Genomic DNA, 56,885 nt, shown 5'->3' with positions numbered 1-56,885 from the left:
GATCGACACCAAGCGCAGCGTCCGCAAGAGCTACACCGAGGCCCTGATCGGCCGCGGCGACATCTCGCTCAAGGAAGCCGAAGACGCCCTGCGTGACTACCAGGGTCAGCTCGAGCGGGTGTTCAACGAGGTCCGTGAGCTCGAGAAGTTCAAACCGGAACCGTCGGAGTCGGTGGAGCTGGACCAGACCCCGCCGGCACGCCTGACCACGGCCGTCGACGCCGCGACGCTCGCCCGCATCGGTGACGCATTCGTCAACGTCCCCGACGGTTTCACGGTGCACCCGCGCGTCAAGCCGGTCATCGAGAAGCGCCGGGAGATGTCCCGCGAGGGTCACATCGACTGGGCCTTCGCCGAGCTCCTCGCGTTCGGTTCGCTCGCCGAACAGGGCGCACTGGTGCGCCTGGCCGGCCAGGACTCGCGCCGCGGCACGTTCACGCAGCGCCACTCGGTGCTCATCGACCGCAAGACCGGCGACGAGTACAACCCCATCGCGGAGCTCGCGGCGGAGGCCGACAACGGCGGCAAGTTCCTGGTGTACGACTCGGCACTGACCGAGTTCGCGGGCCTGGGCTTCGAGTACGGCTACTCGGTCGGCAACCCCGACGCCCTGGTGCTGTGGGAGGCGCAGTTCGGCGACTTCGTCAACGGCGCCCAGACCATCATCGACGAGTTCATCTCGTCCGGTGAGGCCAAGTGGGGCCAGCTGTCCGACGTCGTGCTGCTGCTGCCGCACGGCCACGAGGGCCAGGGCCCGGACCACACGTCCGGCCGCATCGAGCGGTTCCTGCAGCTGTGCGCCGAGGGCTCGATGACGGTCGCGATGCCGTCGACCCCGGCCAGCTACTTCCACCTGCTGCGTCGTCACCACCTCGACGGCATCCGCCGCCCGCTCGTGGTGTTCACGCCCAAGTCGATGCTGCGCAACAAGGCCGCGGTCAGCAACCTCGAGGACTTCACCACCGGCAAGTTCCGTTCGGTGTTCGAGGAGCCCACGTTCGACACCGAGGGCGGCGACCGCTCGAAGGTCAAGCGGGTGCTGCTGACGTCCGGCAAGATCTACTGGGAACTGCTGGCGAAGAAGCAGAAGGAGAACCGCGACGACGTCGCGATCGTCCGGATCGAGCAGCTGTACCCGATCCCGCGTCGCCGCATCGCCGAGACGCTGGACCGCTACCCCAACGTCGGCGAGTTCTTCTGGGTCCAGGAGGAGCCGGCGAACCAGGGTGCATGGCCGTTCCTCGGCCTGGCGCTGCCGGAACTGCTGCCCGAGAAGCTCAGCGGCATCAAGCGTGTCTCGCGTCGCGCGATGTCGGCGCCGTCGTCGGGCTCGAGCAAGGTCCACGCCGTCGAGCAGCAGGAGATCATCGACGCGGCGTTCACGCCCACGAAGTGATCCGCCTGCCCGGCTGAGACATCACAGCGGCCCGTCCACTCGTCACGAGTGGACGGGCCGCTGTCGTGCGTCCGGCAAACCCGCCGGCGCCGCGCCGAGTGCGCGAAACCCGGGGAGCCGGTCAGCCGCCGAGCAGCGCCGCCGCGGCGCCCGCACCGAGGGCGACGGCGGGCAGCGCCGTCACCAGCAGCTCGATCAGTTCGTCGCGCGGGATGTCCGGGGAACGGAGCCACGTGATGGTGGCTTCCTCGACGAACGCGATCCAGCCTCGCACCGACAGCGCGGTCCGCGCGTCGGGGTCGATGCCGAGCGTCGGCAGCTGGTCGATCACCCGGCGGGCCATCTCGCCTCGCGTCTCCTCGAAGACTTCCCGCATGTCGGGGTCCCCACTGGCTGTCCCCCGCAGCAGCGAGACGTACGTGTCGCGATTCTCGGAGACGTAGTCGACGTACGACGCCATCACGTCCCGGAGGATCTCGAGCGGCGCGAGTTCGAGGTCGGGCGCGGTGCGGGCGAGCATTTCCGCACTGGTGTGGCGCACGATGGCGACATGGAAGTCGTGCTTGGACGTGAAGTAGTGGAACAGCAGCCCGCGCGAGACACCGGCCTGATCGGCGATGTCCTCGACCGAGATCTGTTCGAGGGAGCGTTCGGCGAGCATCCTGACGCCCAGGTCGATCAGCTGCGCCCGCCTCTCCGCCGGGCTGAGGCGCGTGCGTTTCACGGCGGCATCCATGCCCCCACCTTACTGAACGGCGGTCAACAACTATTGACTGCCGATCAATAAGGCCCTACGCTCCCTTACATGAGTCTCCCAGTCACAGATACTTCCGCCCGGGCCGCGTCCCCGCGCCAGGTCGACACACTGATCATCGGTAGCGGCTTCGCGGGCCTCGGCGCTGCTATCAAGCTGGTCCAGGAGGGCAAGCACGACTTCCTCGTGCTCGAACGGGGCAACGACGTCGGCGGTACGTGGCGCGACAACACGTACCCCGGGGCCGCGTGCGACGTGCCGTCCCACCTCTACTCGTACTCCTTCGCGCTCAATCCCGAGTGGACGCGCTCGTTCTCGCCGCAGCCGGAGATCCAGAACTACATCTCGTCCGTGGCCCGCAAGTTCGACGTGCTCGACAAGCACGTCTTCGGGTGCGAGGTGGAGTCGGCGCACTGGAACGACGAGAGCGCGCACTGGGAGGTGCGCACCTCGAAGGGCGACTTCGTCGCGAAGGTCGTCGTCGCGGCCGTCGGCGCGCTGTGCGAGCCGTCCCTGCCCGACATCGCGGGCATCGAGGGGTTCGAGGGCGAGATCTTCCACTCCGCACAGTGGAATCACGACGCCACGCTCGACGGTAAGCGGATCGCCGTGATCGGCACCGGCGCCTCCGCCATCCAGATCGTCCCGCAGCTCGCGAAGACCGCCGGCAAGCTCGACGTGTACCAGCGGACCGCGCCGTGGATCCTGCCGCGCGCCGACCGCGAGTACACCAAGGCCGAGCACCTGGCGTTCAAGTACGTGCCGGGCTTCCAGAAGCTTTGCCGCACCGGGATCTACTGGATGCGCGAGACCCAGGTGGTCGGTCTCGCCAAGGCCCCGATCTTCATGAAGCCGCTGCAGTTCGCGGCCGAGCGGCATCTGCGCCGGCAGATCAAGGACCGGGAACTGCGCCGCAAGGTCACCCCGAACTTCCAGATCGGCTGCAAGCGCATGCTGATCTCCAACAACTACTACCCGGCGCTCGCGCAGCCGAACGTCGACGTCGTCACCGACGGCATCGCCGAGGTTCGCAAGAACTCCATCGTCGACCGCAACGGGGTCGAGCGTGAGGTCGATGCGATCGTCGTCGCCACCGGTTTCCACGTCACCGACTCCCCCACGTTCGCCGGCATCTTCGGCAAGGACGGTCGGTCCCTCGCGCAGACGTTCGACGAGGGCGGCCAGCAGGGGTACAAGGGTTCGGCCATCGCGAACTTCCCCAACATGTTCTTCCTGGTCGGCCCCAACACCGGCCTGGGGCACAGCTCGATGGTGTTCATGATCGAGTCGCAGGTGAACTACGTGGTCGACGCGATCAAGGTGATCGAACGCTACGACCTCGCCACGGTCGAGGTCCGCAAGGATGCGCAGGACGCGTACAACCGGGAGCTGCAGTCCAAGCTCTCGAAGAGCGTGTGGAACAACGGCGGTTGCGCCAGCTGGTATCTCGACAAGCACGGCAACAACACCACGCTGTGGCCGGGCTTCACGTTCGAGTTCCGGAACATGACCAAGCAGTTCGACCTGGGCGCCTACCGCAGCGTCGCCGCCGGCGACCTGCCCGCTCCCGCGGTGAGCGCGCAGACCGCCGCGGCCGACTCCGTGGACGCCGAACTGTCCGATCTCGACGACGACAAGGTGGCAGCACAGTGAGCGAGTTCAAGGACAGGGTCTGCGTCATCACCGGCGCCGGTTCGGGCATCGGCCGCGCACTCGCACTCCACCTCGCCGGGCAGGGCGCGAAACTCGCGCTCTCCGACATGGATTCGGCGGGGTTGGCGGAGACCGTCCGCCAGGTGGAGGCGCTGGGCGCGCAGGTCAAGTCCGATCATCTCGACGTCACCCAGCGCGAGGCCGTCCTCGCGTACGCGGACGCGGTGGTGGCCCACTTCGGCAAGGTGAACCAGGTCTACAACAACGCCGGCATCGCCTTCCACGGCGAGGTGGAGCGTTCGGAGTTCAAGGACATCGAGCGCATCGTCGACGTCGACTTCTGGGGCGTCGTCAACGGGACCAAGGCGTTCCTGCCGCACCTGATCGCGTCCGGTGACGGGCATCTCGTGAACGTGTCGAGCCTGTTCGGCCTGCTGTCGATTCCGGGCCAGAGTGCCTACAACGCAGCCAAGTTCGCGGTCCGCGGTTTCACCGAGTCGCTGCGGCAGGAGATGCTCATCGCGAAGCATCCGGTGCAGGTGACGTGCGTGCACCCGGGCGGGATCAAGACCGCGATCGCCCGCAACGCCGCGGTGCCGGACGGCGACGACCAGGTGACGTTCGCGCAGTTCTTCGACAAGCGGCTCGCGCGCACCACCCCCGAGGATGCGGCGAAGACGATCGTGAACGGCGTGCGCAAGAACAAAGCGCGGGTCCTGATCGGCGCGGACGCCAAGTTCCTCGACGCCTGGGTGCGGATCGTCGGCCCGAGCTACCAGCGGGTGGTCGCAACGGTCACCGCCCGCGTCCTGCCCAAGGCGCACTGAAAGGCGTACGCATGAGGTCGATCCAGCTCCCGCTGCCCCTGGTCGCGGCGTCGTTGAAGCCGTTCTACCGGCTGGCGCTCAACGCCAGTCTGCCGTACCGGGTGCAGCGGGCGCTGCTCGACCTGGCCGCACCGATCCAGTGGCTGCCCGACGGAACCGTCACGCACCGAACGACTCTCGCGGGCCGGCCGGCCGAGCGGATCACCGTCGGCGCCACCGATCGGCCGACCGCGGTGCTGTACCTGCACGGCGGCGCGTACACGATCGGATCGCTCGCGACGCACCGATCGCTCGCGGCGCACCTGGCCCGCGAGTCCGCGAGCGTGGTCTACACGCTCGACTATCGTCTCGCGCCCGAGCACCCGTACCCGGCGGGGCTCGAGGACGCGGTCGCCGCGTTCCGGGAACTGGTCGCGGACCACGGATTCTCGGCGGATCGCGTCGCACTGGCCGGTGACTCGGCGGGCGGCGGGCTCGGTCTGGCGACCGCCCGTCGGCTGGTCGACGCCGAGCAGCTGCACCCCGCCGCGCTCGCGCTCATCTCGCCGTGGGTCGACCCGGGATCGAAAGAGGCCCCGTTCGACCGCGACCTGGTCGTCAACTCGCGGTGGGCCCACACGTGCGCGGCGGCGTATCTCGGTGGCGGCGACCCCGCCGACCCGGGATTCGCCCCGCTGTTGGGCGATCTGAGCGGTCTGCCGCCCGCCGCTGTCCATGTGGGCACCGGCGAGTTGCTCTACCCCCAGATCGTCGAGCTGGCCGCGAAACTCGAGACGGCCGGCAACGGCCTGCACTACGTCGAGTACCCGAACCTGTGGCACGTCGCGCACCTGCAGGCGTCCGTACTGGGCGAGGCCGCCGACGCCGTGGCCGACCTGGGCGCCTTCCTGCGTGCATCGTTCCCGTCGACCGCCGACGGACACCTTGCCTCCTGATTTCCCGGTTCGTCCGGGTGTTTGGCACCGCCGCCCCCCGGGTAGTCGAACCGACGCCCGACAGGCGGGCTCGACAGCAGGAGGTACGCATGAGCGACCAGCAGGACGACCGGCACGACAGCCCCGACCTCGACGACGTGATCGACCCCCAGGTGCCCGCACCGAAGGACCGTCGCGAGCACGGCAAGTTCCCCGACCGCGGTGAGGACGACTACCTCGAGAAGCGCACCGAGCAGGAGCGGATCGCTGCCGGCCTCGAGGACTACGACCCCGACGCGGTACCACCCGCCGCCGAGTAGGGAGGCAGCGGTGAATGCGCGCACCACCGCGGCGGGCCTGATCGCCGGCGCGGCCGGGACGACGGCGTTGAACACCATTACCTATCTCGACATGATGCTCCGCGGGCGGCCGGCCAGTACCGTGCCGGACGCGGCCATCGAGAAGCTCGGGGCACTGTTCGGGAACGGCGGCGGCGACGGCGCGGCCCGGGAGTCGCGGCGCACCGCAGCGGGTGCACTGGGCGGGATCCTCACCGGAGTGGTCCTCGGAACCGTCGCCGCACACGTTCGCGCCGCCGGTTTTCGCCCGGCCACGGCGCGCGGCTCGGTGCTCACCGGACTTGCCGCGATGGCCGCGGCCGACGTGCCCGTCGCGGTGCTGGGCATCAGCGATCCCCGCGAGTGGTCAGCGGCGGACTGGATGTCCGACGTGGTGCCGCACCTCGCGTACGGCGCCGCCGTGCAGCGCACCCTTGAACTGCTCGACCCGTCGCCCGCCGGCGGTTGAGACCGAACGTGCCATGACGATGTGAGGAGACAGGCCATCGTGGGAAACTCCGACGAGCACCCGACCGAAACGCCGCAGACGCTGCAGCCTTCGCAGCCGTCGTCGCGGCCGGGTGAGCATCTCGAACGCCTGGTCGACGACTTGGAGAAGAAGGTCGAGAAGGATCGCGAGGACGAGGGAGCCGAAGGCAACGTCGCCGACCGGGAGCGTCAGCCGGTGGTCGACACCGGCGACGAGGCTCCCGACTGATCGACGCCCGTCAGAGGTGCTCGTCGAGCCATTCGTTCGCGGCGTCGGCGGAGGAGATCTCCCCCGCGCGGATCCGGGCGGCCATTCCGGTCAGGTCCGACGTCGTCAGCTGCATGACGACGCTCAGCGCCTTGACGTCGTCCGACGTCAGGGCCTCACCCCGATAGAGCGGCACCACGTTCTGCGCGGTGAATGCATCGTCCTCGTCACCCAGGACGGCCAGCTCGTCCGCGCGGACGGCGGGCGCAGCGGCCGTCGTCCCCCCGACGGCCGCCGTACCGGCCAGCTCGCCGCTCATGGCGGCGGCGTCCGGGACGGGCACGACCGCCGCGAACGTGCAGCCGTACACCGATGCCAGCCGCGACAACGCGTTCCGGTCCTCGGCGAACTCGGGGGTGGAGTAGAGCGTCGACGTCGCGCAGTCGGGCGCGAGGTCGCCGACGGTGCCGGGACCGGAGCTGCCGGCTCGGGCCGCACCCAGCACGAGGGACGACCGGTCGTCGGCGGGAGCGTAGTCGGACACCGCCAGTCCCGGCGGCAGCGACTTGTTGAGCGCCTCGTAGACGTCGTCGGCGGCGGTCACCTCCGCGCCCGGATCGAACCAGTGCAGCAGCCGTCCCGTGTAGTCCGGCACCAGCGCCACCCGGTCGGCGTCGAGCGCGGCCAACCGGTCCGCCCGGTCCCCCAGCCCCAGCAGCAGCTCGGTGCTGCGGCCGTGGGCGTCGAGCGAGCCCGCGTAGAGCCGCGCGACCAGTTCGCTCTCGACCGAGTCGGACGCACCGACGACGACGGGCCCGGCCGAGATCGGCCCGCCGACACTGCTGCTGGTGTCGACGCCGCAGCCGGCCGCCGCCGCGGCGGCGAGCGCGAGAACCGCCCACCGCGGCCCGAACCCGCCCGCACGCCCACTCCTGTTCGGTGACACCGCGACCCTCTCCGCTCGTCCCGTGCATCTGTCGTACCTATCGTTACACTGACTGCGCGCACCATCACGAGCGGTCGACAGATCCGGCTTGCCACCGCGCAGCGTCCGCCCGTGCGGGATCGGCGCCACGCCGGATCCGATGGAAGGACGACATGAACAGTTCCCGGATTCGCCTGCGCCGCCGCCTGGCCCGAGGGGCGGTCGCGGTCGTGGCCCTCTCGCTGACGGCCCTCACGGCGTGCGGCAGCAACGACCCGCTCTCCGGCGATTCCGGCGGCACCGCCGCCGATCCCGACACGATCGTGGTCGGATCGGCGAACTTCCCGGAATCGACCACCGTCGGCTACATCTATGCCGAAGCGCTGCGGGCCAACGGGTTCGACGTCGACACCAAGATGAACATCGGCAGCCGGGAAGTGTACGTCCCGGCCCTGCGCGACGGATCGCTCACGGTGATCCCCGATTACACCGGCAACCTGCTGCAGTACCTGGACCCGGCGGCCACCGCGACGAGTGCCGCCGAGATCGACGCGGCTCTCCCGGCGGCCCTGGCTCCCGACCTGGCGACCACCACCCCGGCGCCCGCCGAGGACAAGGACGCGGTGGTCGTGACCCGCGAGACCGCCGACAAGTGGAATCTGACCTCCATCGCGGATCTGGCGCCGCACTCGGCGGAGGTGAAGTTCGCCGCCCCGGCCGAGTTCCAGGAGCGTCCGGTGGGCCTGCCGGGGCTCGCCGAGCGCTACGGCCTCGACATCGCCGCCGCCAACTTCGTGCCGATCGCTGACGGCGGCGGGCCGGCCACCGTCAAGGCGTTGACGTCGGGACAGGTGACCGCGGCCAACATCTTCACCACCTCGCCCGCGATCGAGGCGAACGACCTGGTGGTCCTGGACGATCCGAAGAACAACTTCCCGGCCCAGAACGTCGTGCCGTTGCTGCGCGCGGCCGCGAAGAACGACAAGCTGTCGCGCGTCCTCGACGCGGTCTCGGCCAAGCTCACCACCGCGGAGCTGGTCGCCCTCAACGACGCCGTCTCGGGGGACAGCAAGACCGAACCCGAGACCGCCGCGAAGCAGTGGGTCGCGCAGCAGGGACTGGACACCCCGCTGTCGTGATCGAGTTCGCCGCGGTCACCAAGCGCTTCCCGGACGGCACGGTCGCGGTCGACGGCCTCGATCTGCGGATCGAGGCAGGCTCGGTGACCGTCTTCGTGGGGCCGTCCGGCTGCGGCAAGACGACCTCCATGCGGATGATCAACCGCATGGAGGTGCCCACCAGCGGCGCCGTGCGTGTCGACGGCCGGGACGTGACCGACGTCGACGCCGTCGAGCTTCGGCGCGGTATCGGCTACGTGATCCAGAGCGGGGGGTTGCTGCCGCACCGCACCGTGCTCGACAACGTCGCAACCGTGCCTGTTCTACAGGGCAAGTCGCGGCGCGCGGCCCGTCGCGACGCGCTCGATGTCCTCGACCGGGTGGGTCTCGATCCCGCGCTCGCCGGACGCTACCCGGCGCAGCTGTCGGGCGGACAGCAACAGCGCGTGGGGGTGGCCCGCGCGCTGGCCGCCGACCCACCCGTCCTGCTGATGGACGAACCGTTCAGCGCCGTCGACCCGGTCGTGCGCGCGGATCTGCAGGACGAGATGTTGCGACTGCAGGCGGAACTGCGCAAGACGATCGTGTTCGTCACCCACGACATCGACGAGGCCGTCCGTCTGGGCGATCGGATCGCGGTGTTCGGCCCGCACGGCCGGCTCCAGCAGGACGACCGGCCCGAGCGGGTACTGCGCTCCCCCGCAACCGACTTCGTCGCGGAGTTCGTCGGCCGGGATCGCGGCTACCGGGGTCTGTCGTTCCGGACGGCCGACGGGCTGCGGCCGCGGGAGGTGCGCCGTGTCCGCGAATCCGAGGTCGCGGCAACGGTTCTCGACCCCGGTGAGTGGGCGCTGATCGTCACCGCCGACGGGCGCCCCCGCGGGTGGATCGACGCGACCGGCGTCGAGAGCGTGCGGGCGGGCCGGGCCGTCGCGGACGCGTCCACACCGGGCGGCACGCTGTTCACGCTCGGCGCCGATCTGCGGCAGGCCCTCGACGCTGCCATCTCCTCGCCGTCCGGGATCGGGGTGGTGGTCGACGGCGACGGACTGCTGGTCGGGGGCGTCGACGCCGCGGACGTGGTGGCGTTGCTCGACGAGCAGCGCCGCGCCCGTACCCGCGTCCCGGACGGGCGGTGACGGCGTGCACTGGCTGGTCGACAACTTCCCGCGGGTACTGGATCTGACCCGCGACCACCTGCAGCTCGCGCTGCTGCCGCTGCTGTTCGGACTGGTCATCGCCCTCCCACTCGGGACGGCCGTGCGCCGCACGCCGTGGCTGCGCCGGATCACCGTGGTGGCCGCCGGTATCGCGTTCACCATCCCGTCGCTGGCACTGTTCGTGACACTGCCCGGGCTGCTGGGTCTCGACATCCTCGGGACGGCGAACGTCGTGACGGCGCTGACCGTCTACTCGACCGCACTCCTCGTACGCGTCGTGCCGGAGGCGCTGGACGCGGTACCCCGCAACGTCGTGGACGCCTCGACCGCCATGGGGTTCACGACGGCGCGCCGCGCGCTGACCGTCGAACTGCCGCTGGCACTGCCCGTGCTCATCGCGAACGTCCGCGTCGTGGCGGTCACCAACATCTCCATGGTGTCCGTCGGGGCCCTGGTCGGGGTCGGCGGGCTGGGCGAGCTGTTCACCGAGGGCTACCAGCGCGACTACCCCGACCAGATCGTGGCGGGCATCATCGCGATCGTCGTGCTCGCGCTCGCGATCGACGGCGCGCTGTATCTCGCGGGACGCCTCCTCACGCCGTGGGAGCGGTCGGGGAGACCCTCCCGCCGGGCCACGCTCGCGCTGTCGGAAGGGCCTGCCTGACATGTTCACCGGCGCGTGGGACTTCATCACCGACCCGGCGAACTGGCCGGGGCCCACCGGGATCGGCACCCGGATCGTCCAGCACCTCTGGTACAGCCTGCTGGCCGTCGCGGGTGCGGCCGTGGTGGCGGTGCCCGCCGGTCTCGCGATCGGGCACTTCCGGCGCGGGCAGATCGTCGTCGTGGGCGTCGTCAACGCGCTGCGGTCGTTGCCGACCCTGGGTGTGCTGACATTGCTGGTGCTGCTGCTCGGGCTGGGGCTGGTGCCGCCGATCCTCGCGCTGGTGCTGCTGGCCGTGCCGCCGCTCCTGGCGGGCACGTACGCGGGGGTCGCGAACGTGGACCGCGCCGTGGTCGACGCCGCGGAGGCGATGGGCATGACTCCCCTGCAGGTGCTGGGTCGCGTCGAGATCCCCAACGCGCTGCCGCTGATCCTCGGCGGTGTGCGTAGTGCCGCGCTGCAGGTGATCGCGACGGCGACGGTGGCCGCGTTCGTCAACCTGGGTGGTCTCGGCCGGTACATCTTCGACGGGCTGGCACTGCACAGCTACGACCGCGTGCTGGTGGGCGCGATCCTCGTCGCGGCCCTGGCGCTGCTGGTGGACGCGATCCTCGCCGCCGCCGTGTGGGCCTGCGCGCCGGGGACCGGCCGACTGCGCCGCCCGGTGACGGTCAGCGCGCCTGAAGGAACCTCAGAATCCGCGCGTTGACCTGGTCGGGCTGCTCGAGCTGGAGGAAGTGACCCGCACCGGGCACGAGGTGTACCTCGCACCCCGGCGGCAGTCCGCGTGCCGCCAACTCGGCCAGAGGCGGGTCGAGGCAGCCGTCCCGTGCGCCGTGAAGGTAGAGCACGGGAGTGCGCGGAAGCCGCATCTCCGCCCCGGCCCACCGCCGGTAGCGCGCCGGTGGGCGCCGCCACGGCTGCGCCAGATCGCGGTAGTAGCCCAGCGCCGCCCGCCGGTGATCCCGGTCGGCGATCGCCGCCCTCACGGCCGGGAGATCGCCGGCGGCGTCGTAGCCGGGTGACCAGTCCGCCCACAACCGCGCCACCAGCCGCTCGGCGTACCGCTCGGGCAGGACCGGAAGCTGGTTGAACAGGATGTACCAGCTGTTGCGCAGTTGTCGCGGCAGCACGCGCAACGCCGCCGCCCTGCGCAGCGCGGCGGACGGCGGCACCGCGAGCGAGGCGACGGCAACGAACGGATTGTCGGGGTGCGCCGCCAGAGCGTTCGCCGTGATCGCGCCCCAGTCGTGCCCCACCAGGACCGCGTCGGTACCGCCGTCCATTCGGGCATGGATCGCGACGGCGTCGTCGACGAGGGCCGCCACGTGCCCGCTGCCGTCGGTGGAAATCCCCGACGGCGCGTAACCGCGCGTGAACGGGGCGACCACCCGCCAACCCGTCTCCGCAAGCGCCGGGCCCAGGAACCGCCACGTGTGGGCGGTGTCGGGGAACCCGTGCAGCAGCACCGCGAGGCGCCCGCTCGGCGGTCCCCACGTCAGTGCCCGGAGTCGGACGGTGTCGAGGTCCAGGGTGATCTCGCGCATGCGCCCCATCGTGACCGAGGGACCGCGGGCCACGCGGATGACTCGCCGCACCGACGCCACGGGGCCCCGTCGCCGACGCGACGGGGCCCCGTGGGGAGTGCAGATCTGGCCGTCAGGCGACGCCCTCGTCCTTGGCGGCCTGTGCGACCGCCGCGGCGACGGCCGGGGCGACGCGCGGGTCGAGCGGGCTCGGGACGATCCTGTCGACCGCGAGCTCGTCGCCGAGCACCGACAGGATCGCGTCCGCCGCCGCGAGCTTCATGCCCTCGGTGATCCGGCGCGCACCCGCGTCCAGCGCGCCCTTGAAGACACCCGGGAACGCCAGCACGTTGTTGATCTGGTTCGGGAAATCGCTGCGCCCGGTCGCGACGATCGCCGCGTACTTGGCCGCGATGTCGGGATGGATCTCCGGGTCCGGATTCGACATCGCGAAGATGATCGCCTCCGGCGCCATCGTCGCGATGATCTCCTCGGGCACCGTGCCGGCGGAGACACCCAGGAACACGTCCGCCCCGTCGAGCGCCTCGACCAGGCCGCCGGAACGGCCGGCCGGATTGGTGCGGGCCGCGAGATCGGCCTTGATCTCGTTCAGGTCCTCGCGGTCGGAGGACACGATGCCCTTCGAATCGAGGACGGTCACGTCCGCGACGCCCGCGGCCAGGAGGATGTTCGCGCACGCGACGCCTGCCGCGCCGGCACCCGAGATGACCACACGCAACGCGGTGATGTCCCGGCTCTGGACCTTCGCCGCGCCCCGCAGCGCGGCCAGCGCGACGATCGCGGTGCCGTGCTGGTCGTCGTGCATGACCGGGCAGTCGAGTGCCTCGATCACGCGGCGCTCGATCTCGAAGCACCGCGGCGCCGAGATGTCCTCGAGGTTCACTGCACCGAAGCTCGGGCGCAGTCGCACCAGCGTCTCGACGATCTCGTCGGGGTCCTTGGTGTCGAGAACCAGCGGAATCGAGTTGAGACCGGCGAAGTTCTTGAACAGCGCCGACTTGCCCTCCATGACCGGCAGGGACGCCCGGGGCCCGATGTCGCCGAGACCGAGGACGGCCGAGCCGTCACTGACCACGACCACCAGCCGGTTGGTCCAGGTGTAACGATCGGCCAGCGTCTCGTCGGCGTGAATCGCGCGGCTGACCTGCGCGACACCGGGGGTGTACGCGATCGACAGCGCACGCTGGGAATCGAGGGGCGCGGTGGTCTCCACCGAGAGCTTGCCACCGATGTGGCCCGCGAAAATCTCCTCGTCGGTAATTTCGACCTTTGGCGTTACGGAAGCTTCAGACACAGGGGACACCATGACACTCCTCTTGAGGCCAGACTCACTCGGGTCCTGGTTACTGAGAAGTAACCGGGGCAGTGCGGTAGATCCGACACGGCTCTTCGACCCAGGATTGATTCGTTTGCAGCTACCGGGGCGCGCGATTTGCTGCACTACTGCCGGAGCGTGATGGCGCCGGGCGGGGTGGGCCCTGGCTCGAAGTTCTGCCACCGTGGTACCTCCTGCGAAGGGCGGTAGCACCCACGCGAGAGTGCAGTAATTCTGCACCATCGCCGACCCGGAATCAAATCCGCCAGATCGGTCGCGAACTGTCGGAAAACGGCATCTACCTGCGTGGACGGTGAGACGGCCCGGGGGTCACCTCACCTCAGTTCCACCACTGTGTCCACAGCAACGCGCCGCTGACCACGAACACCGCGAGCGCGGCCAGCGCTGCACCGGCCCCGCGCCGCCGGTCGGCGACCACCTGCAGTCCCGTCACGATGATGCTCGCGGCCACATGCGCGGCGATCGACTCGCCGCCCGGGCCGGGAAAATCCCGGCTCGAGGCGAGGTAGCCCACGACCGCGACGACGACGGTCAGAACCAGCACCCCGCCGGTGGCCAGACCGGACAGCGCGCGCAGCATCCGCACGGCCCACCCGTCGGCGCGCCGCCGCCGGGCAGTTCCGAAGGCCTCGTACGTCACCGCGCGGTTCCGTCCGCCGTCACGCCGCCGACCACGGGCCCGCCCGTCGCCTCGTCCAGGACCGGGACGCCGGACGCGCGCGCGACGAGTTCGGCGAAGGCGTCCGGATCGGTGGTGTGCGTGGCCAGGTCGATCGTCTTGTTCGACCCGTGGTAGTCGGACGACCCGGTGGTCGGCAGGTCCAGTTCGCGTGCCAGCGAGCGCAGTAGCGCGACGTCGTCGGCCGCGTGATCGGGGTGGTCCACCTCGAGCCCCCCGAGCCCGCGTTCGGCAAGTTCCCGGATGTGGTCGAGTGACAGCAGCCGGCCTCGGCTGCGGGCACGCGCGTGCGCCACGACGCTGACGCCGCCCGCCGCGGCCACCATGTCGACCGCACGCTCGAGCGGGGTGTCGACCTTCTCGACGTAGTACGGGCTGCGCGTGGACAGCAGGTCGGTGAACGCCGCCCCCACGCTGTCGACGACTCCGGCGTCGACGAGGGCCCGGGCCAGATGCGGGCGCCCGACGGCGGGGCCGGCGGAGCTCAGCACGGCGTCCGGATCGATCGGCAATCCGTCCGCGGCCATCCGCTCGGCCATCGCCCGCAGTCGGGCGACACGCTCGCCGCGCAGTCGCTCCCGCTCGGCCGCGAACTCGCGGGCATCCGGATCGAACAGGTAGGCCAGCAGATGCACCGCCACCGGGCGTCCGTCCTCGCCGCGCCCCTCGCACGACATCTCCATGCCCCGCACCAGTCGCAGCCCGGACGGGAGCGTCGCGGCGGCTTCCGCCCACCCCGCAGTGGTGTCGTGGTCGGTGATCGCGACCACGTCCACGCCGGCGTCCGCGGCCGCCCGCACGAGTTCGGCCGGGGTGTCCGTGCCGTCGGACGCGGTCGAATGGGTGTGGAGATCGATACGCACCGACCCAGTGTCTCAGGTCCCGGAAGTCGGCGCCGCGCGCGTCCGCCCGGCACCCGGCCCCGAGAGACCGGAATCACGCCCGCCCGGCCGTCCGGCCGCCCATCAGGACATGCTGCGCGACAGGGTCTTTCGTCGCGGACGTGACCCGCTCAGAGAGTGGCGGCGGCGCGGCGCGGGTCGCGGACGTCGATACCGGCCTCGTCCCACGCCTCGCGCAGGGCCGCGGCGCCGCGCAGGCGTACCCACGCCGCCTCGGTCCCGGTGAGCGGGGCCACCTCGAGGAACTGCACGGGGTCGAGCGGCTCGGGCAGCGCCAGCTCGGGAATCTCGCTCTCGCCGAGCAGGACCGCCGTGAACGGCGCACCCTTCCACAACGGCTCCCCCAGGTCGACCAATCCGTCGGGTCGCAGCACCACGCCCTCCACCGACGGTGCGGCGGCCAGCACGGCGAGCGTCTTGTGCACCCCGGACGCCACCCCGGCGCCGCCGGTGAGCGTCAGGACCAGTTCGGCGCGGGGACCGCGCGTGGGGTCGGCGATCATGTCGCTCGGATCCCCCATCGGGTGCCGGGAACAACCGAGCGTCGCGTACCGCACGGGTGAACCGTCCTCCCCCGGGTAGCGCAGGACGTCGACGGGCTCGACCCCCAGGAAGGTCACCGAGGCAGTGCTCGGCGCGGGGCCACCGATGTACCGGTCCAGATGTGCGCGTACGGCGGAGACAACGCTGTCAGTCACACGTCCATCTAACACCTGCGGCCCGGCCCGTCCGGCGCCCGCTCTCCCGCCTACAGGGAGGAGGGTTGGACACCCCGGAGTCGACCCCGTAGCTAATGAGTTACCCCTTTTCGCCAGCGAGCGATGTCCCCGAGCGACCCGCGAATACCCGCGTTCGTCTGCCGGCCCGACGTTCCAGGAGCTCCGTTTGTCTCGTTCCACCCGGCCCACCCCCGCCCCGTTGCTGACCGCGACGCTCTGCTTCGTCATCCTGGTCATCTCGACGCAGCAGACCGTCGTGATGCCGCTGGCGGCCACCATCGGTCGCCAACTCGACGTCGGCATCACCGCGATCGGTTGGACGCTCACGGCCGGCTTCCTCTCGGCTGCGGTCACGACGCCGGTCGCGGGCCGGATGGCCGACCTGCGGTGCAAACGCACCGTGCTGCTCGCGGTCCTCACGATCGTCCTCGCGGGTTCGCTGCTCGCGGCCGTCACCGCGTCGCTGCCACTGCTGATCCTCGCCCGGGTGTTGCAGGGCGTCTCGTTCGCCGCCTTCCCCGTGTGCCTGGCGATCCTGCGCGACGAACTCCCGCCGCGCCGGCTGACGTCGTCGATGGGATTGCTCTCGGGCACGCTGGGATTCGGCGGAGCCGTGGGCATGGTGCTGACCGGCCTGGTGGTGCCTGCGGATGCGGACTACCGCCGCGCGTTCTGGCTCGCCAGCGTGCTGACGATGATCGCGATCGTCGCCGTCCCGGCGGTGGTACCGGCCCGCCGCAACCCCGCGGCCGGGCGGGTCGACTGGACGGGCGCGGCGCTGCTGGGGACAGGACTGGTGCTGGTCCTGCTGCCGCTGTCCGAGGGCGGGAGCTGGGGATGGTCCTCCCCCGCCACGATCGGGTGCGCGGTGGCCGGAATCGTCGTCCTGGCCGGGTGGTTCGCCGTGGAACGGCGCCTCGAGCACCCGCTGGTACCGACCGAGATGTTCACGCACCGTCCGGTGCTGTGCACGCACCTGGCCGGGTTGCTGGTAGGGGCCGGGATGTTCGTCAACATCACCACGCTCGTCTACTTCGTCCAGACCGATCGGGACCTGGCGGGGTACGGGTTCGGCGCCACCCCGATGCAGGCCGGGCTCGTCTACATCCTGCCGGGAGCGAGCGTCGGCGTCCTCGCCTCGATCTGCAGCGGGGCGCTCATCCACCGGTTCGGCGCCCGGGTCGTCATGACCGTCTCGGGCGTGCTCGGCCTGGCCGGATTCGGCTTCCTCGTGGCGGCGCACGAGACCACGTGGCAGCTGATCACCGGCTCGATGGTCGCGTCGGCGTTCACGAGCCTGGCGTACGCCGCCATGCCGGCGCTGCTGGTCGCCGAGGTCGCCCCGAACCGGACCGGGGTCGCGAACAGCGTCAACTCGATCGCCCGCACCGCGGGCAGTTCGGTGGCCAGTGCGCTACTGGCGACGATGCTGGCCGCGTTCACGGTCGGCGGCACGACCGTCTCTCGCGTCGACGCGTACCTCGCCGCGTTCGGGTGTGGCGCGGTGTGCGCGGTCGGCGCCACGGTGGCCGTGTTGGTCGGCACGGCTCGGCGACGCGGCGTCGGCCCGACGAGCGAGCCGGGTCAGAGCGCGAGCCGCGCCAGCATGTCGCGTGCGGACTCGGCCGTCTTGGGATCGCACAGCACGTCGTAACGCCCGGCGACCAGTTGCATGGTCGACGAGAAATCGCGCGTACCACGGGTCGCCGCGTACGGGATGGTCGTCGAGATCACCCCGAAGATGATGCCGCCGACGATGCCGACCAGCAGCGGGCCGAGCAGGCCGTTCGTGAAGATGCCCAGCAGCAGCCCCAGGAACACGCCCAGCCAGGCGCCCGAAACGATGCCGCCGCCAATGACTTTGGCCCACGTGAGACGGCCCAGAACGCGCTCGACCTGCATGAGGTCGACGCCGACGATGGTCACGTCCTCGACCGAGAACTGTTGGTCGGACAGGTAGTCGACCGCCCGCTGGGCCTCGGCGTACGTCGGATACGAGCCGATCGGCCAGCCGGTCGGCGGCGTCGGTAGCCCCCGGCCGGCGCGGTTCGGTTGCGAGAGTGGATTCGTCATCGTCTTCGTCTCTCTGCTCGGGGCACGTGATATGTCCGGTTTTACCGATGTTCGGGCGTCATATCAATCCAATTGTGCCCGGCGGGGCGCGCGCTCGCCTACCCGTTCGTGGGCGGAGTGAAACTGACCGTCCGCGCCATCCCGGCCGCACGACCCTTGGCCGAGATGACCAGCGCCATCTTGCGACTCGCCTCGTCGATCATCTCGTCGCCGAGCATGACCGCACCGCGCGCACCGCCGGCCGCCGAGGTGTGGAACTCGTAGGCGTCGAGGATCAGCTCTGCCTGGTCGAAGTCCTCCTGGCGAGGACTGAAGACCTCGTTGGCGGCGTCGATCTGCGTGGGGTGCAGCACCCACTTGCCGTCGAAGCCCAGCGCGGCGGTGCGCTGCGCCGACCGGCGGAAGGCGTCGACGTCGCGGATCTGCAGGTACGGCCCGTCGATGGCCTGGAGGTCGTGGGCGCGGGCCGCCATGAGGATCGTCATGAGGATGTGGTGGTACGCGTCGCCGCGGTCGTAGCCCTGGGGCTGCTCGCCGACCACGAGCGTGCGCATGTTGATGCTCGCCATGAAGTCCGCGGGCCCGAACACCAGCGTCTGCACACGCGGGCTCGCGGTCGCGATCGCGTCGATGTTCGTCAGCCCGATGGCGTTCTCGATCTGCGGCTCGATCCCGATGCGTCCCACCTCGAGCCCGTTGGCCTTCTCGATCTGGGTCAGCAGCAGATCGAGCGCCTGGACATGGCTGGCGTCGGGCACCTTCGGCAGCAGGACCGCGTCGAGATTCGCACCCGCCCCACCCACGACGGTCGCGATGTCGGCGTGCGTCCACTCGGTGGTCCAGTCGTTGACGCGGACCACCTTGATCTGGTCGCCCCAGCCGTCCTCGTTGAGCGCGTCGACGATGCGCTCGCGGGCCTCGGCCTTCGCGATCGGCGCGACGGCGTCCTCGAGGTCGAGGAAGATCTCGTCGGCCGGAAGACCCTTGGCCTTGTCGATCATCTTGCGGCTCGAACCGGGTACCGCCAGGACGGACCGACGCGGCCGGAGGCGAGGGGTCAGGGTCCCAGCGGTCATGGCGGGCGGTCCTCCCGAATTCAGTGGATCACGAGGCAAGGATCTAGCCTTTTCATCATGGCAGCTGTGAACAAGGTATTCGCAGCCAGGCTCGCCGGCCTGGTGGTCCTCGGACCGGACGGTGAGTCGATCGGGCGTGTGCGGGACGTGGTGCTCACCATCCGAATCGGGCGTCAGCCCCCGCGGGTGCTGGGGCTGGTCATCGAGATGTTCACGCGCAAGCGAATATTCGTGCCGATGCTCCGCGTCACCGCGATCGAGCCGGGGTCGGTCACGCTCCGCACCGGCAACGTCAGTCTCCGCCGGTTCGACCAGCGCCCCACCGAGGTCCTCGCCCTCGCACAGGTCCTCGACTCGCATGTACGCATCGACGACCCCGAGGTCACCGAGACGATCGGTACCGACGTCGTGATCGTCGACCTCGGCATCGAACTGACCCGCACCCGGGACTGGGTCGTCTCGCGGGTCGCGGTGCGCGCACACCGCGGCCGGCTCGGCCGGCGTACCGCGATCCACGTCGTCGACTGGCAGCACGTCCACGGCCTGACCCCCACCGCACTCGCGATGCCCGGGCAGGGTGTCTCCCAGCTCCTCATGCAGTTCGAGGGCATGCGTCCGGCCGACGTCGCGCACGCGATGCGCGAACTCCCCGAGAAACGCCGCCACGAGGTGGCCCTGGCGCTCGACGACGAACGACTGGCCGACGTCGTGCAGGAGCTGCCGGCCGACGACCAGACCGACCTGCTGCTCCACCTGAAGGTGGAGCGGGCCGCGGACGTCCTCGTCGCGATGGATCCCGACGACGCCGCCGACGTCCTCGGTGGACTCCCCGAGACGGACGCCGAGTCGCTCCTGCAGTTGATGGACCCGCAGGACTCCGAGCCGGTCCGCCGCCTGCTCGAGCACTCCCCCGACACCGCGGGCGGTCTCATGACACCCGAACCGGTGGTGCTCACGCCGTCGACCACGGTCGCGGAGGCGCTCGCCCGCGCGCGGAACGAGGACCTCACACCGGCACTGGCCAGCATGGTGTTCGTGGTGCGGCCGCCCACCGCCACCCCGACGGGCCGCTACCTGGGCTGTGTTCATCTGCAACGGTTACTGCGAGAACCGCCCGCGAGCCTCGTCGGTGGTGTGCTCGACGACGACCTGCCGCGCCTCGATCCGGAGGATTCCCTGGCGACCGTCACCCGCTTCTTCGCCACCTACAACCTGGTGTGCGCACCCGTCGTCGACGACGAGCACCACCTGCTCGGCGCCGTGACGGTCGACGACGTCCTCGACCACCTCCTGCCCACCGACTGGCGCGAGGAGGAGACCGCCGATGAGTGAACCGGGCGCACGGCAGCGGCTCGACACGCCGCGGGGCACGCGGGGGCTGCGATTCCACATCGACGTCGAGGCCGTCGGCCGGGTCAGCGAGAGCATCGCACGATTCCTCGGCACGGGCCGGTACCTGGTCATCCAGACCGTGATCGTCATCGTCTGGGTGGCGCTGAACGTCTTCGCGGTACAGCTGCAGTGGGACCCGTACCCGTTCATCCTGTTGAATCTGGCGTTCTCGACCCAGGCGGCGTACGCGGCGCCGTTGATCCTGCTGGCCCAGAACCGCCAGGAGAACCGCGACCGGGTGGCGCTCGAGGAGGACCGCGCCCGCGCGGCACAGACCAAGGCGGACACCGAATTCCTCGCCCGCGAGCTGGCCGCGCTGCGGTTGGCGGTCGGTGAGGTCGCGACGCGCGACTACCTGCGGCGCGAACTCGACGACATTCGCCAGCTGCTCGCCGAACGCGACGACCGTGCCGCCGACGACGGTGAGACGACGGCCGGCCCCAAACCGCGCTCCGGACGCAAGTAGGCCGCAGCCGGACTCTCCCGACGTTCTTCCCGGGCTCCGCGGAACCCCGACACGACACGTCACCGATATGTAACGTGTGTCACAGCGATCGAGATGTACCCGGCGAGGTCTCGGATCGGTTGCGAGAGCATGGATGCAGGTTTCTGCAAGGAGGGGTCGTAAGCGTGCGTGTTCGTGGAGTCGTCGGTGTGTCCGCCCTCGTCCTTGCCGGAGCCGTGACCGTGGCGTCGTCGGTCGGTGGCGTGTTCGACTCGCCGTCGGCCGAGTCGGAGAACACCGCCGCGACCCACACGCTGGGGGCCCCGACCACCACGGAGGCGCCCGCCGCGCAGGCCGCGCTGATGCCGACGGTCGGGCTGGTGCCCGCGGCTCCGCGTCCCGAGCGGCAACTGCGGACCGGGAAACCCGCACTGGCTCCGGCGCTTCCGGATCCCACTGCGCTGCCACCGGGCACAGCGGCGCCCCGCTCGGTGCCCGTCCCGGTCATCGTCGGTCCGCTCGGAATCCCCGAGATCGTGCTCAACGCCTATCGATCGGCGGAGCTGGCGATCGCCGGCGCCCAACCCGGGTGCGGGCTGTCGTGGAACCTGCTCGCCGGCATCGGGAAGATCGAGTCCGGCCATGCCGGCGGCGGGCAGACCGACGCGGCCGGCACCACCGTCACGCCGATCCTCGGCCCCACTCTCAACGGGCATCTGGCGGGCAACGAGGTCATCACCGACACCGACCGCGGCGCACTCGACGGGGACGCGGCCCACGACCGCGCGGTGGGACCGATGCAGTTCATTCCCAGTACGTGGGCGCGGTACGCGTCGGACGGCAACGGTGACGGCGTCGCCGACCCGAACAATGTCTTCGACGCCGCCCTGGCCGCGGCCCGCTACCTGTGCTCGGGCGGCCTGGACCTGCGCGATCCCGCGCAGGAGTCGCGGGCGGTGCTGCGCTACAACAACTCGACGTCGTACCTGGCGAACGTGCTGGCGTGGTCCACGGCGTACCGCACCGGCGGAACCGCCGCGCCGGCGGTCCCGGTGGTCCCCGCACCGCCGCAGCGGTCCCTGGACTCGGAGGTGGACGTCGAGGCGGCCGCGCCGCCGTCGACCTCGCCCGGCACGCCCGCGCCGCCGTCGGCCACCGCGCCTCCCGAGACCTCGCCGACCGGCGCCGCTCCGGCCCCGGTCCTCGCGCCGCTCCCGCTGCCGACGGTCCCCGGACTGCCGCAACTGCCGTGCCTCGTCTTCTGCCCTCCCCCGGCGCAGGACGCGGCGGCTGCCCCGGGACCGACGCCCTGACCGGGGTCCGTACCGCGCCGCCTACCATGGGGGCATGGCAGCCCTGACCGAGACCGCCGTCCGCACCGCACTGTCCCGCGTGCAGGACCCCGAGATCCGTAAACCCATCACGGAACTGGGGATGGTCAAGAGCATCGAGATCGGTGACGACGGCAGTGTCGACATCGGTATCTACCTGACCACCGCCGGCTGTCCGCTGCGCACGGAGATCACCCAGCGGGTGACCAAGGCGGTCGCCGACGTCGACGGTGCCGGCGCCGTCCGGGTCGAGCTCGACGTGATGAACGACGAGCAGCGCACCGAACTCCGCCGGTCCCTGCGCGGCGACTCCGCCGAGCCGGTGATCCCGTTCGCACAGCCCGGCTCGCTCACCCGTGTGTACGCGGTCGCCTCCGGCAAGGGCGGTGTCGGAAAGTCCAGCGTCACCGTCAACCTCGCGGCCGCCATGGCCGCCAAGGGGCTGTCGGTGGGTGTCCTCGACGCCGACATCTACGGCCACTCGGTGCCCCGCATGCTCGGCACCGACGCCAAGCCGACCCAGGTCGAGCGGATGATCATGCCGCCGCAGGCGCACGACGTGAAGCTGATCTCCATCGCGCAGTTCACGCAGGGCAACACGCCCGTCGTCTGGCGTGGACCGATGCTGCACCGGGCGCTGCAGCAGTTCCTCGCCGACGTCTTCTGGGGTGATCTGGACGTCCTGCTGCTCGATCTGCCGCCCGGCACCGGAGATGTCGCCATCTCGGTCGCCCAGCTGATTCCGGGTGCCGAGATCCTCGTCGTCACCACGCCCCAGCAGGCGGCGGCCGAGGTGGCCGAGCGGGCCGGCGCGATCGCGCTCCAGACGCGTCAGCGCATTGCCGGTGTCGTGGAGAACATGTCGTGGATGGAGCTTCCCGACGGGACCCGTATGGAGGTCTTCGGTTCGGGTGGCGGCCAGGCCGTGGCCGATCGTCTCACCCGCGCCGTCGGCGCGAACGTGCCGTTGCTGGGCCAGATTCCGCTCGAGCAGGCCGTGCGCGAGGGCGGTGACTCGGGTCTCCCGATCGTGCTCGGCGCCCCCGACTCGCCCGCCGGCACCGCGCTGCGCGAGATCGCGGACAAGCTGTCCGTGCGCTCGCGGGGGCTCGCCGGCATGTCTCTCGGCATCGACACCGTCCGGCATCTCTGACAGCCGACGTACGACGAGGGCCGGGCCCGCCTTCTCCGTGGATCGGAGGGCGGGCCCGGCCCGTTGTCGTCGGTTCGGTGTGCGTCAGGTGGCGTCGGGGTCGACCGGCGGCCGCTCGCCGGCGGCCAGCGTCTTCGATTCCGGAGGACCGGGCGGCGTCGACGTGTCGGTGTTCGGCTTGCTGTCGAACTTCCCGGTGAGGATCGAGTCGTCACCGTCGAGCAGGTGCTTGGTGATGACCGCGCGCGGTGTCATCCCGCGCAGCTCGTTGAGTTCCGACAGCGGCTTGCGCAGGTCGTCGAACTCGGGCCCCAGCTCGTCCTTGAGCTGCTGGCTGGCTCCGCTCGCGTAGTCGCGCACCTGTCGCATGGTCTTGGTGACCCAGCTGACCGCGCCGGGAAGACGCTCGGGTCCGAGGATCACGAGCGCCGCCACGAGGAGCACCATGAATTCGCCCCACCCGATGTTGCCAAACACGAGTTCAGGGTACGTGGTGATGCACGGAATATCTCGTGCGATCGCCGAATATCACATGAACGTCACGTAGCAGGCGGGCACGGGGCCTCGGCCGGGTTCCCGCGGACACTGCCCGATCTCAGTCGGACTGGGGCGTGACCTGCACGTCCACGGGTCGTCCGGACCGGATCAACTGGACGGTCACGGGCTGGCCGGGCTTCTGGTCGTGGACCGCCACCACCAGTTCGTCGGCGCTCGCCACCGTCCGGTCGCCCACCTTCACGATCACGTCGCCCTCGACGATCCCCGCCCCGGCGGCCGGGCTGCCGGACTGGACGTTGGCCACCTCGGCGCCGCTGGTCGCGTCGTTGACGACGGTGCGCGCGTTGACGCCGATCTCGGGGTGGTGCATGACGCCGCTGCGGATCAGCTCCTGCGCCACCGCCGTCACGTCGTCGATCGGGATGGCGAACCCGAGGCCCACCGAGCCACCGCTCTCCGACCGGATCGCGGAGTTGATGCCGATCACGCGTCCGTCCATGTCGATCAGCGGACCGCCCGAGTTGCCGGGGTTGATCGCGGCGTCGGTCTGCACGGCGTCGATGACGGCGTCCGTGTCGGTGCCCTCGCCGCTCAGCCGGACCGGGCGGTTGAGCGCACTGACGATGCCGCGGGTGACGGTCTTGCTGAGTCCCAGCGGGGACCCGACGGCGACGACGTCCTGACCGACCCGCACGTCCGCGGACGTGCCGAGGTCGGCGACGGTGGGGTTGCGCACCTCGGTCTTCAGCACGGCCAGGTCGGTCTTGATGTCGCGGCCGACGATCTCGCCGGGCACCTTGGTGCCGTCGGCGAACGTGACGCGGATCGTCGACGCGGCCGGGTCGGTCGCCGCCATCGAGATCACGTGGTTGTTGGTGACGATGTATCCGGCACCGTCGACGACGACCCCGGACCCGGTCCCGGACTGGTCGCCGTGCGCCACCTGGATCGACACGACCGCCGGCAACACCGCGTCCGCGACCTCGGCGATCCGGCCCACGGGCGCGTCGTCGTCCCCGCCGGACTGCGACAGTGTCACGCGGTCACTGGTGAGCGCGCCGCGGTCGGACGTCGCGGCGACGGCGACGAGCCCCCCGACCAGTCCGATCGCGAGCGCGAGGGCGGCCAGCGCCGCGAGCGCCCTCCGGTCGATCCGCTCACCGAAGAGCACGTCGCGCAGCGTCAGCTTGGGCGCCTCCGGGTCCCGGTTCTCGGCGGTCGGCGGCTGCGCGGGAGCGCCGAGACGCACCGGCGCGGCGGGGTCCCGCCACGGATCCGCGGCCGCGGCGTCCTCCCCGAGCACGGGGTCGGCCTCGGGACCACGCTGCAACGACTCCTGCTCGCCCGGCGGCCGGCCGAAGGCCTCCGCCAGCACGGCGTCGGGACGACCGACGTGGACGGCGGGCCGGTGCGGGGCGGGAGTGCGGGGGCCGAACGACGCGTCGACGTCCGCCGGACGGCCGAACGCTCGTTCCGCGGCCGGGTCGACGTGCGGACGGTACACCGGTCGCGGCGCCAGACGCGGCCGGTCCGTGGAGTCGGCACCGGTGTGCGCGCTCCGGTCGGCGGCGTCGTCGCCCGCGGCCCCGGGGGTTCTCGAATCCGCCGTCACGCGTGCTGGTCCCCCTCGTGTGCGTCAGTCACGCCTGCCAGTATCACCGATGCGTCCCGCAGCGACCCGACGGCACGTCACCGTCGACGGCGGAACGGCCACCGGCGGGCGAGGTCGCTGTCGGGATCGAACGAGATGATGCCGGGCGCGGTGTCCCGCGTGGGACGCGGTTCCGGCTCGGGGTGATGACAGCGGGGAATCTGGCTGAGCAGCCCGAAGAGGGAACTGGGCATCGAGACGTCGGACGCCGCCCGCCGCAACGCGATCCGCGCCTGCTGCTGGGCGTCCACCTCGGCTGCGCACTCGGGGCACAGCGACAGGTGCTGGGAGGCCCGCAGGTAGGCGTTCATGCGGAGTTCGCCGTCGACGTAGGCGGCGATCGCCTCGCTCGCCAGATGTTCGGTGGAACCGAACCGACGAGGTCCGCGCGCCTGCGTCATCGCACCCTCCTGAATCAATACCCGATGCCGATCCGTTCCGAGTCCACCTTGCCACTCGCCGCGAGATGCTCGCGCAGCGCCTGCCGTCCGCGGTGGATCCTGCTGCGCACAGTACCCAGCTTCACTCCCAGTGTGGCACCGATCTCCTCGTACGAGAGGCCCTCGATGTCACACAGGACGACGGCGGCACGGAACTCCGGTGCCAGCGAGTCCAGCGCCGACTGCAGGTCCGGCGCGAGCCGGGCGTCGTGGTAGATCTGCTCGGGGTTGGGCGAGTCCGACGGGACGCGGTCGTAGTCCTCGGGCAGCGCCTCCATGCGGATGCGGTTCCGGCGGCGGACCATGTCGAGGAACAGGTTGGTGGTGATGCGGTGCAGCCAGCCCTCGAACGTGCCGGGCTGGTAGTTCTGCAGCGACCGGAACACGCGGATGAAGGTGTCCTGGGTCAGGTCCTCGGCGTCCTGGGCGTTGCCGGAGAGACGGTAGGCGAGCCGGTACACGCGGTCGCCGTGCTCGCGCACCAGCTCCTCCCACGACGGCATCGCCGACTTGTCACCCGTGGCGTCGAACGCGGCCGTGCCGGTCGGTTCGGGCGCAGCGTGGTCGATGCCGTCCGCGGACACGCCGGAAACTGTGCCCGCCGTGGTTGCGTCGGCGGTGTCGTCGGGGAGTGTGCGTTCGGCATTGATCATGTGGATGGGTGGATCCTCCTACTCAGGACCGCGGATCACGAGGACTTCGGATTGTGGGGGTACAACTCCGGAGAGCCCGGAATTGTTCCCGACCACCGTCCGTAGGAATCGGTCTTCGTGATCTTCCCGCCGTGCGGTCTAGTCGTCCGGCGATGGATACACCTTCCCGTACCCCGCTATGTGGGAAATATGAGCAAGCTGAGCGGGGCCTGAGAATCTCGGCGCGAGCGAGCCTTGACAACTCGACGACCCGGCACGGCTAGCCTCTTATGCGTGTACACCAACGCCGAACGGATTCTCACTCACACCGAGGACACGATCCTCGAGGACGAGATGCTGACCTCCGCACGCGACCGCGCGACGGAACTCGGCGCCGCCCCGGTACCGCCGCCCGTCGGCGCCGCCCTCGCCCTGTTCGCGAAGATGCTCGACGCGAAGACCGTGGTGGAGGTCGGGAACGGCGCGGGAGTGAGCGGCCTCTGGCTGCTGCGTGGAATGCGCGAGGACGGTGTCCTCACCACGATCGACAGCGAGCCCGAGCACCAGCGGGCGGCCAAGCAGTCGTTCCGCCTGGCGGGGATCGCGCCGTCGCGCACCCGGCTGATCAACGGGCGCGCGCTCGACGTGCTGCCGCGGCTCGCCGACTCGGCCTACGACCTGGTGTTCGTCGACAACTCGCCGGCCGACCATCCGCACTTCGTGCGGGAGGGCGTCCGCCTGCTGCGTCCCGGCGGCGTCATCGTGCTGCACAACGCGCTGCTGGGGGGACGGGTGGTCGATCCCGGTCAGCGCGACGCCGCGACGGTCGCGGTCCGCGAGGCGGCGCGGGCGCTCGCCGAGGACGAGCGGCTCACCCGGGTGCTGTTCCCGGTCGGCGACGGCCTGCTGTGCGCGGCACGGATCTGACGCCCGTCAGATCCAGACGCCCTTCCCGATCGTCACCACGCCGCCGGTACTGACGGCGAACCGCTGCCGGTCGCGTTCGAGGTCCACGCCGATGATCTCGCCCTCCCCGACCACCACGTTCTTGTCGAGGATCGCGCGCCGGACGACGGCCCCCTTCCCCACCCGGACACCGGGCATCAGCACGCTGCCCTCCACGGTGGCGCCGTCCTCGACCATGACGTTGGAGCTGAGCACCGAGTTCCGGACGGTGGCCGCCGAGAGGATGGAGCCGGCGCCGACGACGGACTCCTGCGCGAGCCCGCCCTGCACGAATTTCGCCGGCGCCAGGTTCTCGGCGCCGCCGCGGATGGGCCATCGGCGGTTGTAGAGGTTGAACACCGGGTGGACCGAGACCAGGTCCATGTGGGCCTCGTAGAACGCGTCGATGGTTCCGACGTCACGCCAGTAGCCGCGGTCGCGGTCCGTCGCGCCGGGCACCACGTTGTTCTTGAAGTCGTAGACCGACGCGAGCCCGGCGTCGACCAGCGCCGGGATGATGTCCCCGCCCATGTCGTGGTCGGAGTCGGAGTTCTCCGAGTCGGCGCGGATCGCGTCGACCAGGACCTTGGTGGTGAACACGTAGTTCCCCATCGACGCGAACGTGGCGTTGGGGTCGTCGGGGGTGCCGGGCGGATGCGCCGGCTTCTCCAGGAACTGGGTGATCCGGCCGGACTCGTCGCTGTCGATGCACCCGAACGCGAACGCCTCGCTGCGCGGCACCCGGATGCCGGCGACCGTGACCCCGGCACCGGATTCGATGTGGTGCTGCACCATCTGCTCCGGGTCCATGCGGTACACGTGATCGGCGCCGAAGACGACGATGTACTCGGGGTCCTCGTCGTAGACCAGGTTGAGCGACTGGAAGATCGCATCGGCGCTGCCGGTGTACCAGCGCGGGCCGAGGCGCTGCTGCGCCGGCACCGGGGTGATGTACTCGCCGGCGAACCCGGACAACCGCCACGTCTGCGAGATGTGCCGGTCGAGCGAGTGCGACTTGTACTGGGTGAGCACGCAGATCCGCAGGTACCCGGCGTTGACCAGGTTGCTCAACACGAAGTCGATGAGCCGGTAGGCCCCACCGAACGGCACGGCCGGCTTGGCGCGGTCAGCCGTGAGCGGGTACAGGCGCTTGCCCTCGCCGCCGGCGAGCACGATCCCGAGCACATGGGGCTGACTCCTCACACCAGTCAACCTATCCGGCGGGGCCGGGCCGCCGCCAGCGTTGCAGGGAACACGCCCGGCGCCGCTGGCCGGGAACGGGTTCCGGCGGTTACGTTTAGCCGGTGCGGGTCGCGATGATGACGAAGGAGTATCCCCCCGAGATCTACGGCGGCGCGGGCGTGCACGTGACGGAACTGGTCGCCCATCTGCGCCGCCTGTGCGACGTCGACGTCCACTGCATGGGAGTACCCCGGGAGGGCGTCTTCGTCCACGAGCCCGACCCCGCGCTGGCCGACACCAATCCCGCCCTGCGGACGCTGTCGGCGGAGCTGCGGATGGCGGCCGCCGCCGCCGCGGCCGACGTCGCGCACTCGCACACCTGGTACACCGGGCTCGCCGGTCACGTGGCCGCCGAGCTGCACGACATCCCGCACATCGTCACTGCGCACTCGCTCGAGCCGCGCCGGCCGTGGAAGGCCGAGCAGCTCGGGGGCGGCTACCGCGTGTCCTCGTGGTCCGAGCGCAACGCGATGGAGCACGCCGACGCGGTGATCGCGGTCAGCGCCGGAATGCGCGCCGACGTCCTCGACGCGTACCCGGCCATCGACCCGGACCGGGTCCACGTGGTGCACAACGGGATCGATTCGGCGGTGTGGCACCCCGGTGCCGCCGCACCCGGCACCCGGTCGGCCCTGGCGACGTACGGCATCGACCCGGGCCGACCGCTCGTGGTCTTCGTCGGCAGGATCACCCGCCAGAAGGGGCTGGGGCACCTGGTCGCGGCCGCCCACGACTTCGATCCGTCGATCCAGCTCGTGCTCTGCGCCGGCGCACCCGACACCGCGGAACTCGCGGCCGAGACGGAGGCTGCGGTGGCGCGGTTGTCGGCCCGACGCCGCGACGTCTTCTGGATCCGGGAAATGCTCCCCACCGACCAGGTCCGCGAAATCCTTTCCGCCGCAACCGTATTCGTGTGTCCGTCGGTGTACGAACCACTGGGGATCGTCAATCTGGAGGCGATGGCGTGTGAGACGGCCGTCGTCGCCTCCGACGTCGGCGGCATCCCCGAGGTGGTTCACGACGGGGTCACCGGCCGCCTGGTGCACTACAACTCGTACGAACCCGAGGCCTTCGAATTCGCTCTCGCCGAAGCGGTCAACGCCGTCGCCACGGACCCGCAGCTCGCGACGACGATGGGCCGGGCGGGACGCCGCCGGGCGGTCTCGGAGTTCGCGTGGACACACATCGCCGAGCAGACGCTCGCCGTCTACGGTGAGGTGCTGGCGCGGCGGTAGGTCGAGATCACGACCGAGGCGGTGACCGAGAACGGCTCCGGCAGCTCGGCGACGGTGTCGTCGAGCCGGCCCGCCGGAAGATGCCGGGCCGAGGGGCCCATGCCGACGAGGTTGCGGACGTCGTGGTGCGACAAGGGCATCCGGACCTCGACGGGGATCCGACCCGTCCGTTCGAAGCGGCCGGCGACCGTCTCGCCCAGTCGCTCGACCTTGCGGTCGTCGACGCGGACCATTCCCAGGAGATCGACGAGTTCGTGCAGATGCCGGTCCGTGGGCGTCAGCACCACCAGCGTGCCCTGCTCGGCGAGCACCCGATCGATCTCGGCGGCATTGCGGGGCGCGAAGATCGACAGCACGTGTGTCAGCACGTGGTCGCGCACCGGCAGCTGTCGCCACACGTCGGCCACCACGGCCGCGACCCGCGGGTGGGCGCGGGCGAGGCGGCGGGCCGCGGGCTTCGAGACGTCGAGACCGATGCCCTGCGCGGTCGGCAGCGCGTCGAGGACGCGCGCGAGGTAATGACCCGTGCCCGCGCCGATCTCGAGAATGCGGGGCGCGTCGCCACCGTCGGCGGTCTGCACGACGGCGTCGGCCACCGCGGCCATGAGGGGGTCGAAACGCCCTGCGCCGAGGAACTCCTCGCGCGCGGCGATCATCTCGGGACTGTCGCCGCTGAACTTGGTGGCGGCACCGGTCAGCAGCGTCACGTAACCCTGGCGGGCGATGTCGAAGCTGTGGCCGCGAGCGCAGACGAGGGCGCGGCCCAGAAGATCGAGTTCGTCACCGCACTGCGGGCACGCGAGCAACGAACACACGTCGGCAAGCACCTGTGAAGCCGTGCCCTTTCCGGAAGTCGTGCGATTCGTTCCCACAGGCTACGGCCGGGTCGACAGTTCGACCCGGCCGGAAACGCTGCGGAGGGTGAAACCCTGTCAGCTGGTGACGCCCTTGAGCTCTTCCCCCAGCGCCGCTGCTTCCTCGGGGGTGAGTTCGACGACCAGACGTCCACCGCCCTCGAGTGGAACCCTCATGACGATCCCTCGTCCCTCTTTGGTTGCCTCGAGGGGACCGTCCCCGGTCCGGGGCTTCATGGCCGCCATCCTCTGCTCCCTCCACATCTGCGCCGGATTTCACGAGCGCCTCGGCTTACCGTGCGTGCCCCGCCAGCACTTAGCGAGGCTCTGTGATCCATTCTTCCCTATCGAGCGGGTTGCCGGGTAGCTAGGGCGGGAAAACCGTACGCCCGGGCGGGCGTCAGCGCGCCGGTTCCACCCAGCACGACAGGAGATGATCGTCTACCATTCCCGTGGCCTGCATGAGCGCATAAGCGGTGGTAGGGCCCACGAAACGGAACCCGCGACGCTTCAACTCGGCGGCCATCGCCGTGGACTCCGGCGTGATGGCGGGCACATTCGCGACTCGCTCCCACCGCCGCGCGCGCCGCGGCGGGGCGAACGACCACAGGAGCGTGTCCAGATCCGTGCCGGACAGGTCGAGTACCGCCCGCGCGTTGGAGACCACCGCTTCGATCTTGGCGCGATTGCGGACGATGCCGGCATCACCCAGCAGTCGCTCGACATCCGCATCGGTGAACGCGGCGACCACCTCGGGGTCGAAATGCGCGAACGCCGCCCGGAACGCGTCGCGCTTGCGCAGGATCGTGATCCACGACAGCCCCGACTGGAAGGCCTCGAGCGCGAGCCGCTCGAACAGTTCGTCGCGGCCGTGCACCGGCTGCCCCCACTCGAAGTCGTGGTAGTCGCTGTAGAGCCGGGAGCCGTCGGTGTCGACCGCCCACGGGCACCGGACACGCTCGGCCTGCATCGAATCCTCCTCGCCGCCAGCCGCGCTCATCGGTCCACCGCGGGGCCGGTGGAACCGCCGGGCTCGGCCGGACCGTCGACCGCTCCCCGGTCCGCGTGTTCCGCCAGTTGCGCTCGCAGAGAATCGATCTCGCGACCCAACCGGTCCAACGCCCAGTCCACCTCACTGGTCTTGTAGCCGCGCAGCGTCTGCTGGAACCGCAGCGACTGCACATCGGCACCGGTGACGTCGTCGGCCGGCAGTACCGTCGCGGTGGTTCCGGCCGGCAGCGGCGGCAGTTCCTCGGAGCGCCCGAAGACCGCGCTCGCAGCGAGGTAGAGCAGACCACCGACCAGCACCATGATCAGCAGGTACAGCAGGACCGTCAGCATGCCCTGATCCTGTCACGAACCACCGACAGCTACCCCGTGGGTGGGGTCACGGGCGGAGCGTGTTCATGGGCGGCCGGTCCGCGAGCGAGACGTCGGTGCGCACGGGAACGAACGAGTCCCCGTCGGCGACGAACTGCGTCAGCCCGCCCCCGCCGTCGTCCACCCCGCACCGGCGCAGCATCGTGCCGATGATCTGCCGGCTCATCACCCCCAGATCGGAGAGCGGGCGGTTGCGGTGCTTGCGCACACCCAGATTGACCTGGCCGATCGCGCCCAGGCCGAGACGGTCGTAGGTGTCGAGCAGCAGCCCGATCTCGACGCCGTACCCCGGTGCGAACGGCACCGACGAGAGCAGTTCCCGGGTGCCGGCGTACTCGCCACCCAGCGGCTGCAGCACGCACGTCAGTTCGGGACGCAATGCCGCGAGCAGCGGCCGCGCCACGAGCTCGGTCACGCGCCCACCGCCGTTGGCGTCCTCCGTCCCGCTGACCCGCAGCGGGCGCCGGTAGTACCCCTTGACCAGGTGGATGCCGACGACCGTCAGCAGTGGGCCCAGCAGCTTCGGGACGAACGCGGGATCGGGGTCGACGAGGTCGGAGTCGACGAACGCGATGAGGTCACCGCTGGTCGCGGCGACCGAACGCCACAGCACCTCCCCCTTGCCCGGCACCGGGTCCAGCCCCGGCACCGCCGCCTCCCGGCTGACGACCTTCGCGCCGGCGGCCGCCGCCCGTTCGGCGGTCGCGTCGCACGACCCGGAGTCGAGGACGACCAGTTCGTCGACCAGCCCGCCGAGCAGCGGATGGATCGTGTCGACGACACCGGCGACGGTCTTCTCCTCGTTCAGCGCCGGCAACACCACCGAGACGGTGCGGCCGGCCTTGGCGCGCTCGAGTTCGGCGATGCTCCAGCACGGCTGGTCCCAGCTGTTCGCGTCGGTCCAGGTGCGGGACGCTTCGGTGATGCTCATGCCAACCCCCGTACGGTGCGGACGGGCTGCCGGGTACCCATGATCGCGGCGACCATGTCGACCACCCTCCGGGTCGAGGCAACCTCGTGGACGCGGAACACACGCGCACCCCCGGCGGCCGCGAGCGCGGTCGCCGCCAGGGTGCCCTCCAGCCTCTCGGCAAGTTCCACACCCAGAGTCTCCCCGACGAAGTCCTTGTTGCTGAGCGCCATCAGCACAGGCCATCCGGTGTTGACGAGATCTTCCACGCGCCGTAACAATTCGAGCCCGTGGAAGGTGTTCTTCCCGAAATCGTGGGTCGGGTCGACCAGGATCGAGTCCGCCCGCACCCCGAGCGCGACCGCGCGCTCGGCCGCAGCGACCACCTCGTCGACGACGTCGGCCACCACGTCGGGGTAACGGACACGGTGCGGACGGGTGCGCGGCACGGCGCCGCCGGTGTGCGAGCACACGATTCCCGCCCCCAGTTCGGCGGCCACCTCGACCAGGCGTGGGTCGGCGCCCGCCCACGTGTCGTTGATCAGGTCGGCGCCCTCCGCGCACGCCAACCGTGCCACCTCGCTGCGCCACGTGTCGACGCTGACGATCACGTCCGGGTACCGCGACCGGATGGCCTCGACGAAGGGCACCACACGGCGGATCTCCTCCGCCGCGTCCACGACCGCGCCGGGCCCCGCCTTCACACCCCCGATGTCGACGATGTCGGCCCCCTCGGTGACCGCACGATCGACCGCCGCCATCGCGGCCTCGTCGGAGAACGTGGCACCGCGGTCGTAGAAGGAGTCCGGCGTGCGGTTGACGATCGCCATCACGAGGGCACGGTCGGTTGCCACCGGGCGGCCGCACAGCGTGGGCAGGACGTGACCGGGGGCCGACGTGTCGTCGGAGGCGGGGCGGGTTGCCATGACCCCATCGTCGCACGCCAGGAGCCGCACTACGCTCCGGGCGCGGTCCCCTCGACGACGGCCGCGGCATAGCCGTCGTAGGCCGGTACGTAGCCCTCGCTCCGCCCCGACAGCACGTACAGCCGATCGACGGTGGACGCGAAGCCTTCCTCGCGCATCTCCACCTTCCGGCTCTTGAACGTCGACGTGGTCTCGAGTGAATCGACGATCCGCAGGAACAGCGGGATCGCGTACCCGGGCAGCCGGTCGTACAGCGCGGCCGCCAGCTCGCGGCCGTCGAAGTCGTGTCCGTCCCGCAGGGTCACCGCGGCCATGCCGGCCTTGCCGTCCGCCCCCGGCACGGCGACTCCGTACACGACCGACTGCTCGATCGCCGGGTGCGCGCCGAGCGCGCCCTCGACCTCGGTGGTGGCGACGTTCTCGCCCTTCCACCGAAACGTGTCGCCGAGCCGGTCCACGAAGGCGACGTGCAGGAACCCCTGGCTACGGACCAGGTCGCCGGTGTCGAACCAGCAGTCGCCGTCCTTGAAACCGCCTCGCACGAGCTTGCTTTCGCTCGCATCCGCGTCGGTGTAGCCGTCGAAGGGCGACCGATCGGTGACCTTCGACAACAGGAGTCCCACCTCGCCGGTACCCACCCGCCGCAGGCGTCCGCGCCCGTCCCGGCGGGCGCGGCCGGTGTCGGGATCGAATTCGACGACCGCGAACGGCAGCGGGCACAGCCCGGCGGTGCGCTCGACACCGAGGGCGTTGACGAACGCGATGTTGCACTCGCTCGCACCGTAGAACTCGGCGACGCGGTCGATGCCGAAGCGTTCGGTGAACTCGGACCAGATCTCGGGGCGCAGCCCGTTGCCGACGACCAGTCGGATGTCGTTGTCGCGGTCGGAGGCCCTGGGCGGCTGGTTGAGCAGGTATCGGCACACCTCGCCGATGTAGACGAAGGCGGTGGCCCCGTTGACCTTCGCGTCGTCCCAGAAGCGGGAGGCGGAGAAACTGCGCCCGATCGCGAATGTGGCGCCCGACGACAGCACCGACGACAGCGACACCGTGAGGGCGTTGTTGTGGTAGAGCGGCAGCGCGCAGTACAGGGTGTCGCTGCGGCGCAACCGGACTCCCATCGCGCCGATCCCGGACATGCTCTTGAGCCAACGGTAGTGACTCATCAGGCTCGCCTTGGGCAGTCCGGTCGTCCCGGACGTGAAGATGTAGAAGGCGCGGTCCTTGCCCTGCACGCGCTCGCACACCGCGGGATTCGAGTCGTCGGCGTGCTCGGCCCGGCGCTGCAGTTCGCCGTCCGACAGCACCGTCTCGGCGTGCGGCGCGCCGTCGAGGGAGGCGACGGCCTCGTCGCACTCCTCCCCCACGACCAGGACCCGGCTGTCCAACAGCGAGAGACTGTGTGCGAGAACGTCGCCGCGCTGGTGGTGGTTGAGCATCCCCGCCACCGCACCGAGCTTGACCGCGGCGAGGGTGACCAGCAAGGTCTCCGGGCGATTCTTCATGAGGATCCCGACCACGTCACCGCGGCGGACGCCGAGTTGCGTCAACACGTCGGCATAGCGGTTGACCTCGGCGTTCGCCTGACCGTAGGTGACGGTGCCGCCCTCGAACCGAATGAACGGGTGGTGCGGTTGGCGACGCGCCCGATCCTGGAACACCCGGCCGATCGAGGCCCGATCCGCGGGCCTGCGCGTCATTCCCAGCGCACCGCGGGCCAGGCTGGGAAGTTCGGTGGCCATCCTCGGGAGTTGCAGTGCCAGTTGCACGGGATCGATCGTCGACGCGGCATCCGAACTCATCGGGATCCTTCACACGAGGGGACAGGTCACTTCTTACTCCACAGTAACCTTTGCGTCCCGTCCCGGGAACCCCTCGAGGGGAACCACTTTCACCTCGTGCACGCGTCCAGCGCCGCCTCGATGTCGTCGGTGACGACGAGTCCGTCGAGTGCCCGCTGCGCCACGAAGCCCTGCGCCTTCAGCCCTTCCAGCCACTGCAGCAGGCCCGCGAAGTGATCCACCGGGTCGAGCATCACGACGGGTTTGGCGTGCATGCCGAGGTATCCGGCGGTCCAGGTCTCGAACAGCTCCTCGAGAGTTCCGATACCGCCCGGGAGCGTGACGAACGCATCGGCGCGGTCCTCCATGATCTGCTTTCGTTCGCGCATCGTGTCCGTGACGATCAACTCGTCGGCGTCGACGTCCGCGACCTCCCTGTGCACCAGCGCTTTCGGGATGACGCCGACCGTCCACGCCCCCGCCTCGCGGGCCGCGGTGGCGACCGCGCCCATCATCGAGACGTTGCCGCCGCCGGAGACAAGTTGCCAGCCGCGGCGCCCGATCGCCGTCCCCAACGCGGCGGCCAGTTCCAGGAACCGCGGGTCCACCGGACCCGACGCGCAGTACACGCACACGGCGAACTTCTCGCCGTTTCCGGCCGCCACTAGGAGTCCTCTCCCAGCAGCGCCGCCTCGTCCACACCCTGCTGCGACTCCACGATGATGCGCACCACCTCGTCGACGCTGTCGGTGACGTGGATCAGGTCCAGGTCGTCGGGCGAGATCTTGCCCGACCGCGCGACCGCGTCCCGCAGCCAGCCCACCAGCCCGGACCAGTACTCGGACCCCATGAGGATGATCGGGAAGCTCGTGATCTTGTGGGTCTGGACCAGCGTGAGCGCCTCGAACAACTCGTCCAGGGTGCCGAAGCCGCCGGGCAGGCAGATGAAGGCCTGCGAGTACTTCACGAACATCGTCTTGCGCGCGAAGAAGTAGCGGAAGTTGATGCCGAGGTCGACCCACTCGTTGAGACGCTGCTCGAAGGGTAACTCGATGCCCAGACCGATCGAGTAGCCGCCGCTCTCGCAGGCCCCGCGGTTGGCGCCTTCCATGATGCCCGGCCCACCGCCGGTGATGACCGCGTAGCCGGCCCGGGCGAGCGCGGTACCCAGTTCGCGCGCCCAGACGTACTCGTGGTGGTCCTCGTCGGTGCGGGCCGACCCGAAGATCGTCACGGCACGCGGAACCTCGGCCAGCGCCCCGAATCCCTCGACGAACTCACTCTGGATCCGCAACACGCGCCACGGGTCGGTGTGAACCCAGTCCGTGGGTCCGCGCTGGTCGAGCAGACGCCGATCGGCGGTGGTGGACTCGGCCTTGCGATCGCGTCGCAGCATCACCGGGCCGCGGTGCCGTACCGATGCACTGCCCTGCCGGGCCGCTCCGGTCTTCCTCTCTGGTGCCATGCGGCCCAGGTTAGGCGCTCACGCGCCGAGGTAGCCGCGCAGTACCGCGGTCACGTCGGTGATCTGCTGGACCGGGACGTGCTCGTCGCGCTTGTGCGCCAGATTGGGATCACCCGGACCGTAGTTGACGGCGGGAATTCCCAGTGCCGAGAAGCGCGAGACGTCGGTCCACCCGTACTTGGCGCGGTACCGGCCGCCGGCGGCGTCGATCAGTGCGGCGGCCGCGGGGTTCGCCAGTCCGGGCAGCGCACCCGGTGAGCTGTCGGTGACCTCGAACCCGAGGTCGAGACCGCCGAGCGAGGCCGGATCGAACACCTCGCGCACGTGCTCGATCGCCTGCTCGACACTGCGGTCGGGAGCAAAGCGGAAGTTGACGTCCATCTCGGCCGCGTCGGGGACGACGTTCCCGGCGACACCCCCGGAGATCCGGACCGCCGACAGACCCTCGCGGTAGACGCAGCCGTCGATGTCCACGGATCGAGCCTCGTACGACGACAACCGCTCGAGCACGGGGGCAAACTTGTGAATCGCGTTGTCGCCGAGCCACGATCGGGCCGAGTGTGCCCGCACGCCGGACGCGGTCAGCCGCACCCGCAACGTGCCCTGGCACCCCGCCTCGATGAGGCCGCCGGTGGGCTCGCCGAGGATCGCGACGTCGGCCCGCAGCCACTCCGGCAGCTCGCGCTCGATCCGGCCGAGACCGTTGTACTGCGCGGCGATCTCCTCGCAGTCGTAGAACACCAGCGTCAGGTCGTGCGCGAGATCGGACACGGTCGCGGCGAGATGCAGGAACACCGCGTCCCCGGACTTCATGTCGACCGTGCCACAACCGTGCAGCAGGTCGCCGCGCTCGTCGACCGTGCGCCGGCTCGGCACGTTGTCCGCGATCGGCACCGTGTCGAGGTGCCCGGCCAGCATGACGCGACTGGGCAGGCCCCGGTTCGTGCGCGCCAGCACCGCGTCCCCGTTGCGGATCACCTCGAATCCGGAGGTCTGTTCCCGCAGGGCGGCCTCGACCGCGTCGGCGATCGCACGCTCGTCCTGCGAGACACTCGGGATGTCCACCAGCGCGGCGGTGAGATCGACGGGGTCGGCGTGCAGATCGAGAAGGCTCACAGCTTCCAGCGTAGAGACCGGCCCGGGCAGGTACCCGACCGGTCGGAACTCGTCACCCGGGGCGGGCACGTCTCCCGCCCCCGGACGACGCCCGGCTCCTCGCGTAACCTGTGCATCCGTGAGTGCACAGGGAGCATCTGCAGTAGGCGTCGCCAACGTGACCGAGTCGGGCACGGTTCTCGACACCTGGTACCCCGCCCCGGAGCTGGGCGAGTACGAGGACAACGGAACCGTCGCGCTCGAGGGCACCGACATTCCGTCGGACCTCGCGTTGCTCGCCGGCCACGACGAGGCCCGCGAGGTCAAGCAGGTCGTGGTGCGCACCACGATCGCCGATCTGTCGGCGCCGCCCGTCGACGCCCACGACGTCTACCTGCGCCTGCACCTGCTGTCGCACCGCCTGGTGCAGCCGCACGGGGTCAACCTCGACGGCCAGTTCGGTCTGCTCGCGAACGTGGTGTGGACCAACTTCGGTCCGTGCGCGGTCGACGGCTTCGAGCTGGTGCGTTCGCGCCTGCGGATTCGCGGTGTCGTCACGGTGTTCGGCGTCGACAAGTTCCCCCGCATGGTCGACTACGTCGTCCCGGCCGGCGTACGCATCGCCGACGCCGACCGTGTCCGTCTGGGCGCGCACCTCGCGAGCGGCACCACCGTGATGCACGAGGGCTTCGTGAACTTCAACGCCGGCACGCTCGGCAGCTCGATGGTCGAGGGCCGCATCTCGGCCGGCGTCGTCGTCGGTGACGGCTCGGACGTCGGTGGCGGCGCCTCGATCATGGGCACGCTCTCGGGCGGCGGCAAGCAGGTCATCTCCGTCGGCGAGCGCTGCCTGCTGGGCGCCAACGCCGGCCTGGGCATCTCGCTCGGCGACGACTGCGTGGTCGAGGCGGGTCTCTACCTCACCGCCGGCACCAAGGTCACCGGCCCCGACGGCACCGTCGTCAAGGCCGCCGACCTCAGTGGCAAGTCGAACATCCTGTTCCGCCGGAACTCCGTTTCCGGCGCCGTCGAGGTGGTGCCGTGGAAGGGCACCGGTGTGGAACTGAACGCAGCTCTTCACGCGAACGACTAGTGAGCACCAGCGACACCTCCGCGCTCGGGCACGGCCTGAAGGTCCGTCATCTCACGATGATGGGCCTCGGGTCGGCCATCGGTGCCGGGCTCTTCCTGGGCACCGGCGTCGGGATCGCGAAGGCGGGCCCCGCGGTTCTCGTCTCGTACCTCATCGCGGGCTTCGTGGTGGTCTGCGTCATGCGGATGCTCGGCGAGATGGGCGCCGCGCTCCCCGCGAGCGGATCGTTCTCGCACTACGCCCGCATCGGTATCGGCGAGTGGGCCGGCTTCGTCATGGGCTGGCTGTACTGGTTCATGCTGATCATGGTGCTGGGCGCCGAGATCACCGGCGCGTCCGCGATCGTGAACGACTGGCTGCCCGGCGTCCCCCAATGGGTGGTCGCGCTGGTGTTCGTCACGTTCTTCGCCGTCGTCAATCTGGCGAAGGTGAGCAACTTCGGCGAGTTCGAGTTCTGGTTCGCGGCCCTCAAGGTCGCCGCGATCATCGGCTTCCTCGTCGTCGGCTTCCTGCTCGTCTTCGGGCTCCTACCGGACACCGACCCCGTCGGCTTCACGCACTTCCTCGGCGAGGGCGGGTTCATGCCCAACGGCTTCGCCGGCGTCGCCGCCGGGCTGCTCGTGGTGGCGTTCGCGTTCGGTGGCATCGAGATCGTCACCATCGCGGCCGCCGAGTCCCGGGATCCCGAACGCGCGATCGCCGTCGCGGTCCGCAGCGTCGTGTGGCGGATCAGCGTCTTCTACATCGGCGCCATCGCCATCATGGTCTTCCTCCTGCCGTGGGACGACCCGAGCCTGCAGGACGGCCCGTTCGTCGCCGTCCTCGACAAGGCGAACATCCCGTACGTCTCCGGGCTGATGGAACTCGTGGTCGTCGTCGCGCTCCTGTCGGCGTTCAACGCGAACGTCTACGGCACCTCCCGCATGGCGTTCTCGCTCGCCCGCCGTGGCGACGGTCCCGCCGCGCTGGCCAAGCTCTCGAAGACGGGGGTGCCCACCAACGCGGTGGTGCTGTCGGTGCTCTTCGGGTTCGTCAGTGTGCTGCTGAACTGGCTGCTGCCGGACTCCCTGCTCGGGATCCTGCTCAACGCCGTCGGCGCCGCCCTCCTGGTGATCTGGGTGTTCATCGTGGTCGCGCACCTGCGTCTGCGGCCGAAGCTCGAACGCGAGGGCAAGCTGACGGTGCGGATGTGGCTGTTCCCGTACCTGAGTTACCTCACGCTGGCGCTGCTGGCCGCCTTCGTCGTGCTGATGGCGTTCGATGCGGACGCCCGGGAACAGTTGATCTCCACCGTCGTGCTGTTCCTCGTCATTCTCGCGCTGGGGCTGCTCAATTCACGACGACGGGCACGCAAGGCGTCGGTCACGGACGAGGCGGACGCGCCACTGCCCGGGTGACGCCCGCGAACGGGGCACATCGGACGCTCCCGCGGCGTAGGGTCGGCGCACATCGGCCGCCCTGCCCCGAGGAGTTCCCTTGAGCTTCATCGTCGTCGAACGTCCCCGCGAGCACGTCGCCCTGGTGACCCTCGATCGTCCCGAGCGGATGAACGCGATGGCGTTCGACGTCATGGTGCCGTTCCGCGAGTCGCTCGAGGCCATCAGCAACGACAACTCGGTGCGCGCCGTCGTGATCACCGGCGCGGGGCGCGGATTCTGTTCGGGCGCCGACCAGACGTCCGCCGGCGCCCCACCCCACATCGACGGTCTCACCCGGCCGTCCATCGCGCTGCGGTCGATGGAGATGCTCGACGACGTCGTGCTGACACTGCGCCGGATGCACCAACCGGTGATCGCGGCGATCAACGGGGCGGCGATCGGCGGCGGATTCTGCCTGTCGATGGCCGCGGACATCCGGCTCGCGGCACCCGGGGCGTACTTCCGCGCCGCCGGGATCAACAACGGCCTCACGGCCAGCGAGCTGGGGCTGAGCTACCTGCTGCCGCGGGCGATCGGGTCGTCGCGGGCCTTCGAGATCATGCTGACCGGGCGCGACGTCGATGCCGACGAGGCCGCCCGCATCGGGTTGGTCTCGCGCATCGTCGCCGCCGAGGACCTGCTCGAGGAGTGCTTCGATCTCGCGCAGAGCATCGCGAAGTTCTCCCGGCCGGGCGTGGAGCTGACCAAGCGGACCCTGTGGTCGAGCCTGGACGCCTCGTCGATGGCGCAGCACATGAACCAGGAGGGGCTGGGCCAGCTCCTGATCCGGCTGCTCACCGACAACTTCGAGGAGGCCACACTCGCCCGCCGGGAGAAGCGGGACCCGCTGTTCCGGGATTCCCGCTAGCGCCTCGCGGCACCCGACCCACCCCGGCCCCCGGCCCTGCGACAGGTGCGCAGAACTCGGAACACCGTTGACTCTTTAAGGACGCGACCTTACATTGACGGTGTGACCCAGACCACCGCGCGGCAGGCGATGCTCGCCGCGGCCGAGCAGATCATCGCCGAACGGGGCATGCCCGCACTGACGCTCAAGGACGTCCAGATCGCGGCGAACCAGTCCAACAAGTCGGCGGCCACGTACCACTTCGGTTCCCGCGAAGGCCTCATCGAGGCGCTCGTCGAGGTCCGGATGACACCCGTCGACACCCGCCGACGCGAACTTCTCGACGAGATCGAACGGCGGGGCGAACCGCCCACGGTCCGCGGGGCCGTCGAGGCACTGGTCCGGCCGCTCGCCGCCGAGACCCTCGGGCGCCCCGGGAGCCGCTACGCCCGATTCCTCGTTCAGGGCCTGTTCGATCCGGCGCTCGCCGACATGATCCGCAAGCACCTGAAAGCGGAAAGCTACCGACACGTCCACCGTCTGCTGGTGGACCTGTGCCCCGCCCCCGGCCACATCGCGGAGTGGCGTGCCGACAACATCGTCATGCTCGGCATCACGTCGCTGGCCGCCCGCGAGGGCACCGCCCGCACGGCGGCGGACACCGCCGCGATCGTCGCCGACCTCGTCGACACGTGTGTGGCGATGATCGAGGCACCCACGTCCGTTCCACCCGGCAGTGCATCCGATCCGACGGAATGCACCGAAACACGAGGAGTTTCGCTATGACCGCAGCTGCGACGCCGAACATCTTCCGCACGTTCCTCGAGCCCCGCCCGACGGACCCGCTCTACGCGGTGGGGCCCCTGGTCGCTCCCCGCACCACCGACCGCTGCGAGAGCCGTCCGTACGAGCTGTTCTCGCTCACCCCGAAGACTCCCACCATCGGCGCGGAGATCTCGGGAATCCGGTTGAGCGGCGACCTCTCCGACGACGTCCTCGCGGAACTGCGTCGAGCACTCCTCGAATGGAAGGTGCTGTTCTTCCGCGACCAGGCCATCGACCGCGCCGACCACCGCGCGTTCGCCGCCCGCTGGGGCGAGCTCGAACAGCACCCGTTCTTCAAGTACACCCAGCCCGGCCAGAGCGACGCGGATGTCGCCACCCTCGCCAAGGACGCCGTGGCCGCGGGTGTGGAGAACATGTGGCACAACGACGTCACGTGGCACGAGTTCCCCTCGTTCGCAGCGATTCTGCGTGGTGTCGAGGTGCCCGACGTGGGCGGCGACACCCTGTGGGCCGACACCGGCGCGGCCTACGACCTGCTGCCCGAGGACGTGCGCGCGCGCATCGACCACCTCGAAGCGGAACACGACTGGATCAACTCGTTCGGCCGCGGCATGCCGGCCGAGACCGTCGAGATGCTCCGGCCGGCGTTCCCTCCGGTCACGCACCCGGTGGTACGGGTGGTGCCGGAGACCGGGCGCCGAGTCCTGTTCGTGAACCCGGTCTTCACGCAGCGGATCCTGGGCGTCTCCCAGCACGAGTCGGACGAGCTGCTGCGGATGCTGTACCGCCACGTCCAGCGCCCCGAGTTCCAGGTGCGTCTGCACTGGCGTCCCGACACCATCGCGTTCTGGGACAACCGCGCCTGCCAGCACTACGCGTCCAGCGACTACTACCCCGCGCGCCGCGTGATGGACCGGATCTCGATCGTCGGCGACCGCCCCGTCGGCATCACGGACTGACGATCGGTCCTCGCCCGCCGATCACTCCTCGGGCGCGACGCGGACGACGAGTTTCCCGAAGTTCTTGCCGTGCAGGAGCCCGAGGAACGCTTCGGGCGCGTTCTCCAATCCGTCCACGACGTCCTCCCGGTACTTCAGCAGCCCCTGGGCGACCCACTGGGAGGCGTCGCGTTCGAAGTCGTCGTACATCTCCTCGACGAACTCCGACTGGATGAACCCGCGGATGGTCAGGCTCTTGGTGAGGACGCGGCCCATGAACGCGGGCAACCGGTCCGGCCCCTCCGGAGCCGACGGGGCGTTGTACTGAGCGACCAAGCCGCACACCGGCATTCGTGCGTACAGATTGAGCAACGGCACCACGGCCGCGGTGACCGGGCCCCCGACGTTCTCGAAGTACACGTCGATGCCGTCCGGTACGGCATCGCGCAACTGCTCGGCGAAATCGTCTGCACGATGGTCGATCGCGACGTCGAACCCCAGGTCGTCACGCACGTGGGCGCACTTCTCCGGACCGCCGGCGATGCCGACGGCCCGGGCGCCGTGGATCTTCGCGATCTGCCCGACTGCGGAGCCCACCGGGCCCGACGCGGCGGCCACCACGACGGTCTCGCCCGCCTGCGGGCGACCGATCTTCAGAAGGCCGGCATACGCGGTGAAACCGGGCATGCCGAGCACACCGAGCGCCGTGGACAGCGGCGCGCGATCGGGATCGAGGACCCGGACGGACCTGCCGTCGGCCACGGAGTGGGTCTGCCAGCCACCGTACGCGAGCACGTACGCGCCCTCGGCCACGTCCGGGTTCCGGGACTCCATCACCTGCGAGACCGTCCCGCCGACCATGACGTCACCCACCTCGACCGGCGCGGCGTACGACTCGGCGGCACTCATCCGTCCGCGCATGTAGGGGTCGAGCGAGAGGTAGACCGTCCGCAACAGGACCTGCCCGTCGGACAGCTCGGGCAAATCGACTGTCTCCGTTCGGAAATTGTCCTCGGTGGGCTCGCCGTCCGGTCGTGAGGCGAGAACGATACGGGTACTCGTGACTGCACTCATACCCCGACGGTACGCCGCCGGGCGCGGGTCGGGGATATCGTCACAAGGGAACCGGCCGTCGTCCGATTCGGCCACGCCACCGGGAGGAAGTTCATGACGGACATTCGGAAAGTCACGGTACTGGGGGCGGGAGTCCTCGGCTCCCAGATCGCCTTCCAGACCGCTTTCAAGGGATTCGACGTCACGTCGTACGACATCGACGACAACGCGCTCGAGGCCGCCCGCGGGCGTTTCGCGGGCCTGGTCGACACCTATCGGCAGGAGGTCCCCGGCGCCGACGACGGCAGTGCCGCCGCGACGCTCGACCGGCTCACCTCGACCACCGATCTCGACGCGGCCGTCGCCGACGCGGACCTGGTCATCGAGGCGATCCCGGAGATCCTCTCGCTCAAGCAGGAGACGTACCGCCGGATCGGCAGTGCCGCACCCGAGCGGACCATTTTCGCGACCAACTCGTCGACGTTGCTGCCCAGCGACCTGGCCGACGCCACCGGGCGTCCGGACCGGTTCCTGGCGCTGCACTTCGCGAACCGGGTGTGGCGCTTCAACACCGCCGAAGTGATGGGCACCGACCGGACCGACCCCGAGGTGTTCCGCACGGTCGTCGAATTCGCGTCCGAGATCGGCATGGTGCCCATCGAACTGCACAAGGAGAAGGCGGGGTACGTGCTGAACTCGCTGCTCGTGCCGTTCCTCAACGCGGCCGCCGCCCTCGCCGCCGGCGGCTACGCCGATCCGGAGGGCGTCGACAAGACGTGGAAGATCGCGACGGGCGCGCCGATGGGCCCGTTCCAGATCTTCGACATCATCGGCCTCACCACGCCGTACAACATCATGGCCAACGGCGACGAGGACGCGCGGAAGCTGGCCGCGTGGCTCAAGGAGAACTACATCGACAAGGGCAAGCTGGGCATCGCGTCCGGCGAGGGCTTCTATCGCTACTAGGCGCCTCGCGCCGCCTACAGCAGCTTCTTCTGCACCTTCCCCATCGCGTTGCGCGGCAACGACTCCACGATCCGCACCTCGCGGGGGCGCTTGTGGACCGACAGCTGCGACGCGACGTGGTCGATGAGCGTCTGCGGATCGACGCCGTCGGCGACGACGAACGCGACGATACGCTGGCCGAGGTCGGCGTCCGGCAGCCCCACCACGGCGGCTTCCCGGACTGCGGGGTGCCCGAGCAGCGCGGTCTCGACCTCCCCGGCGCCGATGCGGTAGCCGCCCGACTTGATGAGATCGGTCGACTCGCGGCCGACGATGCGGTGGAACCCGTCCGCGTCGACCACCGCGACGTCGCCGGTCCGGAACCACCCGTCCTCCGTCCACGACTCCGCGGTCGCGTCGGGGCGGCCGAGGTAGCCGTCGAACAGCATGGGCCCGCGCACCTGCAGGCCGCCGATGCTCTCGCCGTCGTGCGGGACCTCTCCCCCGTGCTCGTCCCGCAGTCGCGTCTCGACACCGCGGACCGGCAGACCCACCCAGCCGGGTCGGCGTTCGCCGTCGACGCGGGTGGTGACGGTCAACATCGTCTCGCTCATGCCGTACCGCTCGATCGGGGCGATCCCGGTGAGCTCGTGCAACCGCTCGAACACCGGGACCGGGAGCGCGGCGCTTCCCGACACCAGCAGCCTGGCCGTGGCGAGCGCGCGGGCCGACTCCGCGTCGTCGGCGATCCGCGACCACACGGTGGGCACCCCGAAGAACAGCGTCCCGCCGTCCCGCGCGGCCTGCGCGTACGCCTGCGGGGTGGGCTTCCCGGTGTGGATCAGCCGGCTGCCCACCCGGAGGGGACCCACGAGCCCGAGGATCAACCCGTGCACGTGGAACAGCGGCAGGCCGTGCACCAGAACGTCCTTCGACGTCCAGTCCCACGCCTCGGCCATCGCGTCGATGCCGGCGGCCAGGGCGCGCCGGCTGAGCAGTACCCCCTTGGGCGCGCCCGTGGTTCCCGACGTGTAGAGCACGAACGCGATCGCAGACGGGGCGGGCTCGGGGTGGGCGTGCCAGTCGCGCGCGTGCACGCGGACCGGGACGGACGGCAGATCGGAGCCCTCCGGGGCCCGACCCAACCAGGCCTGCGCGCCGGAATCGGACAGGATGTGTGCCAGTTCCGCCGGGCCCGAGTCCGGCGGCACCGGGACCAGCGTGGCCCCGGCGAGTAGCCCGCCCACGATCGCGATCACGGTGGCCGGGGTCGGCTCGGCGAGGACCGCGACACGGCGGGCGCCGGCGATCCGTTTGGCCAGCGCCCCGGCGGCCCCGAGGATGTCCGTGCGCGAGAGCGCGGTGTCTCCGATCCGGACGGCGTCGGGCATGTCGTCGCCGCGCGCTACGGCGAGTGGGTCGAGCGAACTGAGCAGCACGACGCCCACTGTCTCACATCGTGTAATCAGCCCCGGGTGAGTGTCGAACGCACGAAGAACCTCAGGTTCGACGGGCGTTCGGCGAGCCGGCGCATGAAGTAGCCGTACCACTGGCTGCCGTACGGCACGTACACGCGCACGCGGCGGCCGGCGTCGACGAGGCGTGCCTGCTCGAGGTCCCGTATCCCGAACAGCATCTGATGCTCGTACCCGTCCGTCCCCCGGCCGGTTTCGATCGCCAGAGGGTCGACCGCGGCGATGATCGCCGGGTCGTGGGTGGCGATCATGGGGTAGCCGCGCCCGCGCATCAGAACCGTCAGGCACCGCCGGTAGGACGCGTCGACCTCGGCGCGCGAGCGGAACGCCACCGATTCGGGTTCGCGATACGCGCCCTTGCACAGCCGCACCCGCGACTGCGCGCCGGCCAGGTCCCGGCAGTCGGCCTCGGTCCGGCGCAGGTACGCCTGCAGCACCGTGCCCAGCCACGGGAAGTCCGCCCGCAGCTCGCGCACGATCGACAGCGTCGAATCGGTGCGGGTGTGGTCCTCGGCGTCGACGGTGACCCACACGCCGTGCTCCTCCGCGGCGGCGCAGATGGTGCGGGCATGGTCGAGCGCGATCTTGCCCCCGTCCCCGGGCAGGTCCTGTCCCAGCGCCGAGAGCTTGACGGACACCTCCAGCGGGCGGGCACCCGCACCGTGCGCCTGCGGCAGCCGCGCCAGCTCGGCGAGCAGTTCGAGGTACGCCACCACGGTGTCGCGGGCCCGGGCGGCGTCGCGGGTGTCCTCGCCGAGGCGGTCGATACTCACCCATCGGCCCTGCCCCAGCAGCGTCGTCGTCGCCGCCATCGCGTCGCCGAGCGTCTCCCCCGCGACGAACCGGCGGACGATCGACTTGGTTCCCGGCGCCCGGGTGATCAGGCTCTTCGCGCGCCCCGAACCCGCGGCCGCCAAAATCGCCGGCCGCAGGGGGTTCGACAGCGCCCCCGACGTCACGAACCGGGCTCCGGGTCCATGTGCGGGTAGCGGTGATCGGTGGGCGGAACGAACGTCTCCTTGATCGTGCGCGCCGACACCCAGCGCAGCAGGTTGAGCGGCGAGCCCGCCTTGTCGTTGGTGCCGGACGCCCGAGCGCCCCCGAACGGCTGCTGCCCCACCACGGCCCCGGTCGGTTTGTCGTTGACGTAGAAATTGCCGGCTGTGTAACGCAATGCGGCCGAGGCCTGTTCGATCGCGGCGCGGTCGGTCGCGACGATCGCACCGGTGAGCGCGTACGGCGACGCGGTGTCGACCGCGGCGAGGACGTCGGTGAACGCGCCCGGGGCGCCGTCGTCGTAGACGTGGACGGACAGGATCGGACCGAAGTACTCGGTGGTCAGTGCCTCGTCGTGCGGGTCCTCGACGAGGAGCACGGTGGGCCGGACGAAGTAGCCGACGCTGTCGTCGTACTTGCCGCCGACCGCCACCTGCACACCGTCGGCGCCGCGGGCGCGCTCGATCGCCGCGATACTCTTGTCGTAGGCCCGCCGGTCGATGAGGGCGCCGCCGAAGTTCTCGAGATCGCTCACGTCCCCGTAGGTGAGCGCGTCGACCTCGGCCAGGAACTGGTCCTGCATCCCGGCCCACACCGACTTCGGGACGTACGCGCGCGAAGCGGCCGAACACTTCTGTCCCTGGTACTCGAACGCGCCGCGGATCAGCGCCGTCGAGAGCACCGCGGGATCGGCCGACGGGTGCGCCACCACGAAGTCCTTGCCACCGGTCTCGCCCACCAGGCGCGGGTAGCCGCGGTAGCGGCCGATGCCGGCACCCACCTCCCGCCACAAAAACTCGAAGGTCGTGGTGGAACCGGTGAAGTGAATCCCGGCCAGGCGGGGATCGCGCAGTGCGACGTCCGAGACCGCGATGCCGTCGCCGGTGAGCAGGTTGATCACGCCGGGCGGCAGGCCCGCCGCCTCGAGCAGCCGGATCGTCCAGTACGCCGCGAGCGTCTGGGTGGGCGACGGCTTCCACACCACGGTGTTGCCCATGAGCGCGGGGGCCGTCGGCAGGTTCCCGGCGATGGCGGTGAAGTTGAAGGGCGTGACCGCGTACACGAATCCCTCGAGCGGCCGGTACTCGAGCCGGTTCCACACCCCCGGCGACGACGCCGGTTGGGTGGCCAGGATGTCGCGGGCGAAGTGCACGTTGAACCGCCAGAAGTCCACCAGCTCGCACGGCGCGTCGATCTCGGCCTGCTGCACCGACTTGGACTGGCCCAGCATGGTGGCGGCGGCCAGCTTCTCGCGCCACGGCCCGGACAACAGGTCCGCCGCCCGCAGCAGCACCGCGGCCCGCTCGTCGAACGGCAGTTCCCGCCATCCCGGCGCGGCCGCGGTCGCCGCGTCGATCGCCGCGTCGGTGTCGTCGTAGGTCGCGTTCGTCAACGTCCCGAGGACCGCCGAATGACGATGCGGCTGAACCACTTCCCGCCGCTCACCGGCACCGAACCGGTGGCGTCCACCGATCACGTGCGGGAGCTCGATCGGCTCGGCGGTGTGCTCCGCCAGGGCCGACCGCAATCGGGACCGCTCGGGGCTTCCAGGCGCGTAGGTGTGGACCGGCTCGTTGTGCGGCGTCGGTACCTGCGTGACGGCATCCATGCTGCCCTCCTCGGCGAAGAGCCAGGTGACTGCAACCAAGCTCAGGCTACGCCCGACACCACCCCGCGCGCCCCGCAACGAGTGCGCGGCACGCGGAAAGGACCGTCCCGCGCCCGCGACGAATGCGCAGAACGCGGGGGCGCCGGGCGGGACGAGTCAGGAGAGGCGGGAAGCCGCGGCCGCGATCCGCTCGTCCGAGGCGGTCAGGGCGATCCGCACGTGCTTCTGCCCGCGCGGGCCGTAGAAGTCGCCGGGCGCGACCAGGATGCCGCGGTCGGCGAACCAGTCGACGGTGTCGCGGCAGTCCTCACCGCGGGTGGCCCACAGGTAGAGCCCGGCCTCGGAGTCGTCGACCGTGAACCCGGCACCGCGCACCGCGGCGAGCAGGATCTCGCGACGTCCGCGGTACCGCTCGCGCTGGTCGCGCTCCTGCGCATCGTCGGCCAGAGCCGCGGCCATGGCCGCCTGGATGGGCGTCGGCATGATCATGCCGGCGTGCTTGCGCACCTCGAGCAGCTCCGCGATGAGCGTGGGGTCGCCCGCCAGGAAGCCGGCGCGGTAGCTCGCGAGGTTCGACGTCTTCGACAGCGAGTGGATCGCCAGCAGACCGGTGTGGTCGCCGCCGCACACGCGCGGGTCGAGGATCGACACCGCCTCGCCCTCCCACGCCAGGCCGAGGTAGCACTCGTCGGACGCGACGATCGCGCCCCGCTCACGCGCGAAGTCGACCACCTTGCGCAGATGCTCGACCCCGAGCACCTTGCCGGTGGGATTGGACGGCGAGTTGACGAAGATCAGCGCCGGCTTCTGCGGGCCCAGCTGCGCGGTCCCGTCCGCTCGCACCACCCGCGCGCCGGCGAGCAGCGCACCCACCTCGTACGTCGGGTACGCGACCTCGGGGATCACCACGAGGTCGTCGGCGCCGAGCCCCAGCAGGGTCGGCAACCACGCGATGACCTCCTTGGTGCCGATCACCGGCAGCACGGCCGCGGGATCGATCCCGGTCATCCCGTAGCGCCGCGCCAGCGAAGCCACTGCCGTCTCCCGCAGCGCGTCGGTGCCGTGCGTCGTGGGATAGCCCGGCACCGCCGCGACCGACGCCAACGCATCCTGGATGACGGGCGCGACGGGATCCACCGGTGTCCCGACGGACAGGTTCACGATGCCGTCGTGGTGCGCCTGCGCCTTCTCCTTCGCGGACGCGAGCGAGTCCCACGGGAAATCGGGCAGGGTCTTGGCTGTGCGCGGCAACTGATGTTCCTCGAATGCTTCCGTCGGGTCCTCGGCGAGTGCCCGGTCAGTCCTCGTTCATGGGGGGCAGGGCCTTGATCATCGGCGTGTCGTAGTCGACCTTGCCGAGCTTGGCCGCGCCGCCGGGCGAGCCCAGATCGTCGAAGAAGTCGACGTTGGCGGCCACGTACGCCGTCCACTGGTCCGGGACGTCGTCCTCGTAGAAGATGGCCTCGACAGGGCAGACCGGTTCACACGCACCGCAGTCCACGCACTCGTCCGGATGGATGTAGAGCATGCGGCCGCCCTCGTAGATGCAGTCGACCGGGCACTCCTCGATACAGGCCTTGTCCATCACATCGACGCACGGTTCGGCAATCGTGTAGGTCACTGCTGCTCTCCCTGCCTTTCTGACACGGGCGCCGGGGCGCCTCCGCGAGCCGGCGGCCGGGCTGCCGCCCGACCACATCCGGAAGGTCCAGTATGAAGCGCGCACGATCGTCCGGTCAGGTAAGGGTGACCTACAAAGCCCCGGACCGTTCCACGACATCGGCGCGTCGTTTGCCGCCCGGAGGGGCGGGTATTCGACCGGTGCCGCTCCGACCCGATCTGCAGAGGGGGCACGATGGCCGGCCCGAACGTCGCGGACTATCTCCTGGAGCGTCTACGCGCATGGGACGTCGAGCACGTCTTCGCCTATCCCGGTGACGGCATCAACGGGATCCTCGCCGCATGGGGACGCGCCGACAACCGTCCGAAGTTCGTCCAGGCCCGGCACGAGGAGATGTGCGCGTTCCAGGCGGTGGGCTACGCGAAGTTCTCGGGCCGGGTCGGCGTGTGCATGGCCACCTCGGGGCCGGGCGCGATCCACCTCCTCAACGGCCTGTACGACGCGAAGCTGGACCACGTGCCGGTGGTTGCGATCGTCGGACAGACCGATCGCAGCGCGATGGGCGGTTCGTACCAGCAGGAGGTGGATCTGGCCAGCCTGTACAAGGACGTGGCGGCCGACTACGTGCAGACCGTGAACGTGCCCGAGCAGCTGCCCAACGTCCTCGACCGCGCGATCCGCACCGCGCTCGCGCAACGCGCGCCCACCGCACTGATCATCCCGGGCGACGTGCAGGAGCTGCCGTACTCACCCCCGACGCACGAGTTCAAGATGGTGCCGTCGAGCCTCGGCCTCGACCTCCCGGAGATCGCCCCGGACGACGCCGCGATCCGGCGCGCCGCCGACGTCCTCAACGCCGGCACCAAGGTCGCGATGCTGGTCGGCACCGGGGCCCGCGAGGCGCACGCCGAACTGGCCGAGGTGGCGGAGCTGCTGGGCGCGGGCGCCGCCAAAGCCCTGTTGGGCAAGGACGTGCTCTCCGACGAGCTGGCGTGGGTCACCGGATCGATCGGACTGCTCGGCACCCGTCCGAGCTACGAGATGATGACCGGGTGCGACACGCTGCTCACCGTGGGGTCGAGCTTTCCGTACAGCCAGTTCATGCCCGAGTACGACCAGGCCCGCGCGGTGCAGATCGACATCGACGCACGCTTCGTGGGGATGCGCTACCCCAACGAGGTCAACCTGGTCGCCGACGCGCGCACCGCGTTGCGCGCCCTGATCCCGCTCCTGGAGCGGAAACAGGATCGGTCCTGGCGCGAGAAGATCGAGGCCGACGTCGCCCGCTGGTGGGAGACGATGGAGATGCAGGCGCAGGTGGCGGCCGACCCGGTCAATCCGTTGCGGTTGTTCTCCGAGCTGTCGCCGATCCTGCCGGACGACGCGATCGTCACGGCCGACTCGGGGTCGGCCGCGAACTGGTATGCGCGCCAACTCCGTTTCCGGGGAAACATCCGCGGCTCCCTGTCCGGGACGCTCGCGACGATGGGGCCCGGTGTCCCGTACGGCATCGGCGCCAAGTTCGCCCACCCCGAGCGGCCCGCGATCGTGTTCGCCGGGGACGGTGCGATGCAGATGAACGGGATGGCCGAGCTCGTGACGATCAAACGGTACTGGCAGGAGTGGTCCGATCCGCGCCTGATCGTCGCGGTGCTGCACAACAACGACCTCAATCAGGTGACGTGGGAGATGCGGGCCATGGCCGGCGCACCGAAGTTCACGGAATCCCAGACCCTGCCCGACGTCGACTACGCCGCGTTCGCCGCGGGTCTGGGCCTGCAGGGCATCACGGTCGAGGATCCCGACGCGCTCGCCGGCGCCTGGGAGCGGGCGCTGGCCGCCGACCGGCCCACCGTGCTGGACGTCCACACCGACCCGGACATGCCCCCCATTCCGCCGCATGCGACGTGGGCGCAGTTCAAGGATGCGGCGTCCGCCGTCCTGGGCGGCGACGAGAACGCGTGGGGGTTCGTCAAGACCGGCATCAAGACGAAGGCTCAGGAGTTCCTGCCGCACCGGGAGGGCTGATCGCCGCGCTCCGCCGCGAGGCTAGAGGGTCACCGTCTCGCCGCGATCGACGTACACGATCCGGTCGCCGAAACCGCGGCGGGTGGCCTCGTCGCGGAAGTCGGACAGCGGTGACGCGAACACGGTGTAGTCGTCGAAATGCACCGGCACCACCTTCGGCAGGGAGAGCAACTCCACCAGGTCGGCGCCCTGCCGACCGTCCATCGTCACGGTCAACCCGAACGGCAGCCGGTCGCCCGCCGGCAGCCGGGTCCCGCCGAGATGCACCACGCCCGCATCGAGATCGGGATGACGGCGCGGAATCTCCTTCAGTGCATCGACGAACAGCGTGTCCCCCGAGATGTACAACCGGCGCTCGACCGGGCCGCCGAGTGGACCGAACTCGAGGACGCTGCCCATCACGGGCGGCAGCAGACGGCGAGCGATGACCGGGGCGTGCTCGCCCGGCATCGCGGTCACCACCACCTGCGCGTCGTGCGCGGCCAGGGTGTAACTCTGCCACGTGTCCAACCCCACGGCACGTCCGAAGCCCTTGCGACGCAGCCTTTTCGCCGCGTGCGGGGTGGTCAGCACCGGCAGCTCCCGGTCGAGGTGGCGTTGTGCGACCCGATCCCAGTGGTCGCCGTGCAGGTGTGAGAGCAGGATCGCGTCGAGCGGCGGCAGATCCCGCACGTCGATCGCGGGGTCGTGACGGCGAGCCGAGACCAGCCCGTAGCCGAGGTAGGCATGCTGACCGCGGTGGAGGAAGTTGGGATCGGTCAGCAGCGTCAGATCGCCGTAGCGCAGCAGCACCGTCGCGTTCCCGACGAACGTCAGTGACAGATCCACGGCTGGGGCTCCCTCCCGGTCGGAACAGTGCCTCCCGGATACCCCGTCGCGGAACCCGCGAAACCGGGGTGCGCGGCGCGGCCGCGGTCACGCGATGGGAATCGGCGCCCCCTGTCGACGGCTGTAGTTGGTGAGCCGCTCCCGCGCCGGACGGCCGATGCCCTCGGCGATGGCCCGCAACTCCTCGACGGTCTTCTCGGAGCCGTGCTGGGATCCGGCCATCCGCGAGATCGTCTCCTCCATCAGGGTTCCGCCCAGATCGTTCGCGCCGCCCTGCAGCATCGCCTGCGTGCCGGCGATGCCGAGCTTGACCCAGCTGGTCTGGATGTTGTCGATCCGGCCGTGCAGCATGATCCGCGCCAGCGCGTGCGCCGCCCGGTTGTCGCGCTGCGTCGGCCCGGGACGCGAGGCCCCCGCCAGGTACAGCGGCGCGCTCTGGTGCACGAACGGCAGCAGCACGAACTCGGTGAAACCCCCGGTCCGGTCCTGGATTCCGCGGATCACGCGCAGATGCCCCACCCAGTGCTCGGGGCTGTCGACGTGGCCGTACATCATCGTCGAACTCGACCGCAGCCCCACCTCGTGCGCGGTGGTGATCACGTCGATCCACGCCGACGTCGGCAGCTTGCCCTTCGTCAACACCCAGCGGACCTCGTCGTCGAGGATCTCCGCCGCGGTGCCCGGGATGGTGTCGAGGCCGGCCTCGCGCAACTCCGTGAGCCAGTCCCGGATGCTCTGCCCGCCGCGGGAGGCACCGTTGACGATCTCCATCGGACTGAACGCGTGCACGTGCATCGACGGCACCCGCCGCTTGACCGCGCGCACCAGATCCGCGTACCCGGTGACCGGCAACTCCGGGTCGATGCCACCCTGCATGCAGACCTCGGTGGCGCCCGCGACGTGCGCCTCCCACGCCCGGTCCGCCACCTCCTCGGCGGACAGCGTGAACGCGTCCGCGTCGCCCTTACGCTGGGCGAACGCGCAGAACCGGCAGCCGGTGTAGCAGATGTTGGTGAAATTGATGTTCCGGTTCACCACGTACGTGACATCGTCACCGACGGCGTCCTTGCGCAGCGCGTCGGCGAGCGCGACGACCGCCTCGAGGCCGTCCCCGTCCGCGGTCGCCAGCGCGAGGTAGTCCTCGTCGGACAGGCCGGCCGGGTCGCGTTCGGCACTGCGCAACGCCGCCAGCACGTCGGTGTCGACGCGGGCGGGCGCGGTACGGCCCAGTGCGAGCACCTGCTCGCGGACGGTGTCCCAGTCGCCGAACGCGCTGCCCAGGTCCGACCGGGTCTCGGTGTTGCGGCCGTCGGTGTCGATCTCGGTGTTGAGGTCGACGCGGCCCGACGACACCCACTCCTCGTCCGGCTCCTGCCACGGCAGCCCCGCCGGCTTCACGTCCGCCCTGGCCAGGCCGGTCTCCGGGTCGGCGAGTGCCCGCACGTGCGCCCCGATCCGCGGGTCGATCCAGGGATGCCCGGCCAGCACGTACTGCGGCTGCGCGGCGGTGCGCTCGACCAGCGTGTACCCGGCCCGCGCGGTGATCTCGGCCAGAGTGTCGAGGTTGGGCCACGGCCGTTCCGGGTTCACGTGATCGGGGGTGAGCGGGGAGACACCGCCCCAGTCGTCGACGCCCGCGCCGATCAGCGCCAGGCATTCGGCCTCCGAGACCAGGTTCGGTGGCGACTGGATCCGCATGCCCGGGCCCAGCAGCAGACGGGCCACCGCGACGGTCGCGAGGAACTCCTCGACGTCGGCGTCCGGGGCATCACGCATCGCGGTGTCGGGCTTGGCCAGGAAGTTCTGCACGATCACCTCCTGCACGTGCCCGAACGCCTTGTGCACCTTACGAATCGCAAGGATGGTTTCCGCTCGATCGCGGTAGGTCTCGCCGATCCCGACGAGGATGCCGGTCGTGAACGGCACCGACAGCCGGCCCGCGTCGGTGAGCGTCCGCAGCCGCACCTCGGGGTCCTTGTCGGGGCTGCCGTAGTGGCACTCCCCCTTCTCGGTGAACAGGCGCGTGGACGTCGTCTCGAGCATCATGCCCATCGACGGCGCGACCGGCTTGAGCCGCGAGATCTCCTCCCAGCTCATGACGCCCGGATTCAGGTGCGGCAGCAGCCCGGTCTCCTCGAGCACCCGGATCGCCATCGCGCGCACGTAGTCCAGCGTGGAGTCGTAGCCGCGCTCGTCGAGCCACTGCTTCGCCTCGGGCCAGCGGTCCTCCGGCCGGTCACCGAGCGTGAACAGTGCCTCCTTGCAACCCAATTGGGCGCCCTGACGGGCGATCTCGAGAATCTCGTCGGGTTCGAGGTACATGCCGTGCCCCGCCGCACGCAGCTTGCCGGGCACCGTCACGAACGTGCAGTAGTGGCACTTGTCCCGGCACAGACGGGTGATCGGAACGAACACCTTGCGCGAGTACGAGACGGTCTTCGGCCGGCCCGCCGCGAGCAGGCCCGCGTCCCGTACCTTCGCGGCGGATGCGCACAGATCCTCGAGGTCGGCGCCGCGCGCGTGCAGCAACGTGGTGGCCTCGTCGACGTTGAGGGTTGCCCCGTCCCGCGCCCGGCGCAGCACTCTGCGCATCGCACTGGCGGTCGGGGCGGCCGGATCCGCGCCGGAAGCCGGACTCCCGGGAACCGTGGGAACCGGGAGGGTCGTGGACCGATCGGTGGCATCGCTCGAGTGACTCACCCGACGATCATGCGCCACCGACCGGTCTCGCTGCCACCGCGGGGCTCACACCGGCGACTACCCGTGGGGATAGTCCTCGTCGAGCGGAACGCTCCGATGCTGCTCGGCGGCATCGGCGGGGTTCACTTCGAGTGGTGTCGACGGGGGCGGCGACTCCTCCCGGTCGTCGTCCGACTCGGCCGGCGTCAACTGTTCGACGAGATCCGCCTCCGAGACGTCCGCGGCCTCTGCATCGTTTCCGGTGTCCTCGGCATCGGTCCGAACCATCACGACCACCTCCAGTCTCGACGGAGACCGCACTTGCTGTGCGGGCAACCTCCACCATAGGACGCTCCGCGTCGACCCGGGCGGGACGAACGACCCACGGCGGTCAGCGTTGGGCGGCGGCCACCAGC

Annotated in this window: 59 protein-coding genes (2 of these 59 running past the window's edge); 25 read left to right on the top strand and 34 right to left on the bottom strand. The window is 70.3% G+C overall.

Annotated elements, in window-relative coordinates:
- Positions 1-1,396 carry the end of a multifunctional oxoglutarate decarboxylase/oxoglutarate dehydrogenase thiamine pyrophosphate-binding subunit/dihydrolipoyllysine-residue succinyltransferase subunit gene (locus tag E7742_RS03310; protein ID WP_137797633.1) on the top strand. The gene continues 2,414 nt to the left of window position 1, outside the view, so 1,396 of the gene's 3,810 nt are visible here — the last part of the coding sequence; its start codon lies beyond the left edge, outside the window; its stop codon occupies positions 1,394-1,396.
- 121 nt (positions 1,397-1,517) lie between these two features.
- Here E7742_RS03310 and E7742_RS03305 read toward each other — a convergent pair whose 3' ends face one another.
- Positions 1,518-2,132: a TetR/AcrR family transcriptional regulator gene (locus E7742_RS03305; RefSeq protein ID WP_137797632.1), complete on the bottom strand. Its 615-nt coding sequence runs from the start codon at positions 2,130-2,132 to the stop codon at positions 1,518-1,520.
- A gap of 69 nt (positions 2,133-2,201) precedes the next feature.
- On the opposite strand from E7742_RS03305, the gene E7742_RS03300 reads away from it, so the two are divergent.
- The 6 genes from E7742_RS03300 (at position 2,202) to E7742_RS03275 (ending at position 6,600) form a co-directional block, all read left to right on the top strand.
- Positions 2,202-3,803, top strand: a complete 1,602-nt coding sequence (locus tag E7742_RS03300) for a flavin-containing monooxygenase (protein ID WP_137797631.1) — start codon at positions 2,202-2,204, stop codon at positions 3,801-3,803.
- Positions 3,800-4,630 carry an SDR family NAD(P)-dependent oxidoreductase gene (locus E7742_RS03295; protein ID WP_137797630.1) on the top strand — a complete coding sequence of 277 codons (831 nt, stop codon included), beginning with the start codon at positions 3,800-3,802 and terminating at the stop codon, positions 4,628-4,630. The genes E7742_RS03300 and E7742_RS03295 overlap by 4 nt, the downstream gene beginning before the upstream one ends.
- Before the next feature lie 11 nt (positions 4,631-4,641).
- Positions 4,642-5,565: an alpha/beta hydrolase gene (locus tag E7742_RS03290; protein ID WP_137797629.1), complete on the top strand. Its 924-nt coding sequence runs from the start codon at positions 4,642-4,644 to the stop codon at positions 5,563-5,565.
- An 89-nt stretch (positions 5,566-5,654) separates the two neighbouring features.
- A complete protein-coding gene (locus E7742_RS03285; RefSeq protein ID WP_137797628.1) occupies positions 5,655-5,864 on the top strand; it encodes a hypothetical protein in 210 nt (69 codons plus the stop codon).
- Between the two features lie 10 nt (positions 5,865-5,874).
- Positions 5,875-6,351 (top strand): hypothetical protein, encoded by a 477-nt coding sequence (locus E7742_RS03280; RefSeq protein WP_137797627.1) that lies wholly within the window; start codon positions 5,875-5,877, stop codon positions 6,349-6,351.
- Positions 6,352-6,390: 39 nt separating this feature from the next.
- Positions 6,391-6,600, top strand: coding sequence for a hypothetical protein (locus E7742_RS03275; RefSeq protein ID WP_137797626.1), 210 nt, complete (start codon positions 6,391-6,393; stop codon positions 6,598-6,600).
- A 10-nt stretch (positions 6,601-6,610) separates the two neighbouring features.
- On the opposite strand, the gene E7742_RS03270 is transcribed toward E7742_RS03275, so the two are convergent.
- Positions 6,611-7,525, bottom strand: a complete 915-nt coding sequence (locus E7742_RS03270) for an ABC transporter substrate-binding protein (protein ID WP_137797625.1) — start codon at positions 7,523-7,525, stop codon at positions 6,611-6,613.
- 152 nt (positions 7,526-7,677) lie between these two features.
- Between E7742_RS03270 and E7742_RS03265 the strand changes: the two genes are divergently transcribed.
- The 4 genes from E7742_RS03265 to E7742_RS03250 are packed head-to-tail and all read left to right on the top strand — an operon-like array spanning position 7,678 to position 11,155.
- Entirely contained in the window at positions 7,678-8,643 is a 966-nt protein-coding gene (locus E7742_RS03265) for an ABC transporter substrate-binding protein (RefSeq protein ID WP_137797624.1), read from the top strand.
- Positions 8,640-9,761, top strand: a complete 1,122-nt coding sequence (locus E7742_RS03260; protein ID WP_137797623.1) for an ABC transporter ATP-binding protein — start codon at positions 8,640-8,642, stop codon at positions 9,759-9,761. The genes E7742_RS03265 and E7742_RS03260 overlap by 4 nt, the downstream gene beginning before the upstream one ends.
- A gap of 4 nt (positions 9,762-9,765) precedes the next feature.
- Entirely contained in the window at positions 9,766-10,446 is a 681-nt protein-coding gene (locus E7742_RS03255) for an ABC transporter permease (protein WP_137797622.1), read from the top strand.
- 1 nt (position 10,447) lies between these two features.
- A complete protein-coding gene (locus E7742_RS03250) occupies positions 10,448-11,155 on the top strand; it encodes an ABC transporter permease (RefSeq protein WP_137797621.1) in 708 nt (235 codons plus the stop codon).
- On the opposite strand, the gene E7742_RS03245 is transcribed toward E7742_RS03250, so the two are convergent.
- From E7742_RS03245 to E7742_RS03225, 5 genes are all read right to left on the bottom strand, one after another.
- Positions 11,118-11,993, bottom strand: a complete 876-nt coding sequence (locus tag E7742_RS03245; protein WP_137797620.1) for an alpha/beta fold hydrolase — start codon at positions 11,991-11,993, stop codon at positions 11,118-11,120. The two genes, E7742_RS03250 and E7742_RS03245, sit on opposite strands and share 38 nt — an antisense overlap.
- A gap of 112 nt (positions 11,994-12,105) precedes the next feature.
- Complete coding sequence (locus tag E7742_RS03240) at positions 12,106-13,296, bottom strand: NAD(P)-dependent malic enzyme (RefSeq protein WP_137801025.1); 1,191 nt, start codon at positions 13,294-13,296, stop codon at positions 12,106-12,108.
- 352 nt (positions 13,297-13,648) lie between these two features.
- Positions 13,649-13,969, bottom strand: a complete 321-nt coding sequence (locus tag E7742_RS03235) for a hypothetical protein (protein ID WP_137797619.1) — start codon at positions 13,967-13,969, stop codon at positions 13,649-13,651.
- A complete protein-coding gene (locus E7742_RS03230; protein ID WP_137797618.1) occupies positions 13,966-14,871 on the bottom strand; it encodes a PHP domain-containing protein in 906 nt (301 codons plus the stop codon). Before E7742_RS03230 ends, E7742_RS03235 begins: the two co-directional genes overlap by 4 nt.
- Before the next feature lie 149 nt (positions 14,872-15,020).
- Positions 15,021-15,608, bottom strand: a complete 588-nt coding sequence (locus tag E7742_RS03225; protein ID WP_137797617.1) for a suppressor of fused domain protein — start codon at positions 15,606-15,608, stop codon at positions 15,021-15,023.
- A gap of 187 nt (positions 15,609-15,795) precedes the next feature.
- Between E7742_RS03225 and E7742_RS03220 the strand changes: the two genes are divergently transcribed.
- A complete protein-coding gene (locus tag E7742_RS03220) occupies positions 15,796-17,283 on the top strand; it encodes an MFS transporter (protein WP_254699148.1) in 1,488 nt (495 codons plus the stop codon).
- Here the strand turns inward: E7742_RS03220 and E7742_RS03215 are convergent.
- The gene (locus E7742_RS03215) at positions 17,214-17,702 is read right to left on the bottom strand and encodes a general stress protein (RefSeq protein ID WP_137797615.1); all 489 of its coding nucleotides are present in this window, start codon (positions 17,700-17,702) and stop codon (positions 17,214-17,216) included. The genes E7742_RS03220 and E7742_RS03215 overlap by 70 nt on opposite strands.
- Positions 17,703-17,800: 98 nt before the next feature.
- On the bottom strand, positions 17,801-18,778 hold the full coding sequence (locus E7742_RS03210) for an HpcH/HpaI aldolase/citrate lyase family protein (RefSeq protein WP_441346878.1): 978 nt from the start codon (positions 18,776-18,778) through the stop codon (positions 17,801-17,803).
- A 57-nt stretch (positions 18,779-18,835) separates the two neighbouring features.
- Here E7742_RS03210 and E7742_RS03205 point away from each other — a divergent pair, with 57 nt between their 5' ends.
- The 4 genes from E7742_RS03205 to E7742_RS03190 all read left to right on the top strand — a co-directional run bounded on the left by E7742_RS03205 (position 18,836) and on the right by E7742_RS03190 (position 23,099).
- Positions 18,836-20,110, top strand: a complete 1,275-nt coding sequence (locus tag E7742_RS03205; RefSeq protein ID WP_137797614.1) for a magnesium transporter MgtE N-terminal domain-containing protein — start codon at positions 18,836-18,838, stop codon at positions 20,108-20,110.
- Entirely contained in the window at positions 20,103-20,636 is a 534-nt protein-coding gene (locus tag E7742_RS03200; protein WP_137797613.1) for a DUF1003 domain-containing protein, read from the top strand. Before E7742_RS03205 ends, E7742_RS03200 begins: the two co-directional genes overlap by 8 nt.
- 164 nt (positions 20,637-20,800) lie before the next feature.
- The gene (locus tag E7742_RS03195; protein ID WP_137797612.1) at positions 20,801-21,928 is read left to right on the top strand and encodes a lytic transglycosylase domain-containing protein; all 1,128 of its coding nucleotides are present in this window, start codon (positions 20,801-20,803) and stop codon (positions 21,926-21,928) included.
- A 34-nt stretch (positions 21,929-21,962) separates the two neighbouring features.
- Positions 21,963-23,099: an Mrp/NBP35 family ATP-binding protein gene (locus tag E7742_RS03190; RefSeq protein WP_137797611.1), complete on the top strand. Its 1,137-nt coding sequence runs from the start codon at positions 21,963-21,965 to the stop codon at positions 23,097-23,099.
- A gap of 84 nt (positions 23,100-23,183) precedes the next feature.
- On the opposite strand, the gene tatB is transcribed toward E7742_RS03190, so the two are convergent.
- The 4 genes from tatB to sigE form a co-directional block, all read right to left on the bottom strand.
- On the bottom strand, positions 23,184-23,576 hold the full coding sequence (tatB, locus tag E7742_RS03185) for a Sec-independent protein translocase protein TatB (protein WP_137797610.1): 393 nt from the start codon (positions 23,574-23,576) through the stop codon (positions 23,184-23,186).
- A 118-nt stretch (positions 23,577-23,694) separates the two neighbouring features.
- Entirely contained in the window at positions 23,695-25,209 is a 1,515-nt protein-coding gene (locus E7742_RS03180; RefSeq protein WP_137797609.1) for a S1C family serine protease, read from the bottom strand.
- A 77-nt stretch (positions 25,210-25,286) separates the two neighbouring features.
- A complete protein-coding gene (locus E7742_RS03175; RefSeq protein WP_137797608.1) occupies positions 25,287-25,649 on the bottom strand; it encodes an RNA polymerase subunit sigma-70 in 363 nt (120 codons plus the stop codon).
- Between the two features lie 14 nt (positions 25,650-25,663).
- On the bottom strand, positions 25,664-26,341 hold the full coding sequence (gene sigE / locus E7742_RS03170) for an RNA polymerase sigma factor SigE (RefSeq protein ID WP_137797607.1): 678 nt from the start codon (positions 26,339-26,341) through the stop codon (positions 25,664-25,666).
- A gap of 273 nt (positions 26,342-26,614) precedes the next feature.
- Here sigE and E7742_RS03165 point away from each other — a divergent pair, with 273 nt between their 5' ends.
- The gene (locus tag E7742_RS03165) at positions 26,615-27,247 is read left to right on the top strand and encodes an O-methyltransferase (RefSeq protein ID WP_137797606.1); all 633 of its coding nucleotides are present in this window, start codon (positions 26,615-26,617) and stop codon (positions 27,245-27,247) included.
- A gap of 6 nt (positions 27,248-27,253) precedes the next feature.
- On the opposite strand, the gene glgC is transcribed toward E7742_RS03165, so the two are convergent.
- Entirely contained in the window at positions 27,254-28,468 is a 1,215-nt protein-coding gene (gene glgC / locus E7742_RS03160) for a glucose-1-phosphate adenylyltransferase (RefSeq protein ID WP_137797605.1), read from the bottom strand.
- Between the two features lie 101 nt (positions 28,469-28,569).
- On the opposite strand from glgC, the gene glgA reads away from it, so the two are divergent.
- Positions 28,570-29,742: a glycogen synthase gene (gene glgA / locus E7742_RS03155; RefSeq protein ID WP_137797604.1), complete on the top strand. Its 1,173-nt coding sequence runs from the start codon at positions 28,570-28,572 to the stop codon at positions 29,740-29,742.
- Here the strand turns inward: glgA and E7742_RS03150 are convergent.
- The 10 genes from E7742_RS03150 to dapE form a co-directional block, all read right to left on the bottom strand.
- A complete protein-coding gene (locus E7742_RS03150) occupies positions 29,715-30,569 on the bottom strand; it encodes a putative RNA methyltransferase (protein ID WP_137797603.1) in 855 nt (284 codons plus the stop codon). The genes glgA and E7742_RS03150 overlap by 28 nt on opposite strands.
- Positions 30,570-30,674: 105 nt before the next feature.
- Positions 30,675-30,842, bottom strand: a complete 168-nt coding sequence (locus E7742_RS03145; RefSeq protein WP_003936084.1) for a DUF3117 domain-containing protein — start codon at positions 30,840-30,842, stop codon at positions 30,675-30,677.
- A 154-nt stretch (positions 30,843-30,996) separates the two neighbouring features.
- Positions 30,997-31,566: a DNA-3-methyladenine glycosylase I gene (locus tag E7742_RS03140; RefSeq protein WP_137801023.1), complete on the bottom strand. Its 570-nt coding sequence runs from the start codon at positions 31,564-31,566 to the stop codon at positions 30,997-30,999.
- A 26-nt stretch (positions 31,567-31,592) separates the two neighbouring features.
- Complete coding sequence (locus E7742_RS03135; RefSeq protein ID WP_137797601.1) at positions 31,593-31,937, bottom strand: DivIVA domain-containing protein; 345 nt, start codon at positions 31,935-31,937, stop codon at positions 31,593-31,595.
- A gap of 46 nt (positions 31,938-31,983) precedes the next feature.
- Complete coding sequence (locus tag E7742_RS03130; protein ID WP_137797600.1) at positions 31,984-32,907, bottom strand: glucosyl-3-phosphoglycerate synthase; 924 nt, start codon at positions 32,905-32,907, stop codon at positions 31,984-31,986.
- Positions 32,904-33,812, bottom strand: coding sequence for a dihydropteroate synthase (folP, locus tag E7742_RS03125; protein WP_137797599.1), 909 nt, complete (start codon positions 33,810-33,812; stop codon positions 32,904-32,906). Before folP ends, E7742_RS03130 begins: the two co-directional genes overlap by 4 nt.
- Before the next feature lie 29 nt (positions 33,813-33,841).
- Positions 33,842-35,614, bottom strand: a complete 1,773-nt coding sequence (locus E7742_RS03120) for a long-chain-acyl-CoA synthetase (RefSeq protein ID WP_137797598.1) — start codon at positions 35,612-35,614, stop codon at positions 33,842-33,844.
- Positions 35,615-35,703: 89 nt separating this feature from the next.
- Positions 35,704-36,258 carry a TIGR00730 family Rossman fold protein gene (locus tag E7742_RS03115; RefSeq protein ID WP_137797597.1) on the bottom strand — a complete coding sequence of 185 codons (555 nt, stop codon included), beginning with the start codon at positions 36,256-36,258 and terminating at the stop codon, positions 35,704-35,706.
- On the bottom strand, positions 36,258-37,058 hold the full coding sequence (locus E7742_RS03110) for a TIGR00730 family Rossman fold protein (RefSeq protein WP_137797596.1): 801 nt from the start codon (positions 37,056-37,058) through the stop codon (positions 36,258-36,260). The genes E7742_RS03115 and E7742_RS03110 overlap by 1 nt, the downstream gene beginning before the upstream one ends.
- An 18-nt stretch (positions 37,059-37,076) precedes the next feature.
- Positions 37,077-38,174: a succinyl-diaminopimelate desuccinylase gene (gene dapE, locus E7742_RS03105; RefSeq protein ID WP_137797595.1), complete on the bottom strand. Its 1,098-nt coding sequence runs from the start codon at positions 38,172-38,174 to the stop codon at positions 37,077-37,079.
- A gap of 118 nt (positions 38,175-38,292) precedes the next feature.
- On the opposite strand from dapE, the gene dapD reads away from it, so the two are divergent.
- The 5 genes from dapD (at position 38,293) to E7742_RS03080 (ending at position 43,256) form a co-directional block, all read left to right on the top strand.
- Entirely contained in the window at positions 38,293-39,246 is a 954-nt protein-coding gene (dapD, locus tag E7742_RS03100; RefSeq protein ID WP_137797594.1) for a 2,3,4,5-tetrahydropyridine-2,6-dicarboxylate N-succinyltransferase, read from the top strand.
- 56 nt (positions 39,247-39,302) lie between these two features.
- On the top strand, positions 39,303-40,643 hold the full coding sequence (locus E7742_RS03095) for an amino acid permease (protein ID WP_254699257.1): 1,341 nt from the start codon (positions 39,303-39,305) through the stop codon (positions 40,641-40,643).
- Positions 40,644-40,722: 79 nt separating this feature from the next.
- The gene (locus tag E7742_RS03090; protein ID WP_137797592.1) at positions 40,723-41,532 is read left to right on the top strand and encodes an enoyl-CoA hydratase; all 810 of its coding nucleotides are present in this window, start codon (positions 40,723-40,725) and stop codon (positions 41,530-41,532) included.
- 102 nt (positions 41,533-41,634) lie between these two features.
- Positions 41,635-42,297, top strand: coding sequence for a TetR/AcrR family transcriptional regulator (locus E7742_RS03085; protein WP_368076946.1), 663 nt, complete (start codon positions 41,635-41,637; stop codon positions 42,295-42,297).
- The gene (locus tag E7742_RS03080) at positions 42,294-43,256 is read left to right on the top strand and encodes a TauD/TfdA dioxygenase family protein (protein WP_137797591.1); all 963 of its coding nucleotides are present in this window, start codon (positions 42,294-42,296) and stop codon (positions 43,254-43,256) included. The genes E7742_RS03085 and E7742_RS03080 overlap by 4 nt, the downstream gene beginning before the upstream one ends.
- Before the next feature lie 21 nt (positions 43,257-43,277).
- On the opposite strand, the gene E7742_RS03075 is transcribed toward E7742_RS03080, so the two are convergent.
- A complete protein-coding gene (locus tag E7742_RS03075; RefSeq protein WP_137797590.1) occupies positions 43,278-44,309 on the bottom strand; it encodes an NADP-dependent oxidoreductase in 1,032 nt (343 codons plus the stop codon).
- 93 nt (positions 44,310-44,402) lie between these two features.
- Here E7742_RS03075 and E7742_RS03070 point away from each other — a divergent pair, with 93 nt between their 5' ends.
- A complete protein-coding gene (locus tag E7742_RS03070) occupies positions 44,403-45,254 on the top strand; it encodes a 3-hydroxyacyl-CoA dehydrogenase (RefSeq protein ID WP_137797589.1) in 852 nt (283 codons plus the stop codon).
- A 14-nt stretch (positions 45,255-45,268) separates the two neighbouring features.
- On the opposite strand, the gene E7742_RS03065 is transcribed toward E7742_RS03070, so the two are convergent.
- The 5 genes from E7742_RS03065 to fdxA all read right to left on the bottom strand — a co-directional run bounded on the left by E7742_RS03065 (position 45,269) and on the right by fdxA (position 50,934).
- Positions 45,269-46,672 carry an acyl-CoA synthetase gene (locus E7742_RS03065; RefSeq protein ID WP_137797588.1) on the bottom strand — a complete coding sequence of 468 codons (1,404 nt, stop codon included), beginning with the start codon at positions 46,670-46,672 and terminating at the stop codon, positions 45,269-45,271.
- A gap of 26 nt (positions 46,673-46,698) precedes the next feature.
- Entirely contained in the window at positions 46,699-47,667 is a 969-nt protein-coding gene (locus E7742_RS03060; protein WP_137797587.1) for a proline dehydrogenase family protein, read from the bottom strand.
- Positions 47,664-49,313, bottom strand: coding sequence for an L-glutamate gamma-semialdehyde dehydrogenase (gene pruA, locus E7742_RS03055; protein WP_137797586.1), 1,650 nt, complete (start codon positions 49,311-49,313; stop codon positions 47,664-47,666). The genes E7742_RS03060 and pruA overlap by 4 nt, the downstream gene beginning before the upstream one ends.
- A gap of 156 nt (positions 49,314-49,469) precedes the next feature.
- Positions 49,470-50,564 (bottom strand): succinyldiaminopimelate transaminase, encoded by a 1,095-nt coding sequence (gene dapC / locus E7742_RS03050; RefSeq protein ID WP_137797585.1) that lies wholly within the window; start codon positions 50,562-50,564, stop codon positions 49,470-49,472.
- Positions 50,565-50,610: 46 nt separating this feature from the next.
- Positions 50,611-50,934 carry a ferredoxin gene (gene fdxA / locus E7742_RS03045; RefSeq protein WP_137797584.1) on the bottom strand — a complete coding sequence of 108 codons (324 nt, stop codon included), beginning with the start codon at positions 50,932-50,934 and terminating at the stop codon, positions 50,611-50,613.
- 234 nt (positions 50,935-51,168) lie between these two features.
- Here fdxA and E7742_RS03040 point away from each other — a divergent pair, with 234 nt between their 5' ends.
- Positions 51,169-52,962 carry a thiamine pyrophosphate-requiring protein gene (locus tag E7742_RS03040; RefSeq protein WP_137797583.1) on the top strand — a complete coding sequence of 598 codons (1,794 nt, stop codon included), beginning with the start codon at positions 51,169-51,171 and terminating at the stop codon, positions 52,960-52,962.
- 21 nt (positions 52,963-52,983) lie between these two features.
- Here the strand turns inward: E7742_RS03040 and E7742_RS03035 are convergent, their stop codons facing one another.
- The 4 genes from E7742_RS03035 to E7742_RS03020 all read right to left on the bottom strand — a co-directional run.
- A complete protein-coding gene (locus E7742_RS03035) occupies positions 52,984-53,790 on the bottom strand; it encodes an MBL fold metallo-hydrolase (RefSeq protein ID WP_137797582.1) in 807 nt (268 codons plus the stop codon).
- 87 nt (positions 53,791-53,877) lie between these two features.
- Positions 53,878-56,508 carry a bifunctional FO biosynthesis protein CofGH gene (locus tag E7742_RS03030; protein ID WP_137797581.1) on the bottom strand — a complete coding sequence of 877 codons (2,631 nt, stop codon included), beginning with the start codon at positions 56,506-56,508 and terminating at the stop codon, positions 53,878-53,880.
- A gap of 39 nt (positions 56,509-56,547) precedes the next feature.
- On the bottom strand, positions 56,548-56,757 hold the full coding sequence (locus E7742_RS03025) for a hypothetical protein (protein ID WP_137797580.1): 210 nt from the start codon (positions 56,755-56,757) through the stop codon (positions 56,548-56,550).
- Between the two features lie 103 nt (positions 56,758-56,860).
- A protein-coding gene (locus tag E7742_RS03020) for a hypothetical protein (RefSeq protein ID WP_137797579.1) crosses the window boundary here: on the bottom strand, positions 56,861-56,885 show its 3' end. It continues 383 nt past the right edge of the window; only the last 25 of its 408 coding nucleotides appear in the window; its start codon lies beyond the right edge, outside the window — the gene reads right to left on this strand; the stop codon is at positions 56,861-56,863.

Source organism: Rhodococcus sp. SGAir0479 (assembly GCF_005484805.1).
Taxonomy (GTDB): domain Bacteria; phylum Actinomycetota; class Actinomycetes; order Mycobacteriales; family Mycobacteriaceae; genus Prescottella.
Note: the sequence above shows the minus strand (reverse complement) of the source record. Positions and strands in the feature narration are given on the sequence as shown.

Excerpts from the sequence above, each read along its gene's own strand:
- E7742_RS03305 (WP_137797632.1), bottom strand. The coding sequence starts at position 2,132 with ATGGATGCCGCCGTGAAACGCACGCGCCTCAGCCCGGCGGAGAGGCGG.
- E7742_RS03300 (WP_137797631.1), top strand. The coding sequence starts at position 2,202 with ATGAGTCTCCCAGTCACAGATACTTCCGCCCGGGCCGCGTCCCCGCGC.
- E7742_RS03290 (WP_137797629.1), top strand. The coding sequence starts at position 4,642 with ATGAGGTCGATCCAGCTCCCGCTGCCCCTGGTCGCGGCGTCGTTGAAG.
- E7742_RS03285 (WP_137797628.1), top strand. The coding sequence starts at position 5,655 with ATGAGCGACCAGCAGGACGACCGGCACGACAGCCCCGACCTCGACGAC.
- E7742_RS03265 (WP_137797624.1), top strand. The coding sequence starts at position 7,678 with ATGAACAGTTCCCGGATTCGCCTGCGCCGCCGCCTGGCCCGAGGGGCG.
- E7742_RS03250 (WP_137797621.1), top strand. The coding sequence starts at position 10,448 with ATGTTCACCGGCGCGTGGGACTTCATCACCGACCCGGCGAACTGGCCG.
- E7742_RS03245 (WP_137797620.1), bottom strand. The coding sequence starts at position 11,993 with ATGCGCGAGATCACCCTGGACCTCGACACCGTCCGACTCCGGGCACTG.
- E7742_RS03215 (WP_137797615.1), bottom strand. The coding sequence starts at position 17,702 with ATGACGAATCCACTCTCGCAACCGAACCGCGCCGGCCGGGGGCTACCG.
- E7742_RS03210 (WP_441346878.1), bottom strand. The coding sequence starts at position 18,778 with ATGACCGCTGGGACCCTGACCCCTCGCCTCCGGCCGCGTCGGTCCGTC.
- E7742_RS03205 (WP_137797614.1), top strand. The coding sequence starts at position 18,836 with ATGGCAGCTGTGAACAAGGTATTCGCAGCCAGGCTCGCCGGCCTGGTG.
- E7742_RS03200 (WP_137797613.1), top strand. The coding sequence starts at position 20,103 with ATGAGTGAACCGGGCGCACGGCAGCGGCTCGACACGCCGCGGGGCACG.
- E7742_RS03190 (WP_137797611.1), top strand. The coding sequence starts at position 21,963 with ATGGCAGCCCTGACCGAGACCGCCGTCCGCACCGCACTGTCCCGCGTG.
- E7742_RS03175 (WP_137797608.1), bottom strand. The coding sequence starts at position 25,649 with ATGACGCAGGCGCGCGGACCTCGTCGGTTCGGTTCCACCGAACATCTG.
- sigE (WP_137797607.1), bottom strand. The coding sequence starts at position 26,341 with ATGATCAATGCCGAACGCACACTCCCCGACGACACCGCCGACGCAACC.
- E7742_RS03145 (WP_003936084.1), bottom strand. The coding sequence starts at position 30,842 with ATGGCGGCCATGAAGCCCCGGACCGGGGACGGTCCCCTCGAGGCAACC.
- E7742_RS03140 (WP_137801023.1), bottom strand. The coding sequence starts at position 31,566 with ATGCAGGCCGAGCGTGTCCGGTGCCCGTGGGCGGTCGACACCGACGGC.
- E7742_RS03135 (WP_137797601.1), bottom strand. The coding sequence starts at position 31,937 with ATGCTGACGGTCCTGCTGTACCTGCTGATCATGGTGCTGGTCGGTGGT.
- E7742_RS03130 (WP_137797600.1), bottom strand. The coding sequence starts at position 32,907 with ATGAGCATCACCGAAGCGTCCCGCACCTGGACCGACGCGAACAGCTGG.
- folP (WP_137797599.1), bottom strand. The coding sequence starts at position 33,812 with ATGGCAACCCGCCCCGCCTCCGACGACACGTCGGCCCCCGGTCACGTC.
- E7742_RS03120 (WP_137797598.1), bottom strand. The coding sequence starts at position 35,614 with ATGAGTTCGGATGCCGCGTCGACGATCGATCCCGTGCAACTGGCACTG.
- E7742_RS03110 (WP_137797596.1), bottom strand. The coding sequence starts at position 37,058 with ATGGCACCAGAGAGGAAGACCGGAGCGGCCCGGCAGGGCAGTGCATCG.
- E7742_RS03095 (WP_254699257.1), top strand. The coding sequence starts at position 39,303 with ATGATGGGCCTCGGGTCGGCCATCGGTGCCGGGCTCTTCCTGGGCACC.
- E7742_RS03080 (WP_137797591.1), top strand. The coding sequence starts at position 42,294 with ATGACCGCAGCTGCGACGCCGAACATCTTCCGCACGTTCCTCGAGCCC.
- E7742_RS03075 (WP_137797590.1), bottom strand. The coding sequence starts at position 44,309 with ATGAGTGCAGTCACGAGTACCCGTATCGTTCTCGCCTCACGACCGGAC.
- E7742_RS03070 (WP_137797589.1), top strand. The coding sequence starts at position 44,403 with ATGACGGACATTCGGAAAGTCACGGTACTGGGGGCGGGAGTCCTCGGC.
- pruA (WP_137797586.1), bottom strand. The coding sequence starts at position 49,313 with ATGGATGCCGTCACGCAGGTACCGACGCCGCACAACGAGCCGGTCCAC.
- E7742_RS03040 (WP_137797583.1), top strand. The coding sequence starts at position 51,169 with ATGGCCGGCCCGAACGTCGCGGACTATCTCCTGGAGCGTCTACGCGCA.
- E7742_RS03025 (WP_137797580.1), bottom strand. The coding sequence starts at position 56,757 with ATGGTTCGGACCGATGCCGAGGACACCGGAAACGATGCAGAGGCCGCG.